The organism is Streptomyces sp. NPDC097129 (assembly GCF_055668065.1).
Genome location: NZ_JBVOQE010000004.1, coordinates 169,661 through 224,588, shown reverse-complemented (window position 1 = coordinate 224,588; position 54,928 = coordinate 169,661). Strand labels below are relative to the sequence as shown.

The following is a 54,928-nucleotide window of genomic DNA, read 5'->3' as shown; positions in this document are numbered from 1 at the left end:
GTACTGCCCGAGCCCGCGCACGAGCCGGTCGCACCACGGCCCGGCGTCACTGCTCAGAAACGGGTAGCCACCTTCCGTGACCAGTCCGATCCGCACGCGTACACCCCCGATCTCCGTGTGGGGAGCCGCCGTTGGCCCGGCGGCTCGCAGCGGGACGAACGTAAGGGGACAAGGCGGTGGTGCGATGGACGGTTGTCCGTCGCGCCACCAAAAGGGGTGAACGGTCGTAACTTTCCCGTGCGGGTGGCGTTCGGTCGCGCTAAGAGATCACGTGGTCGCGCGACGTGATCCAGCACGCCGGTGCCGCGCGCCGCCGCGCCCCTGCTGGAGGGCGGCGGGCGGGCCCGTCGTCAGCCGGCCGTCATCGGCCCGGGTACGGCCAGGGGTTGGGCAGGCAGTGGATGCCGTCGTGGTCCAGGAACTTGGTCTGCTGCTGCATGACCGGGGCGAGTTCGCCGTCCTTGTCGCAGGTGACGTGACCGTGGCCGAGGCGGTGGCCCACCTCGTGGTTGATCAGCATCTGCCGGTAGGCGTGGATCTGCTCGCCGTACGTCGGGGAACCCTGCGCCCACCGATAGGCGTTGATCATCACGCGCTCGGTGGCGGCCGAGTCGCAGGAGACGTTGTCCTCGGTGGTGTCCAGGCCCGACTTGGCGCACCAGGTGGCGGTGGTGCCGGGGCTGGCGAGCGTGATGACGAAGTCGGGCTTGCCGGAGGAGACGCGCTCGAAGGTGCGCGCGCCGCCGTGCGCCCAGCTGCGGGGGTCGTTGAGCGTCTTCTGCACGGCCTCGGCGAACAGCGCGCCGTCGAGACCGAGCCCCTGCTCCACGTCCACGCGGTAGGTGTACTTCTGCCCCGTGCCGGGCGCCCTGTCGGTGCCGGGCACCGCCTCGAAGGTCCCGGGGCCCTTGAAGGTGGCGCCGAGCGGGTACTTCCGCGCCATCTTCTGCTCGTACGTCAGCGGGGCGACCGGCACCGACGCGTTCGGCCGGCCGTCGCCGCGCGAGGCGGAGTCGCGGGCGTCGCGCGCCTGGCCGGTGGCCGACTGCGCGCGTACGCCGTCCCCATGACCGCCTGCGACCTGCCCGGCCACGATGATCGCGAGCACGGTGGTGACGGCGGCTGCGGCGATGCCGGTGAACGTGCGGCCCTTGCCGCCCTTGGCGGCCTTGGCTGCCTCGGCGCGGTCGGGCCCGCCGGACTGATCGGGCCCCTCGGACTGGTCGGGCTGGTCGGGCTGGTCGGGCCGGTCGTCCGTGGCGAGGCCGGCGTCCGGGGTCCGGGCACCGGGTGGGGCGGCGGCCGCACGGGCTCCGGCACCTGCTCCGGCGGAGGGGCGGGAGGGGTCGGCGGAGCGGCCGACGGGCCCGTCGGGGTCTGCCCGGGGGCGGACGAAGACGTCGTCGCGGGGGCCGCGGCCGTCGCCGTCGATGCCCTCGAAGGCGTCCAGGTACTCCTGACGGGGGCCGGCCGAGCGCGCCCGTCGCTGTCGCGGAATGGGAACTCCGTCGACCTGCGTTCCCGGAGGCCGCCCGGGCCCCGCGGCTGCACCGGGTCGCGCCGGCTCGCCCCAGCCCTCGCCGGGTTCCCGCTGCTCGGGATGGCCACCGCGCACCCGGGGCACCCCGTGCGCGGGGGTGCCGCCGGGGACACGGGGGACGCCATGCGCGGGAGTGCCGTCGGGCAGACGAGGCACACCGCGCCCCGGGGTCCCGTCAACCGGCCTCTCTAGGCCCTGTGTCGGACCGCCCTGCCCCATCCGGGCCCCCGGCATGGGCGAGCCCGGCATCGCGGGACCGGGCATGGGCGACCCCGGCAAGGGCGACACCCCCGGCATCACGGCACCCGGCAAGGGCGACGCCCCGGGCATCGGCCGCCCATGGATGGCCCCGGGACCGGACCAAGGGCCGCCGAGCCCGCCAGGCCCGCCGAGCCCGCCAGTGCCGCCAAGCCCGCCAGCGCCGCCAAGCCGGCCAAGGCCACCCGGCCCGCCGGACGCCGCAGGCCCCCCAGCACCCGCACCCCCCCTGGCCCGCCCCCCTACTACGTCCTCCCCCACCCCCGGTGTCGGCGGCTGCGGAGCCGGTGTTTCCGCGCGCCCCGCCCCCGTCGTCCCCGTGGTGTCGCCAGGCGCCTTTTTCGGCGCGGGCCCCCGCCTGCTGTGGCGTCCCACGTCGCCCTTCAGCTCCCCTGGTTCGCGGACTCGGATTCGGACACGGACTCAGCGGCGGAGCCGGAGCCGGGGCCGGAGCCGGAGCCGGAGCCGGAGCCGGAGCCGGCCGAGGCTCTCTCCACCTCGGTCAGCAGGTCGCGGAATCCGGAGGCAACCGCCCGGGGGTACTCCATCATGGCCACGTGCCCGGCCTCCGGCAGCGTCAGCAGGCGGGCGTCGCGGAAGGTGCGCGCCGCCCTCCGGGCCATGCGGAAGCCGACGAGCCGGTCGCGGCCGCCGTAGACGAGCAGGGTGGGGGCGAGGACGCGGGCGGCCTGGCGCCACAGCCCGTGCTGGCCGCCCAGCGTGTAGGCGTCGACGATCCCGCGCGCGGAACGCGCCATGGCGTCCCAGAAGTACGGCAGCTGCATGCGCCGCTCCAGCTCCTCCACGGCGTACCGGAACGCCTCCGGTGACACCCGTGAGGGGTCGCCGTAGCACAGGGCCATGGAGCCGCGGACGCGCTGCTCGGCCGTCCAGTCGCGGGTCAGCCGGGTGAACAGCGTGGACACGCCGGGCACGGCCAGCAGCCCGGTCGGCACGGCGGAGCGCTGGATGCGCAGCTCCGGCAGCGCGGGTGAGACGAGCGTCAGCGTGCGCACCAGGTCGGGGCGCAGGGCGGCCACGCGCGTGGAGACGGCCCCGCCGAGGGAGTTGCCGAACAGGTGGACCGGTCCGCGCCCGGACGCGTCGAGGTAGCGGATCACGGCACGCGCGTGCCCGCTGATGGAGTAGTCGCCGTCGTCCGGCGGCGGCGAGTCGCCGAAGCCCGGCAGGTCAACGGCCTCACTGTCCACGACGCCGTCCAGCTCGGCCATGAGCGACGACCAGTTCTGCGAGGAACCGGCGAGCCCATGGACGTACAGCGCGGGCGGCAGCCCCTCACGCGTGGCGGGCCGCGAGCGCACGCTGAGAGTGATACCGGGCAGTCCTACCGACGTCAGCCGTTCGCCCTCCGCGACCCTGACGGGCACCGTCTTCGGCGCCAGGTTGGTGGGCGGCACGGACGGCAGCTCGGTCGAAGACATGGAGCAATGTTACGAGACGATCACGCAATGGTTCACGTGTTCGGCGTCACAGGGGTCGCCGCCACCTCATCGGGCACACGGCCGGCGCGGCCGTGCGCGCGGGACGACGACCACGCACGGCCGGGACAACAACACACAACCACGCACGCACGCACGCACGCACGCGGCCAGGAGGACACCGGCGGCCACGTACACGCGCGTACGGCATCCGCCACGCAGACGCGTGTACGGCATCCGCCACGCACACGCGCGTACGACCGCGTACAGCATGGCGTCCGCATCGGGTGTCTCCTACGCTCAGGACAGGGCACCCGGGTGTGACCCCTGCTTCTTCAGGGACATTCATAGGAAGGGAGCCCGTCCATGACCGTCGACCCCACCGATCCCGAGACGTTCCAGGAGATCGAGGAGGAGGGTGTTACGGAGTTCGATGTCGAGGCGCCCGACGCTGACGCCGCCGAGCAGCACGCCGCCGTCGCGCCCGAACGGGACGACCCGCTGACCGAGGTGGACCCCGGCCGGGCGAACGAGGCCGACCTGATCGAGCAGGCACGCGTCGTCTCCCTCGACGAGGACGACTACCGCTGACCTCCGTACACCGCGCTGAGCTGGAGAGAGGCCATTTTTTGCCCGCTCGGACCCGGTTTGAAACCTCTTACCCGACTTTCGCCACCGTCCGGTCCGTGAAATTCTGCGCTCGCACCGCGCACACCCGGGTTACCGAAAAGTACGATGGCGGCGCGGCGCACACCGCATGTGGACGACTTTGGGAGGCGGCGTGACAGCCATCGAGCAGACAGAGGCGGCACGCCCGCGAGGTACGCGCCTGCCGCGCCGTGCCCGACGGAACCAGCTGCTGGGCGCCGCACAGGAAGTCTTCGTGGCGCAGGGCTACCACGCCGCCGCGATGGACGACATCGCCGAACGGGCCGGCGTCAGCAAGCCGGTGCTCTACCAGCACTTCCCGGGCAAGCTCGATCTCTATCTCGCGCTGCTGGACCAGCACTGCGAGTCCCTGATCCAGGCCGTGCGCAACGCGCTGGCCTCGACGACCGACAACAAGCAGCGCGTGCGGGCGACGATGGACGCCTACTTCGCGTACGTCGAGGACGACGGCGGCGCGTTCCGCCTGGTCTTCGAGTCGGACCTGACGAACGAGCCCGCGGTGCGCGAGCGCGTCGACAAGGTCACGAACGAGTGCGCGGAGGCGATCTGCGACGTCATCGCCGAGGACACCGGCCTCTCCCGCGCGGAGTCGATGCTGCTGGCGTCCGGTCTCGGCGGCCTCGCGCAGGTGGTGGCCCGCTCCTGGCTGCACAGCGACCGCAGCGTGCCGCGCGACCAGGCGGTGCAGTTGCTGGCGTCGCTGGCCTGGCGCGGCATCGCCGGCTTCCCGCTGCACGGCACGGAACAGCCGCACTGACGGACGCACTGACGGAACAGCCGCACTGACGCCCCGACCGGGGACCACGACAGCCGACGGGACTTTCGTTTGTTCCCGTCGGCTGTTCGCTGTTGGCGTGCCCGGCGCGGAGCGTACGGGTCCCCTCACCGGGCTAATGTGTGCTGGGTACGGCGCGGAAGGTCGCGCACTTCACTGACCGTCGGAGGGACATAGCCGTGGAGGTCAAGATCGGCGTGCAGCACGCGCCCCGCGAGATCGTTCTGGAGAGCGGTCAGAGCGCCGAGGAGGTCGAGCAGGCGGTGGCCGAGGCGCTGGCCGGCAAGTCGCAGCTGCTGAGCCTCAAGGACGAGCACGGCCGCAAGATCCTGGTCCCGGCCGACCGCCTCGCCTACATCGAGATCGGCGAGCCGGCCCCCCGCAAGGTGGGCTTCGGCGCGCTGTAGGGGCGCCGCGGACGCGTGACCGGAGGGGGCCGACGGTGCCGAACCGTCGGCCCCCTCCGGCGTTCCCCAGGCTCTTCACGGACTTCACGGACTTCACGGACGGGGCACAGGGACTCCACAGCCGAGGATTGGATTCCGCAGGTCACGGGTATGACCGGCTACGACCTTGGTACTGGGTGGGTATCGCTCTGTTGCAATGTCCGGCCGTCTGGGAGGGACCCGCGATGATCTTCGAAGCGCTCGGCTCGGCTGTGCTCGGCCTGGTCCTTGCGTGGGCGGCGCTGCACCGCCTGTCGCACCGGCTGCCGACCCGCGCACTGGTCCTCGCGACGGGCGTCGCCGGCGCCCTCTTCGGCGACTTCGTCACCCACAGCGCACTCGGCACGGACAGCGTCCTGCCGAGCCTGGTCGGCGCGGCGATCGTCTCGGCGGCCTCGCTCTCCCTGCTCCTGCGTCCCGCGGGCCGCCTCCGCCGATCAGCGACGGCGTAGCGGAAGGGGCGACGGCGCAGCCGGAGCCGAAGGGGCGCGGGGAACCGCTCGACCAGCCACAACCGACCCGCAGCCGCACAACTCCCCGCAACCGCCCCCCACCAGGCGCCCCCGCTCAGGCCGCGAGGCCCAGCGCGGCCATCCGCTTCGTGTGCGCCTCGGTGATCCGCGAGAACATCTTCCCGACCTCCGCGAGGTCGAACCCGTCCGCGACGCCGCCCACCAGCATCGTGGACAGCGCGTCCCGGTCCGCCACCACCCGCTGCGACTGCGACAGCGCCTCACCCATCAGCCGCCGCGCCCACAGCGCGAGGCGGCCCCCGACCCGCGGGTCGGCGTCGATCGCGGCGCGCACCCGGTCCACGGCGAACCCGGCGTGGCCCGTGTCGTCCAGCACGGCCAGCACCAGCGAACGCGTGTCGGCGTCCAGGCGGGCCGCGACCTCCCGGTAGAAGTCGCTGGCGATGGAGTCGCCGACGTACGCCTTGACCAGGCCCTCCAGCCAGTCGGAGGGCGCGGTCTGCCGGTGGAAGCCGTCGAGCGCGGCGACGAAGGGGTCCATCGCCAGCGTCGAGTCCTCGCCGATCTCGGTGAGCCGGTCGCGCAGCCGCTCGAAGTGGTGGAACTCGGCCGACGCCATCTTGGCCAGCTCCGCCTTGTCCGCCAGCGTGGGCGCGAGCTTGGCGTCCTCCGCCAGCCGCTCGAACGCCGCGAGCTCGCCGTAGGCGAGCGCGCCGAGCAGGTCCACGACGGCGGCCCGGTACTGCGGTTCGGCGGAGGCCGTCGCCCAGTCCTGGGCGGCGACTCCCGTGGGTGCGTCGGAGGCGTGGTCAGGCTTGTCAGAGCTCGTCATGCAGCGCACAATAGCCCGCTCTCCGCACGACGGAAGGGCTGGTCACCACAGGGGCGGCGGCTGCGCCGCTCCCCACCGGACGGATGTGACGACCACAACGTGACCGAATCGGCCATCGCGTGTGCGCCGATCCAGGGTATGGTGGTAATGCGCCTGCCGAATACTCGGTCGTGTTCCGACGTAGTGTCTCGACGGGCCGCACGTATGAGGATGCCCGGTCGGTGGCCCGATCGGCTCCGACCCGACAGCCCTCCCCGACCGTACGGCAGGACGCGTACGGCCCCGGAGGGGGACACCCTCAGCGGTACGAGCGCTCGAGCGTCGGCAGAGGTCCCGTGCACTACGGCTTGCCCGTCCGGCATTCCGTAAGGCGGCCGACGTCCCCGGCACGGTCCGACACGACCCCCGCGCTCGCCTCGCACCGCGCACACAGAAGAGGCAGCACCCTGACTACGACGTTCCGAGAGCTCGGGATTCTCCCCGAGACCGCCGAGGCCCTGGAGGCCGTCGGCATCATCACCCCCTTCCCCATCCAGGAGATGACCCTCCCCGTCGCCCTCTCGGGCACGGATGTCATCGGCCAGGCCAAGACCGGCACGGGCAAGACCCTCGGCTTCGGTCTTCCGCTCCTCGAGCGCGTGACCGTCCCCGCCGACGTCGAGGCCGGGCGCGCCGCCCCCGATGCCCTCACCGACGCCCCGCAGGCCCTCGTCGTCGTCCCCACGCGCGAGCTGTGCACCCAGGTCACCAACGACCTGCTGACCGCGGGCAAGGCCCGTAACGTGCGCGTGCTGGCGATCTACGGCGGCCGGGCCTACGAGCCGCAGGTCGAGGCGCTGAAGAAGGGCGTCGACGTGATCGTCGGCACCCCGGGCCGCCTGCTCGACCTCGCCGGCCAGAAGAAGCTGGACCTCAAGCACGTCAAGTGCCTGGTCCTCGACGAGGCCGACGAGATGCTCGACCTGGGCTTCCTGCCGGACGTCGAGAAGATCATCAACATGCTGCCGGCCAAGCGGCAGACCATGCTGTTCTCGGCCACGATGCCGGGCGCGGTCATCGGTCTCGCCCGCCGCTACATGTCCCGGCCCACGCACATCCGCGCCACCGCGCCGGACGACGAGGGCGTGACGGTCGCGAACATCAAGCAGTTCGTCTACCGCGCGCACAACATGGACAAGCCGGAGATGGTCTCCCGCATCCTGCAGGCCGAGGGCCGCGGACTCGCGATGATCTTCTGCCGGACCAAGCGCACGGCGGCCGACATCGCCGAGCAGCTGGAGCGCCGCGGCTTCGCCTCCGGCGCGGTCCACGGCGACCTCGGCCAGGGCGCCCGCGAGCAGGCGCTGCGCGCGTTCCGCAACGGCAAGGTCGACGTCCTCGTCTGCACCGACGTCGCCGCGCGCGGCATCGACGTCGAGGGTGTCACGCACGTCATCAACTACCAGACCCCTGAGGACGAGAAGACGTACCTGCACCGCGTCGGCCGCACCGGCCGCGCGGGCGCCAAGGGTACGGCGATCACCCTCGTCGACTGGGACGACATCCCGCGCTGGCAGCTGATCAACAAGGCGCTGGAGCTGGACTTCAACGACCCGGTGGAGACGTACTCGAGCTCCCCGAACCTGTTCTCCGACCTCAACATCCCCGCGGGCACGAAGGGCACCCTGCCGCGCTCCGAGCGCACCCGCGCGGGCCTGGACGCGGAGACGCTGGAGGACCTGGGCGAGCCGGGCGGCCGGGGTGGCCGTGGCCGTCCTGGTGGCCGGGGCGGCCGCCGCGACGAGTCCCGTTCCCACGACCGTGAGGCGGACCGCGAGCGCAGCCGCGCGCCGCGCAGCCGCCGCCGTACGCGCGGCGGGTCGCCGATGGAGGCGGGCGCCGAGCAGACGGCTCCGGCCGCCGAGGCGACCGCGACGGCCGAGAGCACCGAGAGCGCTTCCGGCTCGCGCGTCCTGCGCCGCCGTCGGCGCACGCGCGGCGGTTCGTCGGCCGCCACGGCGCCCCAGACGGCCACCGCCGCCACGCCGCAGCAGAGCGCCCCGGCCGCCGAAGCCGCGGTCGCGGCGTCGGAGGGTACGGCTCTGGCCGCGCCCCTCGACGCGTCCGAAGCCCCGGCGAAGCCGCGCCGCCGCCGGACCCGCAGGTCGGCCGAGGCGCCCACGGCTGTGGCCGAGGCCGCGCCGGCGACGGTGACCGAGCCGGCCGCCCCGTCGGCTCCCGAGCAGACGGAGGTCGCCGAGGCGCCGGCTGCCGCGCCGCGCCGCCGTACCCGCAAGGCGACGGCAGCGCCGGAGACGGCCGCCGAGACCGCCGAGGCCAAGCCGAAGACCCGCCGCACCCGCAAGACCGCGGCGAGCACCGAGGACACCACCGCCGTGGCCGGGGCGGCCCAGGTGACGTCGGACGCCGCTGAGGCGACCGAGGAGAAGCCGAAGGCCCGCCGTACGCGCAAGACCGCGGCGAGCAAGGCCACCGCGCCGGAGCCCACCGAGGCAGCCGCCGAGACGGCCGTCGACACGGCGGAGGCCACCGAGGCCAAGCCCAAGACCCGCCGCACCCGCAAGACCGCGGCGAGCAAGGCCACCGAGGCAGCCGCCGAGGCGATCGCCGAGATCCCGGCCCAGGCCACCGCCGAGCCGGACACCGACGCCAAGCCGAAGACGGCCCGCCGCACCCGCAAGGCCACGGCGGCGCCGGAGACGGCCGCCGAGACCGCCGTCGACACGGCCGAAGCCGCCGAGGCCAAGCCGAAGACCCGCCGCACCCGCAAGACGGCAGCCGCCGCCACCACGGAAGCGGAGGCGACGACGGCGAGTGCGACGGCGACGGCGACCGCGGAGGCCCCCGAGGCCAAGCCGCGCCGGGCCCGCAAGGCCACGGCGACCGCCGAGGCAGCCGTCGACACGGCCGAGGGCACGGAGGCGAAGCCGAAGGCCCGCCGTACCCGCAAGACCGCGGCGAGCAAGGCCACCGAGGCAGCCGCCGACGCGATCGCCGAGATCCCGGCCCAGGCCACCGCCGAGCCGGACACCGACGCCAAGCCGAAGACGGCCCGCCGCACCCGCAAGGCCACGGCGGCGCCGGAGACGGCCGCCGAGACCGCCGTCGACACGGCGGAGACCGCCGAGGCCAAGCCGAAGACCCGCCGCGCCCGCAAGACGGCAGCCGCCGCCACCACGGAAGCGGAACCGGAGGCGGCGGCCAAGCCGAAGACGGTCCGCCGCGCCCGCAAGGTCGCCGCGACCGCCCCGGAGCCGGCCGACGGCTGACCGGCGCACCAGCGCCCCGGCAAGCGCAACACCCGACGGCCCGTCCCACTTCGCGTGGGCCGGGCCGTCGGCGTCTGCGCATCCCCAGCCCCCGCCCCGCCATGGCCCGCCCGATACCCCGGGACCGCCCGATACCCCGGGACCACCCGATCCCCCCGGACCCCCCGATCCGTCAGGACCGCCCGATACCCTCGGCCCGTGACCGATCCCACCGCGCCCGAACCCGCAGCAGCCCCCTCCCCCTTGACCCCCTCCCCCTCGGCCCCCACCCCCTTCCCCCCGCCCCTCGGCGCCCGCGCCCACCGTCTGCGCACCGCGCGGGGGGAGTTCGCGGTGGTGGACATGCCGGTGGCGCCCGGTGTCGCTCAGCGGGGCGTCGCGCTGCTGGTGCCCGGCTACACCGGCAGCAAGGAGGACTTCGCGCTGCTGCATGCGCCGCTCGCCGAGCGCGGGTACCGGACGGTCGCCGTGGACGGACGCGGGCAGAACGAGTCCGACGGTCCGGCGGACGACGAGTCGCCGTACGCCCAGGGCGAGTTGGCGCGGGACGTGCTGGCGCAGGCGGCGGCCCTCGGGGAGCCGGTGCATCTGCTCGGGCACTCGCTCGGCGGGCAGCTGTGCCGGGCGGCCGTGCTGCTCGACCACACGCCGTTCCGGTCGTTCACCCTGATGTCCTCGGGCCCGGCGCAGATCTCCGTCTCCCAGGAGCAGCGGGTGAAGCTGCTGAGGGACGCGCTCGCGGTGATGACGATGGCCGAGGTGTGGGACGTCATGCAGACGATGGGCCCGCCGGAGGAGGTCGGCGGCCCGGCGCGCGGCCCGGTGAGCCCGGAACAGCTGCGGCAGCGCTGGCTGAACACCCGGACGGCGCAACTGCTCGCCACGGGACGGCAGTTGTGCGACGAACCGGACCGGGTGGCCGAACTGGCCGCCCTCCCGCTGCCGTTCCACGTACTGTCGGGCGCCCACGACGACACCTGGCCGGTGCCCCTGCTGGACGACATGGCCGTACGCCTGCGGGCGCGCCGCACGGTCATCGACGGCGCCGAGCACTCCCCCAACGCCGACCAGCCGGCCGCGACGGCCCGGGCCCTCGCCGACTTCTGGGACACGGTCCCCGGCGCCAGGGGCTAGTACAGCGTCCGCAGATGATCCCAGAACCCGTCCCGCAGTGCGCGGCGCAGGTCGGCCTGGCCGCGCAGGGAGTACTGGAGCAGGCCCTCGGCCTCGACGAGCAGGTCCTGGTCGACGGAGCCCGGCAGATAGGGATGGCCGGGCAGCAGCTCCACCAGAGCCTCGCGTCCGCGCGCCGCGAGCCACTTCGCGGCGATCTGCGCGCCGACGAAGCGGACGTCCTCGCGGGTCGGCCGGGCGGCCTGCGCGCCCTCGTAGGTGGCGGCGGTACGCCGGGAGACGTACGGCTTGAAGAAGTCGAGGTCGAGGGTGCGCTGGCTGTCGACCTCCCACAGCAGGGGTTCCGCCTGGTTGCGGCCCTCGGGCGCCTCGATGCCCCACAGGTGCACCCGGGCGCCGTAGCCCTGGGCCGCCTCGACCGCCGAGACGAGGTCCTCGTCGCCGCCGAGCAGGGCCGCGTCGCTGATCGCGCGGTGCCGGGCGAGGGACTCCAGGTCGGAGCGGATCAGTGAGTCGACGCCCTTTTGCTGGTTGTTGGCGTTGAGGTTGCCGAGGCGGACCTTGACGTCGGGCAGTTCCGCGATGCACTGCTGCTCGGCGGTGTGGATACGGCGCCGGGCGCCGTCGTACCAGTAGACGCGCAGCAGGCGGCTGTCGGCGAAGACGGAGCGGGCGCGGTCGATGAGCGCCTCGATGAGGCCCTCGGCGTCGAGGTCGAAGGCGCGGCGGTCCTCGGTGCCCGCGACCAGGCGTCCGGCGGCCGCGTACAGGTAGCCCGCGTCGACGAAGATCGCATGGGTGGAGGGGGTCTTGGCCACCTCGGCGAGCATGCGCTGGAGCAGCTCGTTCGTGCGGTCGATGCGGGCGGCCAGGGCCACCAGGTCGTCGTTCATCGTCTCCATTGTCCCGTTGGTCACGCTGTGAACACAACCGGTCCCGTTCGGTCCCGCAGCCGACGCCTTACTCGTTAGTAATTAGTCGTTCGAAAAATTTCTTTAGCGTAGGGAATGTTCGTAACACGGGGCAGGTTGACTAAGACGTACGGATCGCGGGCACCGAGGCCCAGTGGTCCACTGATGAGTAGTTCTCCCAGGAGGATGACCAGACGAAGGGGGAAGCCACCATGCGCTTCGAAATCATGCGACTCGACGACGTCGACGGTACGCCCGTGGACACGACTGTCGTGGACGCCGCCTCCGTCAACAGGATCGTGCAGCAGGCCGCCGCCATCGGGCAGCGCCTGTGGATCCGCCCGGCCGACACCACGGCCTCATAACAGGGCGGCTCCCCCACAAGAAGCCTCAGGGCCCCGCACGGCACATACGCCGCCGCGGGGCCCTGCTGCGTGTACGGGCCGGGATCAGCCGCCCCGGATCACCTGCGTGACACCGTTGATGATCTGCTGCACGGCGATCGCGGAGAGCATCATGCCGGCGAGCCGGGTCACCAGGACCACGCCGCCGTCCTTGATGACCTTGATGATCAGCAGCGAGTAGCGCATCACCAGCCACAGCACGACGTGGATCGCCAGGATCGCCGCCCACACCGACACCTGCGAGGAGACGCTGCCGGCCTTCTGCACGGCCAGGATGACCGACACGATCGCGCCGGGACCGGCCAGCAGCGGCATGCCCAGCGGGACCAGGGCGACGTTGACGTCCTTGGTCTGCTTGGGCTCGTCGGTCTTGCCGGTGAGCAGATCGAGGGCGATGAGCAGCAGGAGCAGCCCGCCCGCGATCATCAGCGCGGGCACGGAGACGTGCAGGTAGTCCAGGATCTGGTGGCCGAGCAGACCGAAGACGGTGATCACACCACCGGCCACGCACACGGCCTGAAGGGCCATGCGCTTCTGCACCCGGGCGGGGCGGCCGCCCGTCAGCGCGATGAAGATCGGGGTGATCCCGGGGGGATCCATGATGACAAAAAGGGTCAGAAAGAGAGAACCGAAGACAGCGACGTCGAACATGAGTGTGGTGCAAGCCTTGCGAGAAGTGAGAGAGAGAAGGTGGGCGTGAGCGGACGGCTCACACTCCGCCGGCGCCCGGCACCGGGAACGCGCCGGTCGCGCGCCGCGTGATCTCGCCGTAGACCTCGGGGTCGGTCGTGTACGTCCCGAGCTCGACCGTCTTGCGGCTGCCGTGGTAGTCGGAGGAGCCGGTGACCAGCAGGCCGAGGTCCTTCGCCAAGCCGCGCAGCCGGGCCCTGGTCTCCTCGTCGTGGTCCATGTGGTCGACCTCGATACCGTCGAGACCGGCGGCCGCCATCTTCGCGATCGCGGACTCCGGTACGGTGCGGCCCCGCTTGCTCGCGGCGGGGTGCGCGAAGACCGTGACCCCGCCCGCGCCCTTGACCAGCCGGATGGCCTCGAAGGGATCGGTCTCGTGCTTCCCGACGTACGCCCGGCCGCCGTCGGCGAGCCAGTCGGCCGTGAACGCGTCGCTGACGGTGGGGACGACACCCAGCTCGACCAGCGCGGTCGCCACGTGCGGCCGCCCGACCGATCCGCCGCCGGCGATCCGGGCCACCTGCTCCCAGGTGACCGGCACGCCCAGCGCGTTCAGCTTGGCGACCATGCCCTGGGCCCGCGGCACCCGGTCGTCCCGCACCAGCTCGCGCTCGGCGAGCAGCGCGGGCTCCTCGGGGTCGAAGAGGTAGGCCAGCAGGTGCATCGAGACGCCGTCGATACGGCAGGACAGCTCGGCGCCGGTGACCAGCGTGAGCCCCTCGGGCAGCGCGGCGATCGCCTCGGCGTGTCCGCGGGTGGTGTCGTGATCGGTCAGCGCGACGACGTCCAGCCCGGCCGCCGCGGCGTTGCGCACCAGCTCGGCCGGGGTGTCCGTACCGTCGGACGCGGTGGAGTGGCAGTGCAGATCGATGCGCACGACGCGAACTCCAGGCGAGGACGACACGGAAGGGGACGCCTCAGCATACCGGGACACGGCAGCCCCCTGTCACACCCCGAAGCAGGGGGCACCCCCTACACGCAGGGCGGCGGCACCGCAGGCAGGGGCGCGGGGAACCGCGCGGCCGGCCACGACGGACCCGCAGCCGATCACGCACCCCGGCCCTTACGGCGCCCTACGGTTTCAGCAAGCGCGGAGACAACGCCCCGCACGGCACCAGCTCGACTTCCGCCCCCGCCTCCCGGACGTCCGCCAGCACCAGCTCGTCGTACATCAGCAGCCCCGACTGCTCGGGCCACACCACCGCCCACAGCCACAGCCCGAGCGCCTCGCCCGCGAAGACCGCCCGGTCGGCCGGTCCGCCGGACACATGCCACAGCGGGGTCGGCCGCCCGGCGGCCAGCACCTTGACCTCGGCGGGCTTCTCGACGTTCAGATGGGGTCCCGGGTCGGGTCCGTCCAGGCCGGCGTACCGCGCGCCGAGCCCCACGCCCAGTTCCTCGGCGACGAGGATCAGCTCCCCCATGCCGCCGAGCGGGCCGGGGCCCGTACAGGCCACCGCGGTCGCGCGGCCGCCGCTGCGGTCGTCGCCGGCGCAGGCCACGCCCGTGAAGAGCCAGCCGACCGGCAGCGGCCACGGCATCCACACCGGCACCTGGGTGCGGCGCACCACCGCGGTCAGGGCCTCCACACTGGGCGGGATCACAGGCTGCAGCGGATACACCGTCCCGTGGACATCGCACTTCCAGGAATCGGCGAAGAGGCCGGGAGCCCTGACCCGGCCACCACACTTCGGGCAACTGGGTTCGCCCCTCATAGAGCCCCACGGTCCTACCCCGGCCGCCCCACGTCAAGGACGATCACCCGTCCGGGTCCTCCCCGCCCGCCGCCCCCCACCAGCCAAAACTAGATGCTACTTGCACTAATTAGCGCGCCTAACTTACTATATGCATATTGCAACCATCTCTCGCCGGGCACTCGCCGGGATTGGAGAAGACATGGACCCCTTCGACGCGGGAGCCGGCGGCCTCCTGCGGCAGCCCAAGGCGGTCTGGGCGACCGCGGGCGCGTCCGTCGTCGCCTTCATGGGCATCGGACTGGTCGACCCGATCCTGCCGTCGATCGCCAAGGGCCTTCAGGCCACCCCGAGCCAGGTCTCCCTGCTGTTCACCTCCTACTTCCTGATCACCGCGATCGCGATGCTGGTCACCGGCTTCGTCTCCAGCCGCATCGGGGGCCGCAAGACGCTGCTGGCCGGTCTCGCGCTGGTCGTGGTCTTCGCCGGTCTGGCCGGCACCTCGAACTCGGTCGGCGAGCTGGTCGGCTTCCGCGCGGGCTGGGGTCTCGGCAACGCGCTCTTCGTCTCCACCGCGCTCGCGGTGATCGTCGGCGCGGCGGCCGGCGGCTCCGCGGCGGCGATCCTGCTGTACGAGTCGGCGCTCGGCCTCGGCATGGCCTGCGGCCCGCTGCTGGGCGCGCTGCTCGGCGACGCCAGCTGGCGCTACCCGTTCTTCGGCACCGCGTTCCTGATGGCCGTGGGCTTCCTGTGCATCACGGTGTTCCTGAAGGAGCAGCCGAAGCCCGCCCGCAAGACCTCGCTCCTCGACCCGCTCAAGGCGCTCGGGCACGGCGGCCTCGCCTCCGCGGCCGTCTCGGCGTTCTTCTACAACTACACGTTCTTCACGATCCTGGCCTTCACGCCGTTCGTGCTGAACATGACGCCGTACAAGTCGGGCGCGGTCTTCTTCGCCTGGGGCGTGCTGCTGGCGGTGTTCTCGGTGATCGTGGCGCCGCGCATGCAGGCGCGCTTCGGCTCGCTGAAGGTGCTGGGCGGCTCGCTGGTGCTGCTCGCGATCGACGTGGCCGTCCTCGGCTACGGCGACCACACCACGGCGATCGTCTGCACGATCCTGTCCGGCGCCTTCATCGGCGTGAACAACACCGTCTACACCGAGCTGGCCCTCGGCGTGTCGGATGCCCCGCGCCCGGTGGCCAGCGCCGGCTACAACTTCGTGCGGTGGTTCGCCGCGGCGGCCGCGCCCTACCTCGCGCCGAAGATCGAGGAGTGGAGCGACCTCCACATCCCGTTCGTGGTGGCGGCGGTCACCGCGGTCGTGGGCGCGCTCGTGGTCGTCGTACGACGGAAGGCGCTGACGCACGACGCCGAGGCGCTGGAGCCGAAGCACGCCACCGAGGACGGTGTCACGGTCTTCGCCAACTGACCTGGCGGATCAAGGGGTTGGTGACATCGGTCACTCCAGCGGCACGGACCTGCGGGACGGATCCCGCAGGTCCGTTCCGTGCGTCAGCCACTTCTCCTGGAGGGCCTGGGCGCCGTGCACGCGCTTCCAGGCGGCCTCGTTCGGGGTCATCGGCAGCAGCGGCAGGAAGCGGACCGGGTCCATCGGGTCGTCCAGCTCCAGGTCCTCCACCAGCCCGCCGGGCTCGGCGACGAGGACGGAGGTGAAGGGGGCGCCCGGCCACAGCGGCTCGCCGACGTCCAGGGACGCCCCCGGGGTCACGATCAGACCCTCGACCTGCGGGGACGCGGCCAGCACGGCGAGCGGCCGGAGCGCCTTGTCGGTGTCGGCGACGCCGGCGCGCACCGACAGCACCAGCTCGGCCCGGGGCCCCTGCACGGGGTCGGCGAGCATCGCGGTGGGGTCGGCCATGGGCTGCGCGGACATGCCGAGGGTCGCGTAGCGCACGATGTCCCCCTCGTGGAAGCGCAGCACCTCGATCCGTTCCGTGCCGAGGAAGGTGACCGCCGCGCGTGCGTCCGGCTCGCCCAGCGCGGTGCGCAGGCGGGCCTCGACCAGAGGAAGAACATCTGCCATGCCGCGAGCATAGAACTCGTCAGTAGCGGGCAAAGCGGCGCCTTGACACACCGGTCGGCTGATACTCTTGGCCGGTCGGGCCGCCCGCAGAAGCGGTGCGCAGTCAACCCGGCGCCGAAGGAACTCCCTTACGAGGGACCGACCGGAGGAGGTGGGGCTGTCATGGATCGAAGTCGACCGTGCAGTACCACTCGCTCTTCCGGCCGCTGATGCGGTTGCCCTGAATCCGGCCCGCTGCCGCCTTTCGCGCTCGCGCCTTCACTCGGAAGAGCACTTCGTTTCGTTTTGCCTGATCTGTCTGATCTGAATCAGCAGCGAAGCTCGCCACCGCGACGGTGCGGTGCTCCCCGCTTTGTGGATGTGCCAAACACGTGCACGCAGGACGTCCTCATTCCGGGTAGTTCCACCCGCTGCGGGTGACCGGGGTCTTCGCTGCCCGATGCGAAGGAGCCCGCCATGTCGATGATCCGCGACCTGCGCGCAGTGGTCCGCCCCTCCCGTGTCTCCCTGCGCAAGGAACTGCCCAGGACCGGCGGCTACGACACCTCCCCCCGCCCGGCCCGGCCCTCGGCCGTCGTCGACTGCGCCGTCTACCGCGACGGCGCCCGCCTGCCCAGCGACCGCCCGATCACCCCGCAGGAGGCCATGCGCCAGGTGCGGCGCGACGGCGGCTTCGCGTGGATCGGGCTGCACGAGCCGACCGAGGACGAATTCGCGGGCATCGCCACGGAGTTCGGGCTGCACCCGCTGGCCGTGGAGGACGCCGTGCAGGCCCACCAGCGGCCCAAGCTGGAGCGGTACGACGACTCGCTGTTCACCGTCTTCAAGACGGTCCACTACGTCGAGCACACCGAACTCACCGCCACCAGCGAGGTCGTCGAGACCGGCGAGGTGATGTGCTTCACCGGGCGGGACTTCGTCATCACCGTCCGGCACGGCGGGCAGGGCAGTCTGCGCGCGCTGCGCCACCGCCTCCAGGACGACCCGGAGCTGCTCGCCAAAGGCCCCTCGGCGGTGCTGCACTCCATCGCCGACCACGTCGTGGACGGCTACATCGCGGTCGCCGACTCGCTCCAGGACGACATCGACGCCGTGGAGACGGACGTCTTCTCGCCCGGGCGCAAGGGCACCCCGCGCGGCACGGACGCCGGCCGGATCTACCAACTCAAGCGGGAGATCCTGGAGTTCAAGCGGGCGGTGTCGCCGCTGCTGCGGCCCATGCAGCTGCTGAGCGAGCGGCCGATGCGGCTGGTGGACCCCGACATCCAGAAGTACTTCCGGGACGTCGCCGACCACCTCGCCCGCGTCCAGGAGCAGGTCGTCGGCTTCGACGAGCTGCTGAACTCCATCCTGCAGGCCAACCTCGCGCAGGCGTCCGTGGCGCAGAACGAGGACATGCGGAAGATCACCTCATGGGCCGCGATCATCGCCGTACCGACGATGGTGTGCGGGGTGTACGGGATGAACTTCCAGTACATGCCGGAGCTGCACTGGCACTACGGCTACCCGGTGATCATGTCGGTCACGGTGGTGATCTGTCTCGGCATCCACCGGACGCTGAAGCGCAACGGCTGGCTGTGACGGGCGTGGCGCAGGCGCTGGTTAGGCTGGGCGCATGACAAGCGAGCTGCTCGACCAGGCCCTCGTCGAGGAGGCCACGAAGAAGTCCGGCCTCATCTGGGTCACGGCCGCCGGCGCCCCGGCCGCGCGTGCGCTGTGGCATGTGTGGCACGAGGGTGCGGTGTGCCTGGTCGGCGACGGGAGCGGGGAGCAGCCGCTGACCGGGCTCACCGACGGCGGCACCGCCGAGGTGACCGTGCGCAGCAAGGACAAGGGCGGCCGGCTGGTGTCCTTCCCCGCGAAGGTCGTCGAGCTGGCGCCGGAGTCCGAGGCGTGGCAGGCGGCCGTCGCCGAGCTGAAGGGCAAGCGGCTCAACGCGCCCGACGGCGAGGCGATGGTGGAGCGGTGGGCGCGCGAGTGCCGGGTGCTCCGCATGGAACCGGTCGGGTCGGTGTTGCCGTTGCCCGAGGGGTCGCTGTCGGCGGCGCCGGTCGCCTCGCCGGCGACCACGCGGGAAGCCGTCCCGGCGGGATTGCCTCGGTTGCTTTTCAAGAAACGTAAGCGGTAGCGCTGCGCGGCGGGGGCCTGGTTCTGTCGTTTTGCGGCTACGGCGCCGTCGTGGCTGGTCGCGCAGTTCCCCGCGCCCCTTTGGGGCGCTCCTCACGACCAGCGCTTGAAGCTACGACGTCGGCAGTTGCCTGCCGTAGTCCACGGTGTCGTCCTTGCCCGGCTCCGCCAGCGGGAAGTCCTGGCCCCAGTCCGAGAAGACCAAGGTGCCCGCGCCGCCCGCGCGGACCAGACGCAGGGGGTACGGCTTGCCTTCCAGGGAGACGTCGAGGGTGCCGCCGGAGCCCTTGTCGCCGGTGAGGCGGACGGTGGGCACGCCGGACTGCTCGTGGTGGCCGTCCGTGGCGAGCGGGCCGTGCAGGGTCAGCACACTGTCGAGGAGGACGTCCTTGTCCGTGAAGCCGCTGAACCGCTGGTACGCGGGGTCGCGCTGCGGCACCTTCACGTACTTGCCGCCGAGCTTGTCGGCGGCCGCGGTGTCCGCCACCTTCGGTCCGCCCTTGGAGTCCTCGTGGTCCCAGAAGTCCGACCCGGCCTTCAGGAACAGCTGCTTGTCCACGCGCAGCAGCTGGAAGGTGCCCGCCTCGGAGGTGACCGACCCGGTGCCGCCGTTCCCCTTCAGGCGCATGTCCAGCTTGTACGTGTGCCCGCCCGCCACCACGTTGCCCGCGAGGTGCACGGCGTCGACGGAGTCCGCGGCCTGCTGGGTACGGCTCTGGATCTGCTCGGCCGGCAGCTTGCCGACGCCGTTGGTGCCCGCGTCCGGATCGTCGGCGCACCCCGCGAGCCCGGTCACGGCCAGCACCGTGAGCGCGCCGGCGAGCGCGTTCCGGCGGGTGAGTCGCAGGGCAGTCGCAGTCACGGAAGCAGGCGCCTTTCCGTCGGGGTCCACAGCGGCGTACGGCAGCGTACCGGGGCCCGGCCCACCGGGCGGAGCCAGTCCGTCCGGACCGTCCACGGGGACGTTTCCGAACGGGACGGGCTAGCCTGAAGCCCGACTGAGCGGGCAATTGGGGAAAGACTCACCGATACCGTCACACACCCATGTAAAGACCCATGTAAAGGAGGCCCCGGTCATGGCAGGGGGCGCCCCCCGGATCTTCGTCTCGCACCTCGCCGCCGTCGCCGTGTTCGATCCGACCGGCGACCAGGTGGGGCGGGTGCGCGACCTGGTCGCCATGCTGCGCGTCGGACGCCGGCCGCCGCGGCTGCTCGGCCTGGTCGTCGAACTGGCGACCCGGCGCCGCATCTTCCTGCCCATGACCCGGGTGACCAGCATCGAGTCCGGCCAGGTCATCACCACCGGCGTACTCAACGTGCGCCGCTTCGAGCAGCGTCCCACCGAGCGGCTCGTCTTCGGCGAGCTGCTGGACAAGCGCGTCACCCTCGTCGAGACCGGCGAGGAGGTCACCGTGCTCGACCTGTCGGTGCAGCAGCTCCCCGCCCGCCGGGACTGGGAGATCGACCGTGTCTTCGTCCGCAAGGGCAAGAAGTCCAGCGCCTTCCGGCGGGCCAAGGGCGAGGCACTGACCGTCGAGTGGTCCCAGGTCACCGGCTTCTCCCTGGAGGAGCACGGGCAGGGCGCCGAGAACCTGCTCGCCACCTTCGAGCAGCTGCGCCCCGCCGACCTCGCCAACGTGCTGCACCACCTCTCCCCCAAGCGCCGCTCCGAGGTCGCCGCCGCGCTCGACGACGACCGGCTCGCCGACGTGCTGGAGGAGCTGCCGGAGGACGACCAGATCGAGATCCTCGGCAAGCTCGCCGAGGAACGCGCCGCCGACGTCCTGGAGGCCATGGACCCCGACGACGCGGCCGACCTGCTGGCCGAGCTGCCGGAGGAGGACACCGAGCGCCTGCTGAGCCTGATGCAGCCCGCCGACGCGGCCGAGATGCGCCGCCTGATGTCGTACGAGGAGCACACCGCCGGCGGTCTGATGACCACCGAGCCGATCGTGCTGCGCCCCGACGCCACCGTCGCCGACGCGCTGGCCCGGGTCCGCAACCCCGACCTGTCCCCGGCGCTCGCCGCGCAGGTGTACGTGTGCCGGCCGCCCGACGAGACGCCCACCGGCAAGTACCTGGGCACGGTCCACTTCCAGCGGCTGCTGCGCGACCCGCCGTACACCCTGGTCAGCGCGCTGCTCGACCAGGACCTGCAACCGCTGGCGCCGGACGCGGCGCTGCCCGTCGTCGCCGGGTTCTTCGCCGCGTACGACATGGTCGCGGCGCCCGTCGTCGACGAGTCGGGGGCGCTGCTGGGCGCCGTGACCGTGGACGACGTACTGGACCACATGCTGCCCGAGGACTGGCGCGAGACCGAGTTCCACCTGGGAGAGGGGGCGAACGCACATGGCACCTGACCGCGACACCACCCGCGACCGCATGCCCGCGGGGGCGACCGCGACCAGCCGCCCGCGCGCCCGGCTCGACCAGCCGCGGCCGCCGCGGCGCCGGCTGCTGCCCGAGTGGGACCCGGAGGCCTTCGGCCGGCTGTCGGAGCGGATCGCCCGGTTCCTGGGGACGGGGCGGTTCATCGTCTGGATGACCGTCGTCATCATCCTGTGGGTGGTGTGGAACGTGGCCGCACCGCCCCACCTGCGCTTCGACCACTACCCGTTCATCTTCCTGACGCTGATGCTGTCCCTGCAGGCCTCCTACGCCGCCCCGCTGATCCTGCTCGCGCAGAACCGGCAGGACGACCGCGACCGGGTCAACCTGGAACAGGACCGCAAGCAGAACGAGCGGTCCATCGCCGACACCGAGTACCTGACCCGGGAGATCGCCGCGCTGCGGATGGGCCTCGGCGAGGTCGCCACCCGTGACTGGATCCGCTCCGAGCTGCAGGACGTGATCAAGGAGCTGGAGCACCGGCAGAACGGCCACCACGCGGAGGCGGTGGTATTCCCGGCAGAACGGCCGCACGGACGTGACGTAGACGACCGGTGACGGGCATCCCGGCCGGTGGCTACCGGGCCGTACCATCGTCCTTATGGTTACGGAAGACGCGGTGCGCGAAGCGCTGGCGACGGTGAACGACCCCGAGATCAACCGGCCCATCACCGAACTCGGGATGGTCAAATCGGTGGAGATCGGCGCCGACGGCGCGGTCGCGGTCACCGTGTACCTGACGGTGTCCGGCTGCCCGATGCGCGACACCATCACCCAGCGCGTCACGGACGCGGTCTCCCGCGTCGAGGGCGTCACGCGCGTCGACGTCACGCTCGACGTGATGAGCGACGAGCAGCGCAAGGAGCTGGCGTCGGCCCTGCGCGGCGGCCAGACCGAGCGCGAGGTGCCCTTCGCCAAGCCCGGCAGCCTGACCCGCGTGTACGCGGTCGCCTCCGGCAAGGGCGGCGTCGGCAAGTCCTCGGTGACGGTGAACCTGGCGGCGGCGATGGCGGCCGACGGGCTGAAGGTCGGTGTCGTCGACGCCGACATCTACGGCCACAGCGTGCCGCGCATGCTCGGCGCGGACGGCCGTCCCACCCAGGTCGAGAACATGATCATGCCGCCGTCGGCGAACGGCGTGAAGGTCATCTCCATCGGCATGTTCACCCCGGGCAACGCCCCGGTCGTGTGGCGCGGCCCGATGCTGCACCGCGCGCTGCAGCAGTTCCTCGCGGACGTGTACTGGGGCGACCTGGACGTGCTGCTGCTGGACCTGCCGCCCGGCACCGGTGACATCGCGATCTCCGTCGCCCAGCTGGTCCCGAACGCCGAGATCCTCGTCGTCACGACCCCGCAGCAGGCCGCCGCCGAGGTCGCCGAGCGCGCCGGGTCCATCGCCGTGCAGACCCACCAGAAGATCGTCGGCGTGGTCGAGAACATGTCCGGCCTGCCCTGCCCGCACTGCGGCGAGATGGTCGACGTCTTCGGCACGGGCGGCGGCCAGACCGTCGCCGACGGCCTCACCCGCACCACGGGTGCGACGGTGCCGGTCCTCGGGTCCATCCCGATCGACGTGCGTCTGCGCGAGGGCGGCGACGAGGGCAAGCCGGTCGTGCTGACCGACCCGGACTCCCCGGCCGGCTCGGCCCTGCGCGCCATCGCGGGCAAGCTCGGCGGCCGTCAGCGGGGCCTGTCGGGGCTGTCGCTGGGCATCACGCCGCGCAACAAGTTCTGACGTTCACTCTGACGTTCACCGGGGCGGCGACGGCCTTGACGGGCTGCCGTCGCCCGCGAGCGTCTCCTGGGCGTTCGGCACGACCCGGGTCAGCCGCACGACGCCCCAGACGATGCAGCCGATGCCCAGTGCCTCGGGCACCAGCCACCAGCCGGCACGGATGTGCTCCTCGAACAGCGTGACGCCGAGCAGCAGACTGACCGTCGCGTCCCCGATCGTCAGCGCCGGCTGGGAAGCGGCCAGTGAACCGGCCTGCAGGGAGTTCTCCAGCAACAGCAGCGCCGCGCTTCCGACCAGCGCGAAGCCGTACGTCTGCCAGGTGCTCAGGAAGCCCGGCAGGCCGCCCTCGGCGAACGAGTCGCTCGCCGTCTTCAGCAGCGCCGCGGTGAGGGCGTTGCCGACGGCGGCGGCCGCCCCGAGCGCCGCGGCGCGGAACAGGGGCGGGCGGCCCGGGCGGGCGGCGACCACCGCCGCCCCCATCGCCCCCAGACACAGCGCGAGCACCGGCAGCCAGCGCACCATCGGCGCCTCGTTGCCGCCGCCGGAGGGCGCGGCGCAGGCGAGGATCAGCGCCAGTCCGGTGACCACCGCGGCCACCGCCCACCAGCCCGGGGCCGGCATCCTGCGGCCCATCAGCCGGGCGGCGATCAGCAGCGCGAAGGGCAGCTCCAGGATGAACAGGGGCTGCACCAGCGCCATCGGCCCGTTCAGCAGCGCGAGCGCCTGGCAGGTCGCGGACGCCAGCACCCCGGCGATACCGATCAGCCAGACCGGACGCCGCGCCAGGGCCAGCAGCAGGCGCAGTCCGCCACCGCTCGGGACGGACGAGGCGGCCTTGCGCTGGAACGCCGTACCCACGGCATTGCACGCCGCTCCCATCACGGCGAAGGTCGCGGCCACGAGGATCACATGTCCACCATGCCCGACCCCGACCGCCACGTCCTGCCGGAACCGTCACGCGGCGCCGCATGGGCGGACCGTACGGCCAGTTTGTGCGGCCTCGCCCCGGCCGGGCGGGGCGGACGGGGCCCCCGCACACGGCCGGGCCGACGGGACCCGTGAACGTCCGCCGTCAGGCGTACGTGGCGATGTCCTTGATCACGGCGAAGCCGAGGCCGTACGCGCTCATGCCACGGCCGTACGCGCCCAGGTGCACGCCCTGCTGGGTGGTGCCGGCGAGGACCCAGCCGAACTCGGACTCCCGGTAGTGGAACGGCGTCGGCACGCCGTCCACCGGCAGGGACAGCGTGGACCAGTCCTCGCCGTCGAGGTCGTCGGCCAGCACCCAGGCCGTCTCCGTCTGCTGCTCCAGCCAGTCGTCGCGCAGGGTGTGGTCCATCTGGCCGGGCCAGGTGAACGACAGCAGCCCGACCCCGGCCAGCCACGCCGCCGAGGAGACGGACGTCGCCTCCAGCAGCCCCGTGCCGTCGGCGCTGCGCCGGGAGGGGTGCGCGGCGACGGTGACCACCACGGCGAACTTCTCCCGCGGCTCACCGGCCGCACCGCTCTCGCCCCGCACCGAGGGCTCGTCACCGTGCCCGATCGAACCGTGCTCGACGGCCCCGTCGGCCGCCGTTCCCACCTGCATCAGCCAGCGCGGCCCGGTGAACGCCTCGTCGAGGCCGTACCACGGGAAGGGCGCGCGCAGGTAGCCGTCGACCGTGCGCCGTGCGGAGGGAACCTGCTGTCCACCCTCCGCAGCCGGCGACTGCGCGACTGCCCGACTCGTCGTCTCCATGCCCGGACGCCTCCTCGCTCTCGTCGGACCGGAACGGCCCGCCCCCCTTCGGGCGTACTCGTCCGATCCGCACAACAACTCGGCAGCATATCCATCTCACCGCGGGCAGCCGGGAATCCGCCCGGCGCGTGGGTCGCGCGGGCGGCGCGTTCAGGTCGCGTCGGCGTCGAACGGCGGGCGGTCGTCCTTGCCGCCGTCCTCGGGCTTCTTGGTCATGTCGACCCGGCCGGAGGCGGTGGCGGCCGGGGAGCCGTTGGCGGCGGCGATCTCGGTGTCGCGGCTGTGCACCGCGTCCGTGACCTCGGCCATCTCCTTCTTCAGGTCGAAGCCGTTGCGGATCTCCTTCAGCCCCAGGTCCTCGTTCTCCATCTGCTTGCGGATGAACGTCTTGGGGTTGAGGTCCTCGAACTCGAAGTCCTTGAACTCCGGTCCCAGTTCCTGCCGGATGTCCTGCTTCGCGCTCTCCGAGAACTCGCGGATCTTCCGGATCGTCCGCATGACGTCCTGGATGACCTTGGGGAGCTTGTCGGGACCGAAGACGAGCACAGCGAGCACGATGATGGTCACCACCTCGAGTGGTCCTATGTCATTGAACACCTGTAGCTCCTTGCGATGTCCTCGGCCGGGTCCACGGTACCTGTCCGACCTGTCCGACCGGTACCGTCCCGGGGTGAGGTTTGCGTCAGTGGCGCGAGGGGAGTTCAGTCTCCGCCGGCCGTGCCCAGGACCAGTGAAACCTTTCGCTCCTGTCCGCCTCGCTCGATCGTCAGCTCCAGGCGGTCGCCGGGGCGGTGCGCGCGGGTCCTGACGATCAGTTCCTCGCCGGAGTGGACTCCCTGGCCGTCGACCGCGGTGATCACGTCGCCGGGCCTGATCCCCGCCTTGGCGCCGGGTCCGCCCGGGGTGACGGAGGGGCCGCCGCCGTCGCCCTGCGCGCCAACGCGGGCGCCGTCGCCGGTGTACTCCATGTCGAGCGTGACGCCGATGACCGGGTGTGTGGCGTGTCCGGTGTTGATCAGTTCCTCGGCGACGCGTCGGCCCTGGTTGATCGGGATGGCGAAGCCGAGGCCGATGGAACCGGCCTGCCCGCTGCCCTCCGCGTCGGCGCCGCTGTCGGCGGAACGGATGGCGGAGTTGATGCCGATGACCCGGCCCCGGGAGTCCAGGAGCGGGCCGCCGGAGTTGCCGGGGTTGATCGGCGCGTCGGTCTGCAGGGCGTCGACGTACGACACATCGCTCCCGTCGCCCTTCTCCCCGCCCGCGGTGATCGGCCGCTCCTTGGCGCTGATGATGCCGGAGGTCACGGTGCCCGCCAGGTCGAAGGGCGCGCCGATGGCGACGACGGGATCACCGACCCGGACGTTGCCGGAGTTGCCGAGCGGCATGGGCTTCAGCCCCTTGACCCCGCTGACCTGCACGACGGCGAGGTCGTAGCCGCTGTCCCGGCCGACCACCTTGGCCTTGGCGGACTGTCCGCCGTTGAACACGACGGTTATCTCGCCGCCGGTGCCGGCCGGCTGCACGACGTGGTTGTTGGTGAGGATGTGCCCGCGCGTGTCCAGGACGAAGCCGGTGCCGGTGCCCTGCTCCTCGCTGCCGGTGACGTGCAGGGTGACCACGCTCGGCAGCGCGCGGGCGGCGATCCCGGCGACGCTGTCCGGGGCGCGGCCGGTCGGCTCGCCCCCGGCCTGCGGCAGCTCAACGGACGCGCCGAACCCGCCGTTGCGCTCCAGGTACGCGCCGACCACACCGCCGACGCCGCCGCAGACGAGCGCCACCGCGAGTACGACGACCAGGGCCGACCGCCGCTGCTTACGACGGCGCTGCTCCTCGGTGTCGACGGCGGCACCGGTCTGCTGAAGGGGTGCCTGCGCGCCGGCGGCGGTGTGCGGGGGCGCACCGGCCGCGGCCCAGGGGTCGTAGCGGTGCCAGGGGTCGGTGGGGGGCGGGGGGTCCTGAGGGGCGGCGTCCTGGGGGGCGGGGACGCCCGGCACCGGGCCGTGCGGGGACCCGGCGGGCAGCGGCGCGGCTACGGGTCCTGGTGGGGGCGCGGGGGTGGGTCCGGGGGCCGGCGGGGGCGGGGGTGCGGGCGCGGTCAGCGTGCTGTGCGCGGGGGCTACCGCCGGGACGGCCGGGACTGCCGGCACCGCCGGTGCTGCCGATGCCGCCGATGCCGCCGGGTGCTGGACCGGTGGAGCCGGTGCCCAGGGGCCCGGTTCTCCGTAGGGAGGGGTGCTGTAAGGGTCGGGCTCGTGCAGCGGCTCGGGCCCTGCCGCAGGGGCCGCCGGGGCCGCAGGGATCGCATCCCCGCCAGCCGGGACCGGCTCGCTCAGGACCGGCTCGCTCAGTTCGTAGTCCCGGTCGGCCGGCGCCTCCAGTGCCCGCTCGCCCGCCCCGGCGTCGCCGGTCGCATGGGTCCGCGGCCGGGCCAGTTCGAAGTCGGCGTCGGACTCCCGGGCCGTGTCGGACTCCGGGGCCGCGTCGGACTCCTGGGCCGCGTCGGGCCCGGTGTTCCGTCCCTCGGACGGACCCTGCGTGGGCTTCCCCTCGTTCATGCTCTCCCCACGGGTGGCCGCGGCACGGCTCGTCGGCGGCGGCCGCGGATGGTCGAACCCCGCGCCCCGGGCGTGCCGAGGGCGCGGCTGATCTGGATTCAACCAGGTTCGCGGGCCCGCCGCGCAGGGGTCGTCAGGGGGAGGACGTGGCGGAAGGCGACGCGGAGGGGGACGCCGGGCCACCGGAGGCCGACAGGGACAGCACTCCCGGCGCCGTCACCGAGGGCACCGCGGACAGCGGGGACAGCGGAGACGGCGTGGTCAGCGCGATGGGCGCCGTGACGCTGAGCGGGCGTATCAGCGGTGACATGGCGGCCGCACCGGCCATGACGGGCGTGGTCAGCGTGCGCACCACGTCCTGGACGGTGCCCGGAGCCGGCAGGCGGCCCGGCAGCAGCGGCGCGGACAGCGTCGTGGGCGCCGCCGTGGTGCCCGCGAACGTGCCCAGGCCGCTCTGCGCCGACAGCGGTGTCGCACCGCGACGGCGCTGGCTCTCCGGGGTCGGCGCCGCGCCCGCGCTCTGGGAGCCGGCCGGGGTGACATTGCTGCCGGCGCCGGCCCGGGTGTCCGCGCCGGCCGGGCCGCCGGTGGTGACACCGCCCAGGGCGATCGCGGCCAGCGACACGGCCCCGGCCGCGACGAACGCGAACCGCAGGCCCCGCGAGGGGCCGGCCTCGCCCCGGCCGACGGGGTGGATGCGGAAACCGTGCTCGGCCGGCATCGGCACCGCGGCGGCGTGTCCGTGTCCCGGCCCGCGGCCCGGCGTGTAGTCGAAGTCGAACGGCGCGCCGCCGCCCCGCTTCGCACCGAAGACCCCGAACGCCCCGGAGCGTCCCGGGAGGCCCGCGGAGAATCCGCCGAGCCCTGCACCGCCGAACGGCGAGCCGCCGCCGTCGGGGTCACCTCCCCCGGGGAGCCCCTGGAGACGGGCCAGGAAACTCTCGGACGGGGGCGGCGGGGCCACCTCTGCGAAGACGTTCTTCAGACGGCGCTGCGCGTCGACCTCCGCCTTGCACTTCGGGCAGGTCGCCACGTGCGCCAGGACGCGCTCACGCGTGTCATGACCGAGCTCGCCGTCCACCAGGGCGGAGAGTCGGTCTCCCAGGTGCTGCTCTGCCGGGTTGGGACGTGATCCACTCACGCGGTGGCGCCCCCTCCCCCCAGCACGGGCACGCGGGCCATCAGGGAGCGGCGCTCCCGGGCCTCGGGCGAGCGGTGGGCGAGCGCCTTGCGCAGCTGGGAGCGGCCCCGGTGGATGCGCGAGCGGACCGTGCCGAGCTTGACGCCGAGGGTCGCGGCGATCTCCTCGTAGCTCAGCCCCTCGATGTCGCACAGGACGACGGCGGCGCGGAACTCCGGCGCGAGCGTGTCCAGCGCCTGCTGGATGTCGGCGTCGAAGTGGGCGTCGTTGAAGACCTGCTGCGGGGAGGGCTCCTTGCTGGCCAGCCGCTCGGCCGCGTCCTCGCCGAGGGAGTCGAAACGGATGCGCTGCTTGCGGCGCACCATGTCCAGGAAGAGGTTGGTGGTGATGCGGTGCAGCCAGCCCTCGAAGGTGCCCGGCGAGTACGTCGACAAGGAGCGGAAGACGCGGACGAAGACCTCCTGCGTGAGGTCCTCGGCGTCGTGCTGGTTGCCGGTGAGGCGGTAGGCGAGGCGGTACACCCGGCCGCTGTGCGTGCTGACGATCTCCTCCCAGGTGGGCGGAGTCCACGCCTGGCCGTCCGCGTCGGTGGAGAAGGTCGCGGTCTGGCCGGCGGTGAAGCCTGCGGCGTGGCTGGTGTCAGCAGTGTCGGTCACGGATTTCGGCCTGCCCGCCGATCCGAGGAAGCGCCGCAGCACTCCTCCCCGATCCTCGGGCGCGGCCGCACCTCCCCTGTCAGCTCTGGTGGTGTCCAGTGGAGCCCCTACCATAGCCACCTCGCCCGTTAGGACCGGATAAGCGGTTTTACGAGAATTTGATCTGTGCTGATACGGCTCATACGGCTGCGTCAGCACTTGCTCGGCGCCCCGCGCCGCATCGTGATCCAACTGTGTCCCCCCGGTGCGTCTCCCACCCTTCTAAACGCCCGGTCCCATCTGCGGGTTCCCGGGCCCAACGGATACAGTCACGCCGAGGCAACCATGGGGACAGGAGAGGGTCATTACCGGCAACCGGCAGACGGACTGGGCGTTCGCCGACGCCTTTGTCGCCGAGGACGACGCGCTGCTGTGGGCCCGCGACCGGGCCCGTGAGGCGGGGCTGCGTTCGGTGTCGCCCGGCACGGGCTCGGCCCTGCGGTTGCTCGCCGCCACCGTGGACGCCAAGGCGGTCGCGGAGATCGGCACCGGCTGCGGCGTCTCCGGCATCCATCTGCTGTACGGCATGCGTCCCGACGGCGTGCTGACCACCGTCGACCCCGAGCCGGAGCACCAGCAGTTCGCGCGGCAGGCCTTCCGCGCCGCCGGGTTCGCCAGCAACCGGGCCCGTTTCATCCCCGGCCCGGCCCTCGACGTCCTGCCGCGCCTCGCGGACTCCGGCTACGACCTCGTCTTCTGCGACGGCGACCGGCTGGAGTTCCTGGACTACCTCGCTGAATCGTTGCGCCTGCTGCGCCCCGGCGGCCTGGTGGTGTTCGAGGGCGTCTTCGCGGCCGGCCGCACGGTCGACTCCGGTCCGCAGCCCACCGAGGTCATACGCATCCGGGAGCTGCTGCGCGCGGTGCGCGAGAGCCAGGATCTGGTGCCCTCGCTGCTGCCGGTCGGGGACGGCCTGCTGTGCGCGGTCAAGCGCTGAACCGCTGACCCGCTGACCCGCCCGCCGCTGGGAACGCCGGACTTCCCTGCGATGGCATGTGGCTCTCACCTGCGCAAACGGCCGCCCCGGCACCCGCTTGGGGCGCCGGGGCGGCCGAAAGGATATGGTCGCTTGCGCGTCAGCCGACGACCTTCTTGAGGGCGTCGCCGAGGGCGTCGGCCTCGTCCGGGGTCAGCTCGACGACGAGCCGACCGCCGCCTTCGAGCGGAACGCGCATGACGATGCCCCGCCCCTCCTTGGTCACCTCGAGCGGGCCGTCGCCCGTCCGCGGCTTCATGGCCGCCATGCTCGTTCCCCTTCCTGAAACCAGCTCATCGTCAAAGCCGACGGCCCGTGAAGGGCAGGCGCGGATCCCCTGCCCGAATGGACCGAGGACACGCGACACCGGCATCGAACACATTGCTTCCCAGCCATTATCCCGCATCTCAGGACCCGATGACCAACATCAGCCCGCATCGCTTGGACAACGCGCGCGAGCAAAACCACTCAATTCGGCGATGTGCCTGCGATACTGCTCGACCGCGCGGACAGCCCCCGAGTGCGCCGTGCGTGGAATTGTTTGACGCACCTCACATGTCCGGCCCGGTCCACCGCCGGTGATCTCCGCCATGCTGTCCTTCGTACATCGGCGTACCGAGCAGTACGCCGTGCCGCGACACCGGAGGGATGCGCCATGGCCGACACCGTGCTCTACGAGGTGAGCGACGGGCTCGCGACGATCACGCTGAACCGCCCGGAGGCGATGAACGCGCTGGACATCGCGACCAAGGTCGCCCTCCGGGAGGCGGCCGAGTCCGCGGCCGGTGACAGCGCCGTACGGGCGATCCTGCTCACCGCGGCCGGGGACCGGGCGTTCTGCGTGGGCCAGGACCTCAAGGAGCACATCGGGCTGCTGGCCGCGGACCGGGAGTCCGGCTCGGGGCAGACGATGAGCACGGTCAAGGAGCACTACAACCCGATCGTGCGGGCCCTGGCCGGCGCGCCGAAGCCGGTGGTGGCCGCGGTCAACGGCGTCGCGGCCGGTGCGGGCCTCGGCTTCGCGCTCACCGCGGACTACCGGATCGTCGCGGAGACGGCCGCGTTCAACACGTCCTTCGCGGGCGTCGCGCTCACCGCGGACTCCGGCGTCTCATGGTCCCTGCCCCGCGTGGTCGGCCCCGGCCGCGCCGCCGACCTGCTGCTCTTCCCGCGCACCATCTCCGCCCAGGAGGCGTACGAGCTGGGTATCGCCAACCGGCTGGTGCCGACGGCCGACCTGCGCGCGGAGGCGGAGAAGCTGGCGCGGCAGCTGGCGCAGGGGCCGACGGTGGCGTACGCGGCGCTGAAGGAGTCGGTGGCGTACGGCCTGACGCACTCCCTGGCCGAGACGCTGGAGAAGGAGGACGAGCTGCAGGCGCGTGCGGGGCAGTCCGAGGACCACGCGATCGCGGTGCAGGCCTTCGTCAACAAGGAGAAGCCGAAGTACCTGGGCCGGTAGGGCTCACCGGCGGCGCGCGACGCAGTCGGTCAGGTGGTCGTCGACCAGGCCGCACGCCTGCATCAGGGCGTACGCCGTCGTCGGGCCGACGAAGCGCAGGCCGCGCTTCTTCAGCGCCTTGGACAGGGCCGTCGACTCGGGGGTGACCGCGGGCACGTCGGCGAGGGTTCTGGGGGCCGGGCGGCCGCCCGCGTCCGGGGCGTGCGACCAGATGAGGTCGTCGAGCTCGCCGGGCTGCCACTCGGCGAGCACGCGCGCGTTGGCGAGCGTGGCGTCGATCTTGGCTCGGTTGCGGATGATGCCGGCGTCGCCCAGCAGCCGTTCGCGGTCGCCGTCGTCGAAGGCGGCGACCTTGGCGATCTCGAAGCCGGCGAAGGCGGCGCGGAAGCCGGGGCGGCGGCGCAGGATGGTGATCCAGGACAGGCCGGACTGGAAGGCTTCCAGGGCGAGCCGTTCGAAGAGGGCGTCGTCGCCGTGGACCGGGCGGCCCCACTCCTCGTCGTGGTACGGCACGTACTCCGGCGCGGACAGCGCCCACGGGCAGCGCCGGGCGCCGTCCGGACCGGCGAGTGCGATGCCCGTGGTCACTGCTCCTCCTGCTGCTGCTCGGGCTTGTCCATCGGCACGCGGGTGGCCGCCGCCCGCGCACCGGCCAGCGCGGACTCCAGGTCGGCGATCCGGGCGTCGCGCTCGGCGAGTTCGGCGGCGACCCGGTTGAGCGCGTCGTCGACGTCGGCCATGCGGTAGCCGCGGGCGGCGAGCGGGAAGCGGAGGCCGTCGATGTCGGCGCGGGTGACGGGGCGGTCCGGGGGCAGCGGGTCGTGGAGCCGCTCGGGGGCCGCCTCCGGCAGCGGGCCGGTGCCCTCGCCGCCGCCCACCACGGCGAGCGTCACCGCGCCGACCACGACGGCGAGCGCGACGACCAGGAACAGGAACATAACCATCGCCGGCAACCCCACGTTCGGTGTCTTTCAGTGTCAGGGTCCGATCGTGCCATGCGACGCTGACAGTTAGGGTCACAGGCGGCGTAAGACCAGGCAGAAGCCACGACGTACGACGAGAGGTCACAGCGGATGCTCAGGCTGGGCAGGCGGGAATTCGGCGCGCACGAGCCGGTGATCATGGCGATCGTGAACCGGACCCCGGACTCCTTCTACGACCAGGGCGCGACGTTCCGCGACGAGCCGGCCCTCGCGCGCGTGGAGCAGGCGGTGACCGAGGGCGCGGCGATCATCGACATCGGCGGGGTGAAGGCCGGGCCGGGCGAGGAGGTCGGCGCCGAGGAGGAGGCCCGGCGCACGGTCGGCTTCGTGGCCGAGGTGCGGCGGCGGTTCCCGGACGTGGTCATCAGTGTGGACACCTGGCGCGCGGAGGTCGGCGAGGCGGTCTGCGCGGCGGGGGCGGATCTGCTGAACGACGCGTGGGGCGGCGTCGATCCTGGCCTCGCGGAGGTCGCGGCGCGGTACGGGGTGGGGCTGGTGTGCACGCACGCGGGCGGCGTGCAGCCGCGGACGCGGCCGCACCGGGTGGCGTACGACGACGTCATGGCCGACATCCTTCAGGTGACCGTGGGGCTCGCCGAGCGCGCGGCGGCGCTGGGGGTGCCGCGGGAATCGATCCTGATCGACCCGGGGCACGACTTCGGCAAGAACACCCGGCACAGCCTGGAGGCCACGCGGCGGCTGGACGAGATGGTCGCGACGGGGTGGCCGGTGCTGGTGTCGCTGTCCAACAAGGACTTCGTGGGCGAGACGCTGGACAAGCCGGTGAAGGAACGGCTGCTGGGGACGCTGGCGACGACGGCGGTGTCGGCGTGGCTGGGGGCGCAGGTGTACCGGGTGCACGAGGTCGCGGAGACCCGGCAGGTCCTGGACATGGTGGCGTCCCTCGCGGGGTGGCGTCCGCCGGCGGTGGCGCGGCGGGGGTTGGCGTAGGGGTCGGCCGAGGGCTCCGCCGGTTGCCGGGTTCGGTCGGCTGCGGGTGCCGTCCTCTGGGGCTCCGCCCCAGACCCCGGGGGTGCTGTCCCACCCATCCACCCGTCTCGCTTGCACAGGAGCCACCGCCACGGGACTCCGCCACGGACTCCGGCGCCAGGAGCTCCATGCCTTGCACGCCAGGACCCCGGCATCCGCCGTCAGGCCGGGCTCCTCCCGGCCGCATCGAGGAGCACTCGCCGTGCATGGGCGTGAGGCACGCGCGCCTCCGGGATGGGATACGTCGCTCTCACCTACCGTCCCGCCTCCTTCGACACCAGGGCCACCGCCTCGTCCACGTCGTCCGTGACGTGGAACAGCAGCAGGTCCGCCTCCGACGCCTTGCCCTGGGCGACCAGGGTGTTCTTCAGCCAGTCGACCAGGCCGCCCCAGTACTCGGTGCCGAACAGGACGATCGGGAACTGTGTGACCTTCTGGGTCTGGACCAGGGTCAGCGCCTCGAAGAGCTCGTCCAGCGTGCCGAGCCCGCCGGGCAGGACGACGAAGCCCTGCGCGTACTTGACGAACATCATCTTGCGGACGAAGAAGTAGCGGAAGTTGAGCCCGATGTCGACGTACGGGTTCAGCCCCTGCTCGAAGGGCAGCTCGATACCCAGCCCCACCGACGTGCCGCCCGCCTCGCACGCGCCCTTGTTGGCGGCCTCCATGGCGCCGGGGCCGCCGCCCGTGATCACCGCCCAGCCGGCCTCCACGAGCGCGCGTCCGAGCCGTACGCCCGCCTCGTACTCGGGTGAGCCCACCGGTGTGCGGGCGGAGCCGAAGACGCTGATCGCGGGTGGGAGTTCGGCCAGCGTGCCGAAGCCCTCGATGAACTCCGACTGGATGCGCAGCACCCGCCAGGGGTCGGTGTGCACCCAGTCGGAGGGGGCACGCTCGTCCAGCAGCCGCTGGTCCGTCGTGCTGGCCTGCACCTTGTCCCGTCGCCGGAGGACCGGTCCGAGCCGCTTCTCGTCCGGCGGGATCTTCTTCCCCTCGGGGTTCCCGGTCGGCATGTGCGCTCCCTCCGTCGTGCGGTCCGTGCACCTCAGCGTAGATCCCCGCAGGTTACGGCTGAGGGACCTGAATATGTCCGCCGCGCTGCGTCGTAAACACGGCCAAACGGGTCATGCGGACAGCCAGGCCCGCAGGCGCTCCTCCCCGGCGAGGATCTTCGCCGTCTCCACGCGCTCGTCCCGCTTGTGCGCCAGGATCGGATTGCCCGGACCGTAGTTCACCGCCGGGACGCCGAGCGCGCTGAAACGGGCGACGTCCGTCCAGCCGAACTTGGGCTTCGGAGTGCCGCCCACCGCGTCGATGAAGGCCCGCGCGGCCGGGTGCGACAGGCCGGGCAGCGCGCCGCCGCTGTGGTCGTCGATCACGAACTCGTCCACACCGCAGTCCGCGAACACCTCCCGCACATGGGCGACGGCCTCCTCCTCACTGCGGTCCGGGGCGTAACGGAAGTTGACCGTCACCACACAGGCATCGGGGATCACATTGCCCGCGACCCCGCCGGAGACCGCCACCGCGTTCAGGCCCTCGTGGTACTCCAGGCCGTCGATGACCGGCCGGCGCGGCTCGTAGGCGGCCAGCTTCGCGAGGATCGGCGCCGCCGCGTGGATGGCGTTGGAGCCCATCCAGCTGCGCGCGGAGTGCGCGCGCTCGCCGCTCGTCCTCAGCAGCATCCGCAGCGTGCCCTGGCAGCCGCCCTCGACCTCGCCGTCGGACGGCTCCAGCAGTACAGCGAAGTCGCCCTCCAGCCACTCCGGGTGCGCCTCGGAGATGTGCTTGAGGCCGTTCAGCTCGGCGGCGACCTCCTCGTTGTCGTAGAAGACGAAGGTCAGGTCGCGGTTCGGGGCCGGCACGGTGGCCGCGATGCGCAGCTGCACCGCGACGCCCGCCTTCATGTCGCACGTGCCGCAGCCCCACAGCACGCCGTCCTCGTCCAGCCGGGAGGGCACGTTGTCGGCGATCGGCACGGTGTCGATGTGGCCGGCGAGGATGACCCGCTCGGCACGGCCGAGGTCCGTGCGCGCCACCACGTTGTTGCCGAAGCGGTCCACCGTCAGGTGCGGCAGTGCACGCAGCGCGCTCTCGATCGCGTCCGCGAGCGGCTTCTCCGTACCGCTCTCGGAGGGGAAGTCGACCAGCTGCGCGGTGAGCGCGGCGGCGTCCAGCGTGAGGTCAAGCGGGGTGTCGGCCATGGGTCCGACCCTATCCCGCGCCCCCGGCCGCCCGCGGGTTCCGCGGTGTGCGAACCCCTGGCCGGGCCCACGGCCCCCTCCAGTAACTTGTACGACGTGCCAGAGCCGTCCCCCACTTCCCCCAGGCGTCGCAGCCGTCTCCTGCGTCTCGGCGCGGCCGTCGTGGTGCTGTGCGCGGTCGCCGCCTACCTCGTGGTGCAGTACGTCACCGGAGGCGCCGGCGCCCCGGCCTGCAAGGTGGTCTCGGGCAAGGGCGACGGGGCGACGTACGCGTTCAGCCCCGAGCAGGCGGTGAACGCGGCGACGATCGCGGCCGCCGGTACCAACCGGGACCTGCCCGAACGCGCCGTGACGATCGCCCTCGCCACCGCGCTGCAGGAGTCCGGGCTGCGCAACATCGCCCACGGTGACCGCGACTCCCTCGGTCTGTTCCAGCAGCGGCCCTCGCAGGGCTGGGGCAGCGAGCGGCAGATCATGGACCCGACGTACGCGGCGGGCGTCTTCTACGAGCACCTGGTCAAGGTCCCGGACTACGCCGAGCTGCCGCTCACGGTGGCCGCGCAGCGCGTGCAGCGCAGCGGCTACCCGGAGGCGTACGCCAAGCACGAGCCGGATGCGGCGCTGCTCGCCGCGGCCCTGACCGGGCAGTCCGCGGCCACGCTGACCTGCACCGGCCGCCCCGGCGCGAACGCCACGGCCGGCCCGGACGCGGTGCGGGCCGCGCTGGTGCGGGACTTCGGGCGGGGCGCCTTCCAGGAGACCGGCGCGGAGGTCGGCGCCAAGGGCCGGCCGGCGCCGTCGCCGTCGGTGAGCGCCGAGGCCGACGGGCGGACGGTGAGCGTGCCGGTGCCCGCCGGGGACGCCCGGCGCGGCGTGCGCGAACGCGGCTGGCAGCTGGCCCACTGGGCGGTGGCCAACGCCTCCGCGCTGCACATCCGGCGCGTGACGTACGCGGGGCGTGAGTGGAGCGCCGGGAACACCGACAGCGCGTGGCGCGCGGCCGCCCCAGGAGCGGACACGGCGGCGGACGCGTCCCCGGACACCGACGCGGCGGTCCGGATCGTCACTGCTCAGTAGTACGGGCATTCACTCGCAGGAGTTACTCGGCGGGGTTTCGGCGGGTGCGGTGCGCAGGTTTTCGCGCCGTCACCCCCGTACCTGCGAAATCCCTTGGGAACACAGGGGCGGAAGGTTTCGGCGGACTTTCGCACCGGGCTCTCTTTGCCCGTTTTTATCCGCAGCCGATAATGCGACGCATTGCCAACTCTTTGCGTTGCCGATCCGCAACCTTCGCGGGCTTCGAGCGGTAGTCATGGCGTCCGACCCCGAACGATCACAGCCAGTCGATCGGCCAACTCACGGGTCCGGACGGCCAGTTCAGCGTTTCACCGATCTCTCCCGTCGAAGGAGCATCATGTCCCTCCCCCTGACCCGCCGGATCGCCCGCGCCGCGCTGCTCGTCGCTGCAGGAGCGGCCGCCGGGGTCGGTGCGGCCGGCTCCGCCAGCGCGGCCCCCTCCCTGCCCGCCGCCCCCAACCTGGGCGGGCTGACGGCTCTGGACGGTGCGAGCGTCGCCAACCAGGCCGACAGCGCGCTGCAGCACTCCTCCGCCGCCGCGGGCGAAACCAGCGGCAAGGCGGTCCAGCAGGCGGTGCCGGCCGCGGGCAAGACCGGCGGCAGCGCGGTGAAGAAGCTGACCCCGGTGGCCCAGAAGGCGGCCGGTGAGGCGGCCGGTTCGGCGGGTGGCCTGCTCGGCGACACCGCCAAGACCGCGACGCAGGGCGGCCTGCCGACGGACGCGCTCACCAAGGGCGCGCCGTCCCTGCCGGTGGGCGGCCTGCCGCTGGGCGGCTGACGGTCCGCTGTACGGCTTGACCGGCTGGTACGGCGACGGGGCCTGGGGATGTTCCCTGGGCCCCGTCGCCGCGTGCTGTGCCACCGCGTACTGCGTCAGGCGCTGAGCCGTGCCAGAGCCGTGTCGGAGCCCTCTCAGAGGCGGGCCACCGCGGCGGCCACCCGCTCGTCCGTCGCCGTGAGGGCCACGCGGACGTACGTCTCGCCCGCCGTGCCGTAGAAGTCGCCCGGGGCGACCAGGATGCCCAGGTCGGCGAGGTGGGCGACCGTGTCCCAGCAGGACTCGTCACGGGTGGCCCACAGGTAGAGGCTGGCCTCGCTGTGCTCGATGCGGAAGCCGTGCTTCAGCAGCGCGGTGCGCAGGGCCTCGCGGCGGGCGGCGTAGCGCTCGCGCTGCACGCGCACGTGCTCGTCGTCGCCGAGGGCCGCGACGACGGCCGCCTGGGTCGGGGCCGACGTCATCATGCCGCCGTGCTTGCGGATCTCCAGCAGCGGGCCGAGGACGGCCGGGTCGCCGGCGAGGAACGCGGCGCGGTAGCCGGCCAGGTTGGAGCGCTTGGACAGCGAGTGGACGGCGACGATGCCGTCGTACGAGCCGCCGTTGACGTCCGGGTGCAGGACGGAGACCGGGTCGGCCTCCCAGCCCAGCTCCAGGTAGCACTCGTCGGAGAAGACGAGGACGCCGTGCTCGCGGGCCCAGGCCACGATCCGCGTCAGCTCGTCCTTGGCGAGGACCTTGCCGGTCGGGTTGGACGGCGAGTTCAGCCAGAGCAGCTTCAGCCCGGTCGGGTCGAGCTCGGTCGGGTCGTCGTAGACCTCGTGGTCCGCGCGGGCCAGGCGGGCGCCCACCTCGTACGTCGGGTAGGCGAGGCGCGGGAAGGCGACCCGGTCGCCGGGGCCGAGGCCCAGCTGGGTCGGCAGCCAGGCGACCAGTTCCTTGGAGCCGACGATGGGCAGCACGTGCCGGTGCGTCACCCCGCGGGCGCCCAGGCGCCGCTCGACCCAGCCGGTGATCGCGTCGCGCAGCGCCGGCGTGCCCCAGACCGTCGGGTAGCCCGGCGAGTCGGCGGCGTCGATCAGGGCCTTCTGGATCAGCTCGGGCACCGGGTCGACGGGCGTGCCGACGGAGAGGTCGACGATGCCGTCCGGGTGGGCCGCGGCCGTCTTCTTGTAGGGCTCCAGCTTGTCCCAGGGGAAGACCGGGAGCCGGTCGGAGACTGCGGACACGGATCTTGCTCGCTTTCGTCGGTTCGGCAAACGCCTCGGTCCCGCACGGCGATCAGAAGGTGATCGGGGCCGTGCGGGACCGAGGCGGCGCTTCAGAGGCGGCCGGGTGTCAGCCGTTCTGCGGCGGGAGCGCGGCGATGACGGGGTGGTCCCGCTCGATCAGCCCCAGCTTGCTCGCACCGCCCGGGGAGCCGAGCTCGTCGAAGAACTCGACGTTCGCCTTGTAGTAGTCCTTCCACTCCTCCGGAGTGTCGTCCTCGTAGAAGATCGCCTCGACCGGGCAGACCGGCTCACAGGCACCACAGTCGACGCATTCGTCCGGGTGGATGTACAAGGACCGCTGGCCCTCGTAGATGCAGTCGACCGGGCACTCCTCGATGCACGCCTTGTCCTTGACGTCGACACAAGGCTGCGCGATGACGTAGGTCACGCTGTCGTTCCTCCTCGATAGGGCGCTGGCGGGCCTCCTCAGGCTCCGCCGCCTGGCGCGCGGGAGCGCGGCGTCGTCGATGCCCGCCCCTAGTATCTCCGTTCCTGGGCATGATCCGAACAGGAGGGGTGAACTGACCAGTGGAAATCTCCGCCACCGGGCGCCTCGAGGTCCGTATCACCACTGCTGACGTGGGCAAACGGGTCTCGGTGCGACGCCTGAACGACACCGGCGTGGCTGGCGAGAAATTCACCGACACGGTCGGTGTTCTCACATCATGGAACGACGGTGTGCTGCTGATCACACAGAAGAACGGGGAGACCGTCCGGATCGCGGAATCCTCGCTGGTCGCGGGGAAGGTGATCCCGGCCGCCCCGGCGCGTCGCCGCGGCCCCGCAGCCTCCTACGAGGAGCTGGCGCACGTCTCCACGCGCGCGTGGCGTCCGCTGGAGAGCGAGCGGCTGGGTGAGTGGGAGCTGCGGGCCGCCGCCGGATTCACCCGGCGGGCCAACTCGGCCCTGCCGCTCGGCGACCCCGGTCTGCCCCTCGACGAGGCGCTGACGGCCGTACGACGCTGGTACGGCGCACGCGGCCTGCCCGCCTACGTCCAGACCGCGACCGGCGCCGAGGGCACCCAGGAGGTGCTGTGCGCGGAGCTGGACCGGCGCGGCTGGGTACGCGAGGTGAGCGCCGAGCTGTGGATCGGGGGGCTGGCGCCGGTCGCCGATCTCGCCGAGCCCACCGGGGTCGTACTGTCTCGGCGGGCCGACGAGGCGTGGCTGGCCCGCTACCAGCGCAAGGGGGTGAGCGAGGTGGCGCTGACGGTGCTGCACAGCGGCCCGTCGGTGTGGTTCGCGACCGTCCCCGGGGAGGCGGGTGAGCCGCCGGCGGCGATCGGCCGCTGCGTGGTGGACGGCCGCTGGGCGGGTTTCGCGGCCGTCGAGGTGGACCCGGCGCGGCGGCGGCAGGGGCTGGCGACCGTCGTCATGGCCGCGCTGGCCCAGCGGGCGCTCGACGAGGGCGCGTCGGCCGCGTGGCTCCAGGTCGAGACGGACAACGCGGCGGCGCGGGGCCTGTACGCCGGGATGGGCTTCGCGGCGCACCATGCGTACCACCACTACCGCGAGCCGGTTTCCGGGAAGGCGTGATCCGCTGATGCGCCGCCCTCTGTTCCCTCCCCCGTTCCCTCCGCCGCCCGACCGTGCCGCCGAGCTGCACCGCCGGTTCGCGGCCGAGGCGCGGGCCGAGCGGCCCGACCTGTCCGCGCTGTGCCTGCTGATCGGCGCGGTGGCGGACGGCTCGCTGGACGAGGACGGCCTGGACGCGGCCCAGATCGAACTGGACGACCTGGCCGGGCAGCTCCCGTTCCGCCCCGGCTCCCCGGCGGCCTGGGCGGACGCGCTCCACCGCGTGCTCGGCCGGCGCCTCGGCTTCCACGGCACGCCGGGCGATTACAACCGCCTGGAGTCGTCGCTGCTGCACGAGGTGCTGCGCCGCCGTCGGGGCCTGCCGATCCTGCTGTCGGTGGTGTGGATGGAGGTCGCGCGCCGCGCCGGGGCGCCGGTGTACGGCGTGGCCCTGCCGGGTCACTTCGTGGTCGGCTTCGGCCCCGAGCAGGACCAGGTCCTCGCCGACCCCTTCGACCACGGGCGCGTCCTCACGGGCCCGGACGCGGAACTCCTGGTCGTCGGCGCGACGGGTGCCACTTTGCATCCGTCCCACCTGGCCCCCGCCGACCCGCTGGACGTCATCCTGCGCATCCTGAACAACATCCGCGCCTGGGCGGCGGCCCGCCCGGAACGCTCGGACGTCTCCCTGTGGGCGGTAGACCTCTCCCTCCTCCTCCCCTCCCACCCGGCCCGCCTCCGCCAGGAACGCGCGGAGGTCCTCATCCGCCGAGGCGATTTCACAGCGGGCGCGGCGGAATTGGAGGCGTACGCGGAGGTGGTGGCAGCGGTGGACGAAACGGCGGCGGAACGGCTGCGAGGGGAGGCCCGGGCGGCTCGGGCGTTGCTGAACTGATCTGCCTTCCGGCGTAGCAGACCAGGGCCACTTCCCGCACTGGTCAGGAGTTACAGCCAGAGCCTTCAAGGAGGGTGCGTGGCCGACGTCCCCCAGCCGGACACTCACCCTCATCAGCTACGTCATGTGCTGCTCCTGGTGACCGACTGCAGCACTGTGCACTCGCAGTTCCAGGATGGCAGGTCCTGCCGGACCTGATCGAGTTCGCGCCCCGGATAACTCGGTGGCGCTTCTGGAATCCCGTGGGCTTCCAAGAGGTAGAAGTCCGCACGATACCCGCCGACAAAATGCTCGCCGTCGGGGAAGAATTGCAGCTCCAATCTCAATCCGCCATCGGCGTCCACGGAAGGCAGACTGGACATCACGGAGAACGCCATCAGCTTCTGTTGCTGTGGCGATCCGCTCCAGTGGAACGACCGTAGGCCCCGAATGACGAGGAGCGCTGCGTTGCCCGTGGGATAGTACGACGCAGTGCGCATGTCGAAGAGCAGCGCCGCACGATTCGCAGTCGGGCACACCCTGCAATCCAACAGTTGCGCGTCCTGCAGGGCGTCTTCTTCCGTCAGCGGGTCCCAGCCGATGGGTTCCGAGGCTTGATGGAAATGCTGGGACGTGAAGAGGTGCTCGATAAGAGTCATGGGATCGGAATGTGCCAGTAGGGGTCGGATTTGGTTACAGTTTGTCCCGTCCACGGATTGATGAACTGACCGCCTTCGTTGATATAGGTGATGTATCCGTTGGGATATGGGTGCGGCCCGCTGGTCACCGGGAACGGCCCCCACGGACCGCTGGGCTACCTGAAGGCCAACTGGGCCCTCTCCACGAAGCAGCAGGACATATCCCGGATCATGGCCGACGCGACCGCAACGGGAGACATCCACGCCCCGTCCTTCAACGGCGCTCTGTGGAGCCTCCGTTACGAGGTGATGTGCTACGTCGGCGTCGCGGTCCTCGCCGTCACCGGCATCCTCACCCGCGCCCGCCGCGCCATCCTGGTCATCACGGCCATCCTCGGCTGGCTGGTCATACGTCACGCCACCAGGAGCCCGTTCTGGGCCGGCCAGTACGACTCCCACTACCTGCACGACGTGCATCTGCCCTTCATGGGCCAGATCGGCGTCTCCTTCATGATCTACCTGGGCTTCGCCTTCGGTCTCGGCGCGCTCATCGAGGTCGCCCGCCATCGAATACCCGTCAGCGACCCCCTGGGTGTCGCGTCGTTGGCCATACTCGTCGGCAGCCTCCACTACGGCTACCTCTTCACCGTCGGCATACCGGCCTTCGCCTACCTGCTGGTCTGGCTCGCCGTCCGCCTCCCGGCTCCCTTCCGCCGCATCGGAGCCCGCAACGACTACTCGTACGGCATCTACATCTACGGCTTCCCCGTCCAGCAGACCCTCGCCCTGCTCGGCTGGACCCGGTGGGGCATCGGCGCCTACCTCGCCCTCACCCTGGTCTTCACCGTCCTGCTCGCCGCCGCCTCCTGGCACCTCGTCGAACGTCCCGCCCTGCGCTGGAAGGACATCGGCAAGGGACGCCGCGGCAGGCCCACTGCCGCCTCCCGGCCCGTCCAGAGGCACGTGCCGGAGCAGCGCACCGCCGATGCCACGGCGGGCCAGCGGTAACGCCCGCTCAGCCGACCAGGGACACGAACCCCGTCCACGCCTCCGGCGTGAAGGTGAGGCGGGGGCCGGGCGTGTGCTTGGAGTCTCGGATGTGGACCGTGTCGGGGGTGGTGGCCATCTCCACGCAGGAGTCGCCCTCGCTGCTGCTGCTGTAGCTGCTCTTGAACCAGTCCAGCTCGGTGGCGTCCCCGGCCGACGTGTCGCGGATCATGTGTCCCCCAGCAGTTGCTCGATGAAGGCCCCCGACTCACGCGGGGTCAGCGCCTGGGCCCGGATGATGCCGTAGCGCAGCTCAAGGATACGGAGCTGCCTCGGCTCGGACACCGGGCGGCCGTTGGCCACCACCGGGGACCGGCCCACGGCCGTACCGTCCTCGAATTTCAGGACCTCGATCCCGCCGGCCAAACCCGCGTGTTCCTCTCGGTCCATCGGCATCACCTGGAGCTCGACGTTGCGCAACTGTGCCGTCGTTGCCAGGTGTTCCAGCTGGCGGCGCAGCACCTGCTTCCCGCCCAGCGGGCGGCGTAGCGTCCACTCCTCCAGGACGAAGCTGAGTTCCGGCGCCGGGTCCCGCTCGAAGACCGACTTGCGCGCAACCCGTGCCGCGATGAACCGGTCGATCTCGTCCTCGGTGTACGCGGGGCGCCGCATCCGCAGCAGGGCGCGTGCGTACTCCGGTGTCTGGAGCAGGCCGTGGACGTTCAGCGGGTCGTACAGCTGGAGTTCGACCGCGCGGGCCTCCATCTGGGCCAGGTCACGCACCTTCTTCGGGTACCGGACCTTCCTCACGTCCTCCTTCATCGCCGAGAGCAGGCCGCCCGCCCCCAGCACCTCGTCCGCCTTGTCCAGGTACTCGGGCCGGGGAATCCGCTCTCCGCGCTCGATCTTGTACACCATGTCCTCGCCGTAGCCGACGGCCGTCGCGAACTCGCCCGCCTTCATCCCGACGGCCTCGCGCCGCAGCCGTAACTGCCGTCCCACCGTGGCGACGACCGCCAGGGCCCAGTCGTCGTCCGGGTCCACTTCCCAGCCCGGCTCGTCCACCTCGACGTCCACCGACATGCGCCACCCTCCCCTTCGGTCACCACACGTGATCGGTTCGTCACTCATCACGGTAGCGGTGTCCGGCCACGCTGAGTGACCGGAATCGGAAAGGCCGCGCGTCCACCGGCACGCGGGAATCCGTGCTCCGGTGCCGTGGGCGGTCTCCTACAAGGACCACCGTGGGGAAAGGACCTCGCCAAGCCCCACCCCTCCCGCCCAGGGAGCGCAGCTCACTCTCGCGGGTGAACATCGTCAAGTGGGCTGGATTCGGGGCCACTTCACTGCTCTACGCTCGGCGCCAACACAACCGCACACATACGTCGGCCCCCGGCCGGGAGTAGCGATCCCGATCGAGGGCCTGACCACCGAGGAAGAACGGACCTTCCCGATGGATACCCAGCACCCTAGCGTGCCCTCGCGCGCTCAGTCCCGTGTTGCCGCCAACAAGCACCCGCATCGGCGAAACGAATGCGCCGGCGGTCTGCGGCACGACAACGCCCGCCACACCGCCCGCTTCACCGTGGTCGGCAACCACCTGGCCCAGCACCCGGAGTTGTCGTTGCTGGCCATCGGTCTGTCGGTGCATCTGCAGTCGCTGCCGATGGGCGCCCAGGTCGACATCAAGACGCTCGCCGCCCGCTTTCCCGAGGGGGCGACCCGGATCTCCGCCGCCCTGCGCGAACTGGAGCGGCACGGCTATCTGCGGCGGGAGCGCGAGCGGGTCGCGGGGGGCCGTGTCGTCACCCGCACCATCTCCTGCAACCAGCCGGGCCACCGGCGCGTGGAACCACCGCGCCGCCCGCCCGCCGCACCGCCCCGCACGCGCCCCACCCGCAAGGCCCTCCCTGCCGTCCCCGGGCCCGCGTACCCCTCGCCCGGCCTGCTCCAGAAGGCCACCGAGCTGCTCACGAGCCTCCGCCGCCACGACCCACGTCTGCTGCTGTCCGCCTGCGACACGGCCCACCTGGCGCCCGGAGTCGCCGCCTGGCTGGAGCGGGACGTCAGCCCCTCGGCCGTACGCCGTGCCCTGACCGCCGGCCTGCCCGCCGAGCCCCTGCGCCGCCCTGCGGCGCTGCTGGCCCATCGGCTGACCGCCGAGCTGCCGCCCCCGCCGCCGTTCCGGGCCCCCGTGCCGCCACCGGCGGTACGGCACCCGATGCAGAACTGCGACGGCTGCGAGCGGGGCTTCCGCGCCCCGCAACCGGGCCGCTGCCGCGACTGCCGGACCGAAGGTCAGGACGGCGCCACCTAGCATGAGAGCGACGATCCTTACCCCTGGGCACAGACCACGAGGAGCGAGCGCCATGACCAGCGCCCCGGACAACGCGCAGCAGGGCGCTTCCCACCTGTACCGGGTCATGCGGGATTTCGTTCAGTCGGCGGACGACAACCTTCCCGGCAAGTTCGAGATCACCAAGGAAGGAATCGTCCTCGACATGATGTCGCCCATGAAGCCGCACGAGCTCACCGTGCTGCGCGTGCGGAAGCGTCTGGAAAAAGTGATGCCGGACGAGATCGTGGCGCACACGGGCGAGCCCGACGTCGAGGACGAACCCGAGGGAATCATGCGCCGCCCCGACGTGATGGTGATCGCCGAGGCGGAGATGGAAGGGGACGGTGCTTTCGATCCCCGATCGCTCGTCGCCGCCATCGAGGTCGTCTCCCGCTCCAACCCGGACAACGACTGGGTCACCAAGATGCGCGACTACCCCCTGATGGGCGTCCCCGTCTACGCGGTCTTCGACCCCCGCACCGGCAACGGCACCGTGCTCACCGACATCCACACCACCCCGGACGGCCCGCGGTACGCCACCCGCAAGGACTTCGTCTATGGCGAGGACGTCACCATCGCGGACTGGACGATTCCGACGACCGGGTTGCCGCTCTACGAGAACGGCTAGTGCGGGCGCCTCCTGATGCGGACCCAGATGTCCCTCGCCCTGCGGCCCGCCTCCGTGCGGCTTTCGGCGACCAGGCGCGCGGCCTGTTCCGGGGTTTCGACCATGGGGCCCGAGCCGCGCAGGGGGCGGCCGGCCGTTTCGTACAGGACCAGGGACGACAGCAGGCCGATCACTCCCGCGCCCATCAGGTAGTACGCCGGGATCATCTTGTCGCCGAGGCCGTCCACCAGGGCCGAGGTGAACAGGGGGGTCGTGCCGCCGAAGAGGGAGACCGAGACGTTGAAGGCGATCGACAGGGCGCCGTAGCGGATGCGGGTCGGGAAGAGGGCGGGCAGGGTCGCCGCCGAGGTGCCGGCGAAGCAGACCAGGAGCAGGCCGAGGATCAGGCAGCCGATCGCCGGGCCGAGGATGCCGCCCTGCCGGATCAGCAGGAACGCCGGGATCGACAGGGCGATCAGGGCCACGCTGCCCGCCATGAAGACGGGGCGTCGGCCCCAGCGGTCCGTGGAGCGGCCGACCGTGGTGATGGTGAGGGCCACGACGACCATCGTGCCGAGGACGAGGAGCTGCGCGGTGTTCTCGTCCTGGCCGAGAGTCGCCGTCATGTAGGTGGGGAGGTAGGACGTCACCATGTAGTTGGTGACGTTGTAGAGCAGGACCAGGCCCATGCAGATCAGGACCGCCTGCCAGTGGTGGACGAAGATGTCCCGCAGGCGGCCGTGGCCGGACTGGCGGGCGTCCTCCACCGGGTCCTCCCCGTCGGCGGCGCGTTGGGCCGCCCGCTCCTGGTTCGCGAGTTCGGCCTCGCGCTGGAACGCGGGGGTCTCCTCCAGCTTCAGCCGGACGTACAGGCCGATCACGCCGATGGGGCCGGCGACCAGGAACGGGATGCGCCAGCCGTAGTCCTGCATGCCGCCGCTGCCCAGGGCCGCGGTGAGGCCGGTGACCAGGGCGGAGCCGAGGGCGTAGCCGACGAAGGTGCCGAAGTCGAGCCAGCTGCCGAGGAAGCCGCGCCGGGTGTCGGGGGCGTACTCGGCGATGTAGGTGGTCGCGCCCGCGTACTCGCCGCCCGTGGAGAAGCCCTGGACCAGGCGGCAGACGAGCAGGAGCAGCGGGGCCACGAAGCCGACGGCCGCGTACGAGGGCAGGAAGCCGACCGCGAACGTGCTGATCGCCATCATCACCATCGTGGCGGCGAGCACGCGCTGGCGGCCGATCCGGTCGCCGAGCGGGCCGAAGACGATGCCGCCGAGGGGGCGGATCACGAACGCGGCGGCGAAGGTCGCGAACGTCGACACCACCTGGGTGCCGGGTGAGCTGGAGGGGAAGAAGACCTTGCCGAGGACGGGGGCGACATAGGCGTACACGCCGAAGTCGAACCACTCCATCATGTTGCCCATCGCGGCCGCCGAGACCGCGCGGCGCACGGCCGGGCGGTCGGTGACGGTGACGTCGGAGGGGGACAGCACCCGCTTGCGCCGGCGCAGCAGGGTCCGCAGCATCCGGTCCGTGGCCGGGTGGCCGCCGCGGCCGGGGACGGGACGGTTCCGGTCGGGCGGCGGGGCAGAGCCGTTACGCATCAGATCACCGCAAACACCACTCGGGGGACGATTTCGGGCCATTATCCACCCGTGATCGTCTGCCCGCCGGGTGCCCCGTCACACGTCCCCGAAGCCGTGCCCCGTCACACGTCCCCGAAGCCGTTTCGGACGGCCGTCGCCTACGGCGGGGCTACAGCCAGCCCTTCTCCCGCGCTATCCGTACCGCCTCGGCCCTGTTGCGGACCGCGAGCTTCTGGATCGCGGTGGAGAGGTAGTTGCGGACCGTGCCCTGGGACAGATGCAGGGCGGCGGCGAGTTCGGCGTTGGTGGAGCCGTCGGCCGCGGCGCGCAGCACCTCGCGTTCACGATCGGTCAGCGGGTTCGCGCCCTCGGCGAGCGCGGCCGCCGCGAGCGTCGGGTCGATGACCCGCTCGCCGGCCAGTACCTTGCGTACCGCCGCGGCGAGTTGGGCGGCCGGCGCGTCCTTGACCAGGAAGGCGTCGGCGCCGGCCTCCATCGCGCTGCGCAGATAGCCGGGCCGGCCGAAGGTGGTGAGGACCACCAGCTTGAGCGCCGGGAACTCCCGGTGCAGCAGGCCCGCCGCCTCGATGCCGGTCATGCCGGGCATCTCGATGTCGAGGAGGGCGACGTCCAGGTCGTGCTCGCGGGCGGCGGGGAGCACCTCGTCGCCCCGGGCGACCTGCGCGACGACCTCGATGTCGTCCTCGAGGCCGAGCAGCGCGGCCAGCGCCTCGCGGACCATCGACTGGTCCTCCGCCAGCAGGACCTTGATCGTGGGGCTCATGCCCCGGATCCTACGTCCCGCGCAGTACCGGCCGGTACGCGGGCGACGAGCCGGAAACCGTGCTTGAACCGGCCCGCTTCCAGCGTGCCGCCCGCCTTTTCCAGACGTTCCGTCAGGCCGGTGAGCCCGTTGCCGGGAACCGTGCCGGACACGCCGCTGCCGTTGTCCTCGACGGTGAGCTGGAGGACGGGACCGTCGAGGGTCTGGCGCCGGGCCAGCTCGACGGTGCAGCGGCGGGCGGCACTGTGCCGGACGACGTTGGTGATCGCCTCGCGCAACGCCCAGGCGAGCGCCGCCTCGCTCTCCTCGGGCACCCCGTCGAGGTCGGGCTCGGCGGGGAGTTCGGCGCTCACCCCGGCCGCCGTCAGCGCGACCTGCGCGCCGGCGATCTCGGCGGCCAGCCGCGGGCGGCGGTATCCGGTGACGGCCTCACGGACGTCCACCAGCGCCTGGCGGCTGACCTGTTCGATGTCGGCGACCTGCTGGGCCGCTTTGCCGGGGTGGTCGGGGAGCATCCGGCCGGCCAGCTCGCTCTTGAGCGTGATCAGCGACAGCGAGTGGCCCAGCAGGTCGTGCAGGTCGCGGGCCAGGCGCAGCCGCTCCTCGTTGGCGGCGAGCTGGGCGACGGTGGCCCGCGCCTTGCGCAACTCGATGGTGGTGCGGACCAGTTGGCCGACGCCGCTCATCGCGAACCCGATGAGCAGCACCAGCAGGAACAGGCCGCGCGCCTCCTTCTCGTTGGAGTGCAGCCCCACCAGGTACATGACCACGCTCACCGCGGGGATGGACCAGTACGCCGCGCGCAGCGGCAGGGTGGCCCCGCAGGCGACCGACACGTAGACGAACAGGCCCAGCCAGGCGCTGCCGAGCGTGTAGGACAACAGGGGGGCGAGGACGGCGAGGACCGCGGTCAGCGAGACGACGAGCGGCGCCGAGAACGGCCGCCCCATGTTCCGGAAGACCAGCGTCAGGTAGGCGGCGACGAAGGCGGCCAGCCCCACCGCGCCGGCGGCGGTGGCCCCGCCGGTGTGATGGCCGGCGACGAGGTCGCCGACCGGCGAGGCCAGGAACACCAGCCAGACGCCGATCCAGAGAATCTTGACGTACATCTCGCGCCGGTTGCGCGGTGGCCAGCCCAGCCGCACCTTGGGTTCGGTCTCTTCCCCGCCCTGGTGGTCCGCCGTCATGGTGCTCACGCCTTCAGCGTGTCCTTCCGGTACAGCCACGCCGCTCCACCCGCGAAGAGGAGGAAGAAGACGGCGAGGATGGCGATGTCCTGGCTCTGCGGGGCCTGGCTCTGTTCGATGGACCGCCCCAGGGCAGCGTACGCGTGCGTGGGCAGCCACTTGGCGATGTCCTGGAGCCACTGCGGGAAGGTGGTCGTCGGCATCCACAGGCCGCCCAGGATGGACAGCCCGAAGTAGGTGATCATCGTGATCGGCCGCACCGCGTCCCCGCTGGCCAGGTAGCCGAGGGCGACACCGAGCGCGGCGAAGACCAGGCTGCCGGCCCAGATCGCGCCGGTCAGGGCGAGCCACTGCCAGGCGTCGAGGCGGACGTCCTTCACGGCCGCGGCGACGACGAACACGATGACGATGGACGGCAGGCTCACCACGGCCGCGCTGGCGGTCTTGGCGAGGACGTAGCCGCGTCCGGGCAGGGTGGTCAGCCGCAGCTGCCGCACCCAGCCGCTCTCGCGTTCCTTGGCGATGCGCTCGCTGTTGCCCATCAGCACGGCCGTCAGGGCGCCGAAGGAGGCCATGGACACCATCATGTACGTCGGCAGGGTCAGCCCGCTGCCGTCGACCTTGGTGGAGCTGTCGGCGTTGCCCGCGATGATCAGGAAGAGCAGCGAGGGGTAGAGCACCGAGAAGAACAGGAACTTGCGGTTGCGCAGGGCGCGGGTCAGTTCCAGCTTGATCAGGCTGTTCACTTGGTCTTCGCCTCCTCGGCGGTGGTGATGGCGACGAAGGCCTGCTCCAGGCCGAGCCCGGCGACTTCGAGGTTGCGGGGGTAGAGGCCGAGGCCGTACAGGGCGTGCACGGTGGCGTCGGCGTCGGTGGACTGGATGCGCACGGTCTGGCCCGACACGTCCACAGAGGTCAGGAACGGCAGACCGCGCAGGGCGCTCTCGTCGATGGCGCCCTCCAGGTCGAACGCGACCCGGCGCGCGCCGGCCTTCGCCTTGATCTCGGCGGCGGTGCCGTCGGCCAGCAGCCGGCCCCGGTGCAGCACCAGCACCCGGTCGGCGATGGCGTCGGCCTCCTCCAGGTAGTGCGTGGCGAACAGCACCGTGCGGCCCTGGTCGGCCTGCTCGCGCATGGTCGCCCAGAACGCCTGCCGGGTGGTGACGTCCATGCCGGTGGTCGGCTCGTCCAGGACGATCAGGTCGCTGTCGCCGGCGGTGGCGAGGGCGAAGCGTACCCGCTGCTCCTGACCGCCGGAGAGCTTGTTGACCTTGCGGTCGGCGATGTTCGCGACGCCCGCGCGGGCCAGCACGTCGGAGGCGGGGTAGGGCCGCGGGTGCAGCGCGCAGGCGAGGCGGACCAGTTCGGCGACGGTGACCTCGTCCATCAGGCCGCCGCTCTGCAGCATCGCGCCGACCTTCCCGGCGACGATGGCCTCACGCGGGCTGGTACCGAAGACGCGGACCGTGCCGGCGTCGGGCTGCTTGAGGCCGAGCAGCAGGTCGAGGGTGGTCGACTTGCCGGCTCCGTTGGGGCCGAGCAGGGCCACGGTCTCGCCCGGGTGCAGCGCGAGCGACAGCCCGTCCACCGCCCGTACGTCCCCGTATGCCTTGCTCACCTGGTCGAAACCCACCACCGGTGTGCCGGTGGCCGTCACTGTCGTCGTCATGTCCCCATCGTCGCCGCGCGGGCGCTGCCCCCGGCAGTGTCGGCCGTCCGCAGTGCCGGATGACAGATGTCATGCGGAGCGGGTGACAGGGGGTGGCGTACGACGAAGGGGGCGCCCGGCGGTGTGCCGTGCGCCCCCTTCGGGGTGGCCGGTCAGCTGGGGTCGGTCGACCCGTCAGCTGGGGTCGGTCGAGATGACGGCGACCCGGTTCGTGGTGCTCTTCAGCGCCAGCCGCAGGGCGCCGTAGACGTCCTGGACGGTGACCGGGGTCTTCTGGCCGTTGGCCCGGGCGATCAGCACCCCGTCGAAGGTCTTGCCGTACAGCTCCTTCAGCGCGGCCTCGTCGTAGGAGTCGACGAGCTTGCCGTTCACGGCCTTGACCTTCAGGAACTTCCACAGCGACTTCTGCGGGCTGAAGGCGACCTTGTGCGCCGCGTCCGTCATGACTGTGACCTTGGCGGACATCGCCGGCTCGGCGAACTCCTTCATCATCCGGTCGACCTCGGCGTCGGACACCGTGGGCTGCCGGTTCGTGGTCGGCACCCGCACGGGCGTGGCCGCGCCGGTCTCCACCTGGGTGCGGTACGCCTGTTCGACGGCCTGCTTGGAGGCGGCGACGTCGATGCCCTTGCCGGGCTTGCCGTGGACCGCGACGGCCTTGCCGGGCTCGAAGCGGACGGTGCCGTCGGTCATCGCGCCGGAGCCGCCCGCGGCGTTCTCCAGGGCGGCCTGGAGCTTCTCCTCGTCGACCGGCATGACCGGGTCGACCCGGCGCTGCTGCCCGAACAGGGAGCCGATGACGGAGACCGGGTTGTAGTCGCTGCGCGCGGCCGCGCCGACCGTGGCGTCCTCGTCGAAGTGGAGCCCCGCCTGGTCGGGCTTGAGGGTGACCGTGGAGCCGTCGACCGACAGCTTCAGCGGCGCGTTCACCCACTTGCCGAGCGCCGCGTCGAGCTTCTTGACGGCCTCGTCGCGGGTGCCGCCGCCGATGTCGACGCCGAGCACGGTGGTGCCCTTGGGCACGTCGGAGTGGTTCATCAGCAGCCCGGCGCCGTAGACGCCGGCGGCCAGGACGATCACGCCGCCGACAAGCAGCGGGAGCTTCCTGCGGCCCTTCTTCTTCGGCGGGCGCGACGCGGGCACGTTCTGCGCGACGGGCTCGGGCAGCTTCGGCGGGGTCTGCGACAGCGGGGCGCCGGGGCCCGCGCCGAACGGGCCCGCGCCGCGGTCGCCGGACGGCACCACCGGGATGCCGCTGGTGACGGTGTGTCCGGAGACGTTGTCGTGAGGCTGCGCGCCGTAGCCGCCGTCGGGCGGCTGGGGGGCGAGCTGCTGCGGGGTGAGGATCGCCGTGTCGTCACTCAGCCCGGCACCGGGGGTGGTTCCGGGCGCCCAGACTCCGGGGACGCCCGGCGGGGTGTTCCCGGCGCCGGGGCCGGCCGCGCCGGGGACCGGCGGCAGGACCGGGCCGTCGCCGGTGACCGGGCCGCTGGTCGGGCCCGAGGGGCCCTGCGGGCCGCGGCCGCCGGGCGCGCCGGGGCTGCCCGGGCCGTTGAAGCCGGTGCTGCCGCCGGGACCGCCACCCGGACCACCGGGGCCGCCGCCGGGACCGCCGGGGATGTCGAAGTCGCCGCGGTCGTCGCCGCCGTCGGCGAAGTACGGCAGGTCGTCACGGGTCGGCGCGTCGGTGCCGGGGCGCGCCGAACCGCCCAGCGGGCCCGCGGCGAGCGCCTCGGTGACGTCGAAGGAGCCGGTGCCGCCGCCGTGTCCCGGGGCGACCGGGCCGCCGGTGGCGCCGGACAGACCGGAGCCCGGACCCGGACGGCCCGCGCCCGCGCCCGGCAGACCGGAGCCGTTGGTCCCGCCGGGGCGCGCGGAGCCGTTGGCACCGGGGCGGCCGGAGCCGCCGGGCACGCTCATCGACCCGACCACACCGCCCGGGCGGCCGGCTCCTGCGCCCGTGGACGCGCCGGAACCGCCGGGCACGGAGCCCGCGTTGCCGGAAGGCGCGGCCTGGCCGCCCTTCGGCGCCGCCCCCGCCCTGCGGGGCGCGAACCAGTCGCTGGTCTTCTCCTCCGCCTGCGCCCCGGGCTCGGCGGACGGCTCGACGGTGCCGGCGGCGGTGGCGGCGGCCGCGGACTGCGGCTCGGCGCTCTCCCCCTCGGCGGCGTCCTGGTCACCGACGGGCTTGCGCACGACGACGGGCGGAATCGGCCGGGAACCGGGGATGTTGATCCGGATCCGGGTCGTCAGCGTCGTCTCGGTCTTCTTCTCCTCCGGCTGCGTGCCCGCACGGCCGGCATCCGTACCGCCGCCGGAAGCCGTCGGGGTGCCGTACGGCGGAGTCCCCGAGGGGTAGGCGGCTCCGCCGCGCCCCTTGGGACCGGAGGACGGAGTGTCAGTTTCACGACTCAAGGCAGGTTCTCCCGGTTGGCTCCGCCGCCCGCGTCATCGTCCTTCGCTGGGGGTCCCCCGGGCTCGAAGAGCTTGGGGGCGTCTCGGCGGCGCGCACCACCATACTGGCCACTTCTGACCCGTATCCCACGACCGCTGGGGAAACCCACACGGGACTCGCACCAGCGCGCAGTGGCGAAGGGGACGTCACTTGCCAAGTCGGGCGGGGTGCGCGCGTGGTTGCCGCCCACCACCGAGGGTGGCGCAGATCACAGCCACGGCCATGCCTCCGAGCAGGAAGAGGTACGAGCCGCCCCCGGCGCCGAACATGAAGTCGCCCTCCGGGCGGCTGGCGGTGAGGAAGATGACGGTGATCATCCAGCCTGCGACGGGCGCGACGGCCCCGGCCCGGCTGCCCGCGGCACGCGCCCCGCCGAGGAAGAGACCGGCCGCTCCGGCGAGCGCGAGCAGCAGCCCGCCGGGGAACCAGCCGGCCTGCACCAGCGCCCCGGCCACGGCGACGACCCCGCCGAGCACGAACAGGCCGAGGTAGGCGGCGGCCCGGCCCGGGGACGGCGGCCGCAGCGGCTGGGTGAGCGGGGAACCGGATCCGCGCTGCTCCATCACGCCTCCCCGGTCCCGGCGAACAGGTCGCCCTCCCGGGCGTCTCCCGCCTCCCCGCGCTCCCCGTGCACCAACTCGTAGCACTCGGTGGTGAACAGCGGCTGCGCGAGCTCGTTGGAGAGCGCGAAGTACGGCCGCCCGGGGGCGACGTCGATCTGGGTGGCGTGCGCGGCCATCGCGGCGGCCTTGGCGGCGGAGTGCGCGCTGCCGTCGACGGCGGTGGTCACGCGGTCGTCGGCGACGACACCGGGTACGTCGTCGACCGTGGCGGTCTTGGTGAACGGCAGCCCCGGCAGCTCCCGCTGGAGACGGGCGAAGGAGTCGTCGGCGACCGTGCGCGGCACCCGGTTCCAGTACACCTTGGGGATGCGCCAGCCGGCGTCGGCGGCGAGTTCGGCGGCGCGCATGGCGACGCGGTGCGCCTGGATGTGGTCGGGGTGGCCGTAGCCGCCGTCGTCGTCGTAGGTGACGAGCACCTGGGGCCGGACCTCGAGGATCACCTGGACGAGATGTCCGGCGGCCTCGTCGACGTCGGCCTGCCAGAAGCAGGCGGGGTCGTCGTTGTCGGGCAGGCCCATCATCCCGGAGTCGGTGTAGCGCCCGGCCCCGCCGAGCATCCGGTGGTCCTGGACGCCGAGTTCGCGCATGGCGGCGGTCAGCTCGCCCAGCCGGTGCCGGCCCAGCGCGGCGCCGGTCAGCTGCCGCAGCTCGGGCGGGATGACCTCGCCGCGCTCCCCGAGGGTGCAGGTCACCAGCGTGACCCGGGCGCCCTCGGCGGCGTACTTGGCCATGGTGGCGCCGTTGTTGATCGACTCGTCGTCCGGGTGCGCGTGCACCAGGAGCAGACGTCGGGAGGGCAGTGCGGTCATGGGGCCACCCTACGGTGGGCGGCCCATGACAGCTGCTCCGGGCGGAGCGCCCGGAGGGTGGGGCGGCGGCTCAGAACTTGATGCTGCCGATCATGCCCGCGATGTTCGAGGTCAGGTCGCTGATGGTGGGCGCGACCGTCGAGGAGGCGAGATAGAAGCCGAGGAGCATG

58 protein-coding genes (2 of these 58 cut by a window edge) are annotated in these 54,928 nt (G+C 72.4%); 23 read left to right on the top strand and 35 right to left on the bottom strand.

Features of this window, described 5'->3' with window-relative positions; all coding sequences use genetic code 11:
- The 3 genes from AC0B9F_RS14855 to AC0B9F_RS14845 all read right to left on the bottom strand — a co-directional run.
- On the bottom strand, positions 1-96 hold the start of the coding sequence (locus AC0B9F_RS14855; RefSeq protein WP_472002513.1) for a DUF3492 domain-containing protein. It extends 1,638 nt beyond the left edge of the window; the window shows 96 of its 1,734 coding nt (coding positions 1-96); the start codon lies at positions 94-96; its stop codon lies beyond the left edge, outside the window.
- Between the two features lie 265 nt (positions 97-361).
- Positions 362-2,173 (bottom strand): DUF3152 domain-containing protein, encoded by a 1,812-nt coding sequence (locus tag AC0B9F_RS14850; RefSeq protein ID WP_472002511.1) that lies wholly within the window; start codon positions 2,171-2,173, stop codon positions 362-364.
- 8 nt (positions 2,174-2,181) lie between these two features.
- Positions 2,182-3,240, bottom strand: a complete 1,059-nt coding sequence (locus AC0B9F_RS14845) for an alpha/beta fold hydrolase (RefSeq protein ID WP_472002509.1) — start codon at positions 3,238-3,240, stop codon at positions 2,182-2,184.
- A 363-nt stretch (positions 3,241-3,603) separates the two neighbouring features.
- Here AC0B9F_RS14845 and AC0B9F_RS14840 point away from each other — a divergent pair, with 363 nt between their 5' ends.
- The 4 genes from AC0B9F_RS14840 to AC0B9F_RS14825 all read left to right on the top strand — a co-directional run bounded on the left by AC0B9F_RS14840 (position 3,604) and on the right by AC0B9F_RS14825 (position 5,579).
- Positions 3,604-3,828 carry a hypothetical protein gene (locus AC0B9F_RS14840; protein ID WP_472002507.1) on the top strand — a complete coding sequence of 75 codons (225 nt, stop codon included), beginning with the start codon at positions 3,604-3,606 and terminating at the stop codon, positions 3,826-3,828.
- Between the two features lie 190 nt (positions 3,829-4,018).
- A complete protein-coding gene (locus AC0B9F_RS14835) occupies positions 4,019-4,663 on the top strand; it encodes a TetR/AcrR family transcriptional regulator (protein ID WP_472002505.1) in 645 nt (214 codons plus the stop codon).
- Between the two features lie 197 nt (positions 4,664-4,860).
- Positions 4,861-5,088, top strand: coding sequence for a DUF3107 domain-containing protein (locus tag AC0B9F_RS14830; protein ID WP_472002503.1), 228 nt, complete (start codon positions 4,861-4,863; stop codon positions 5,086-5,088).
- 224 nt (positions 5,089-5,312) lie between these two features.
- Positions 5,313-5,579 (top strand): hypothetical protein, encoded by a 267-nt coding sequence (locus AC0B9F_RS14825; RefSeq protein WP_472002501.1) that lies wholly within the window; start codon positions 5,313-5,315, stop codon positions 5,577-5,579.
- A 115-nt stretch (positions 5,580-5,694) separates the two neighbouring features.
- Here the strand turns inward: AC0B9F_RS14825 and AC0B9F_RS14820 are convergent, their stop codons facing one another.
- Positions 5,695-6,432: a ferritin-like fold-containing protein gene (locus AC0B9F_RS14820; protein ID WP_472002499.1), complete on the bottom strand. Its 738-nt coding sequence runs from the start codon at positions 6,430-6,432 to the stop codon at positions 5,695-5,697.
- A 539-nt stretch (positions 6,433-6,971) separates the two neighbouring features.
- Between AC0B9F_RS14820 and AC0B9F_RS14815 the strand changes: the two genes are divergently transcribed.
- Both AC0B9F_RS14815 and AC0B9F_RS14810 read left to right on the top strand, forming a co-directional pair.
- Positions 6,972-9,701 (top strand): DEAD/DEAH box helicase, encoded by a 2,730-nt coding sequence (locus AC0B9F_RS14815; protein WP_472002497.1) that lies wholly within the window; start codon positions 6,972-6,974, stop codon positions 9,699-9,701.
- A gap of 243 nt (positions 9,702-9,944) precedes the next feature.
- On the top strand, positions 9,945-10,835 hold the full coding sequence (locus AC0B9F_RS14810; protein ID WP_472002968.1) for an alpha/beta fold hydrolase: 891 nt from the start codon (positions 9,945-9,947) through the stop codon (positions 10,833-10,835).
- On the opposite strand, the gene AC0B9F_RS14805 is transcribed toward AC0B9F_RS14810, so the two are convergent.
- A complete protein-coding gene (locus AC0B9F_RS14805; protein WP_472002966.1) occupies positions 10,832-11,737 on the bottom strand; it encodes an NYN domain-containing protein in 906 nt (301 codons plus the stop codon). The two genes, AC0B9F_RS14810 and AC0B9F_RS14805, sit on opposite strands and share 4 nt — an antisense overlap.
- Before the next feature lie 221 nt (positions 11,738-11,958).
- Between AC0B9F_RS14805 and AC0B9F_RS14800 the strand changes: the two genes are divergently transcribed.
- Positions 11,959-12,111 carry a hypothetical protein gene (locus tag AC0B9F_RS14800; protein WP_155060754.1) on the top strand — a complete coding sequence of 51 codons (153 nt, stop codon included), beginning with the start codon at positions 11,959-11,961 and terminating at the stop codon, positions 12,109-12,111.
- An 84-nt stretch (positions 12,112-12,195) separates the two neighbouring features.
- On the opposite strand, the gene AC0B9F_RS14795 is transcribed toward AC0B9F_RS14800, so the two are convergent.
- The 3 genes from AC0B9F_RS14795 to AC0B9F_RS14785 all read right to left on the bottom strand — a co-directional run bounded on the left by AC0B9F_RS14795 (position 12,196) and on the right by AC0B9F_RS14785 (position 14,555).
- Entirely contained in the window at positions 12,196-12,801 is a 606-nt protein-coding gene (locus tag AC0B9F_RS14795; RefSeq protein ID WP_361631301.1) for a MarC family protein, read from the bottom strand.
- A 58-nt stretch (positions 12,802-12,859) separates the two neighbouring features.
- Positions 12,860-13,717 (bottom strand): PHP domain-containing protein, encoded by an 858-nt coding sequence (locus tag AC0B9F_RS14790; RefSeq protein WP_472002494.1) that lies wholly within the window; start codon positions 13,715-13,717, stop codon positions 12,860-12,862.
- Between the two features lie 196 nt (positions 13,718-13,913).
- Positions 13,914-14,555: a DUF6758 family protein gene (locus tag AC0B9F_RS14785; protein WP_472002492.1), complete on the bottom strand. Its 642-nt coding sequence runs from the start codon at positions 14,553-14,555 to the stop codon at positions 13,914-13,916.
- A 181-nt stretch (positions 14,556-14,736) separates the two neighbouring features.
- Here AC0B9F_RS14785 and AC0B9F_RS14780 point away from each other — a divergent pair, with 181 nt between their 5' ends.
- Positions 14,737-15,960, top strand: coding sequence for an MFS transporter (locus AC0B9F_RS14780; RefSeq protein ID WP_472002490.1), 1,224 nt, complete (start codon positions 14,737-14,739; stop codon positions 15,958-15,960).
- Between the two features lie 30 nt (positions 15,961-15,990).
- Here the strand turns inward: AC0B9F_RS14780 and AC0B9F_RS14775 are convergent, their stop codons facing one another.
- Positions 15,991-16,575 (bottom strand): suppressor of fused domain protein, encoded by a 585-nt coding sequence (locus AC0B9F_RS14775; protein WP_472002488.1) that lies wholly within the window; start codon positions 16,573-16,575, stop codon positions 15,991-15,993.
- A 456-nt stretch (positions 16,576-17,031) separates the two neighbouring features.
- On the opposite strand from AC0B9F_RS14775, the gene AC0B9F_RS14770 reads away from it, so the two are divergent.
- Together AC0B9F_RS14770 and AC0B9F_RS14765 are read left to right on the top strand one after the other, a co-directional pair.
- Complete coding sequence (locus AC0B9F_RS14770) at positions 17,032-18,156, top strand: magnesium and cobalt transport protein CorA (protein ID WP_472002486.1); 1,125 nt, start codon at positions 17,032-17,034, stop codon at positions 18,154-18,156.
- 34 nt (positions 18,157-18,190) lie between these two features.
- Positions 18,191-18,703 (top strand): hypothetical protein, encoded by a 513-nt coding sequence (locus tag AC0B9F_RS14765; protein WP_472002485.1) that lies wholly within the window; start codon positions 18,191-18,193, stop codon positions 18,701-18,703.
- A gap of 111 nt (positions 18,704-18,814) precedes the next feature.
- Here the strand turns inward: AC0B9F_RS14765 and AC0B9F_RS14760 are convergent, their stop codons facing one another.
- On the bottom strand, positions 18,815-19,564 hold the full coding sequence (locus AC0B9F_RS14760) for a hypothetical protein (protein WP_472002483.1): 750 nt from the start codon (positions 19,562-19,564) through the stop codon (positions 18,815-18,817).
- A 214-nt stretch (positions 19,565-19,778) separates the two neighbouring features.
- Between AC0B9F_RS14760 and AC0B9F_RS14755 the strand changes: the two genes are divergently transcribed.
- From AC0B9F_RS14755 to AC0B9F_RS14745, 3 genes are read left to right on the top strand one after another with little or no spacing between them, the layout of a single operon-like run.
- Positions 19,779-21,062 (top strand): magnesium transporter MgtE N-terminal domain-containing protein, encoded by a 1,284-nt coding sequence (locus tag AC0B9F_RS14755; RefSeq protein WP_472002481.1) that lies wholly within the window; start codon positions 19,779-19,781, stop codon positions 21,060-21,062.
- Positions 21,052-21,648, top strand: a complete 597-nt coding sequence (locus AC0B9F_RS14750) for a DUF1003 domain-containing protein (protein WP_472002479.1) — start codon at positions 21,052-21,054, stop codon at positions 21,646-21,648. Before AC0B9F_RS14755 ends, AC0B9F_RS14750 begins: the two co-directional genes overlap by 11 nt.
- Before the next feature lie 43 nt (positions 21,649-21,691).
- Positions 21,692-22,825, top strand: a complete 1,134-nt coding sequence (locus tag AC0B9F_RS14745; RefSeq protein ID WP_472002477.1) for an Mrp/NBP35 family ATP-binding protein — start codon at positions 21,692-21,694, stop codon at positions 22,823-22,825.
- A gap of 15 nt (positions 22,826-22,840) precedes the next feature.
- On the opposite strand, the gene AC0B9F_RS14740 is transcribed toward AC0B9F_RS14745, so the two are convergent.
- The 6 genes from AC0B9F_RS14740 to sigE form a co-directional block, all read right to left on the bottom strand.
- Entirely contained in the window at positions 22,841-23,734 is an 894-nt protein-coding gene (locus AC0B9F_RS14740; protein WP_472002475.1) for a DMT family transporter, read from the bottom strand.
- Between the two features lie 163 nt (positions 23,735-23,897).
- A complete protein-coding gene (locus tag AC0B9F_RS14735; protein WP_472002473.1) occupies positions 23,898-24,563 on the bottom strand; it encodes a hypothetical protein in 666 nt (221 codons plus the stop codon).
- A 150-nt stretch (positions 24,564-24,713) separates the two neighbouring features.
- On the bottom strand, positions 24,714-25,160 hold the full coding sequence (locus AC0B9F_RS14730; protein WP_472002471.1) for a sec-independent translocase: 447 nt from the start codon (positions 25,158-25,160) through the stop codon (positions 24,714-24,716).
- 104 nt (positions 25,161-25,264) lie between these two features.
- The gene (locus AC0B9F_RS14725) at positions 25,265-27,118 is read right to left on the bottom strand and encodes a S1C family serine protease (protein WP_472002469.1); all 1,854 of its coding nucleotides are present in this window, start codon (positions 27,116-27,118) and stop codon (positions 25,265-25,267) included.
- Positions 27,119-27,251: 133 nt separating this feature from the next.
- Positions 27,252-28,259 carry an anti-sigma factor family protein gene (locus AC0B9F_RS14720; RefSeq protein ID WP_472002467.1) on the bottom strand — a complete coding sequence of 336 codons (1,008 nt, stop codon included), beginning with the start codon at positions 28,257-28,259 and terminating at the stop codon, positions 27,252-27,254.
- A complete protein-coding gene (sigE, locus tag AC0B9F_RS14715) occupies positions 28,256-28,957 on the bottom strand; it encodes an RNA polymerase sigma factor SigE (RefSeq protein WP_472002466.1) in 702 nt (233 codons plus the stop codon). Before sigE ends, AC0B9F_RS14720 begins: the two co-directional genes overlap by 4 nt.
- Positions 28,958-29,192: 235 nt before the next feature.
- On the opposite strand from sigE, the gene AC0B9F_RS14710 reads away from it, so the two are divergent.
- On the top strand, positions 29,193-29,891 hold the full coding sequence (locus AC0B9F_RS14710; RefSeq protein ID WP_472002964.1) for an O-methyltransferase: 699 nt from the start codon (positions 29,193-29,195) through the stop codon (positions 29,889-29,891).
- A gap of 139 nt (positions 29,892-30,030) precedes the next feature.
- Here the strand turns inward: AC0B9F_RS14710 and AC0B9F_RS14705 are convergent, their stop codons facing one another.
- Positions 30,031-30,198 (bottom strand): DUF3117 domain-containing protein, encoded by a 168-nt coding sequence (locus AC0B9F_RS14705; protein WP_003966491.1) that lies wholly within the window; start codon positions 30,196-30,198, stop codon positions 30,031-30,033.
- 387 nt (positions 30,199-30,585) lie between these two features.
- Here AC0B9F_RS14705 and chcB point away from each other — a divergent pair, with 387 nt between their 5' ends.
- Positions 30,586-31,389 carry a 2-cyclohexenylcarbonyl CoA isomerase gene (gene chcB, locus AC0B9F_RS14700; protein ID WP_472002464.1) on the top strand — a complete coding sequence of 268 codons (804 nt, stop codon included), beginning with the start codon at positions 30,586-30,588 and terminating at the stop codon, positions 31,387-31,389.
- 3 nt (positions 31,390-31,392) lie between these two features.
- Here chcB and AC0B9F_RS14695 read toward each other — a convergent pair whose 3' ends face one another.
- Entirely contained in the window at positions 31,393-31,977 is a 585-nt protein-coding gene (locus AC0B9F_RS14695; protein WP_472002462.1) for a DNA-3-methyladenine glycosylase I, read from the bottom strand.
- On the bottom strand, positions 31,974-32,327 hold the full coding sequence (locus AC0B9F_RS14690) for a DivIVA domain-containing protein (protein ID WP_472002962.1): 354 nt from the start codon (positions 32,325-32,327) through the stop codon (positions 31,974-31,976). The genes AC0B9F_RS14695 and AC0B9F_RS14690 overlap by 4 nt, the downstream gene beginning before the upstream one ends.
- 135 nt (positions 32,328-32,462) lie before the next feature.
- Between AC0B9F_RS14690 and folP the strand changes: the two genes are divergently transcribed.
- Positions 32,463-33,323, top strand: coding sequence for a dihydropteroate synthase (gene folP, locus AC0B9F_RS14685; protein WP_472002460.1), 861 nt, complete (start codon positions 32,463-32,465; stop codon positions 33,321-33,323).
- A 293-nt stretch (positions 33,324-33,616) separates the two neighbouring features.
- Here the strand turns inward: folP and AC0B9F_RS14680 are convergent, their stop codons facing one another.
- Entirely contained in the window at positions 33,617-34,375 is a 759-nt protein-coding gene (locus tag AC0B9F_RS14680; RefSeq protein ID WP_472002458.1) for an LOG family protein, read from the bottom strand.
- 111 nt (positions 34,376-34,486) lie between these two features.
- Positions 34,487-35,566: a succinyl-diaminopimelate desuccinylase gene (gene dapE, locus AC0B9F_RS14675; protein WP_472002456.1), complete on the bottom strand. Its 1,080-nt coding sequence runs from the start codon at positions 35,564-35,566 to the stop codon at positions 34,487-34,489.
- A 96-nt stretch (positions 35,567-35,662) separates the two neighbouring features.
- Here dapE and AC0B9F_RS14670 point away from each other — a divergent pair, with 96 nt between their 5' ends.
- Positions 35,663-36,643 (top strand): VldE C-terminal domain-containing protein, encoded by a 981-nt coding sequence (locus AC0B9F_RS14670; protein WP_472002454.1) that lies wholly within the window; start codon positions 35,663-35,665, stop codon positions 36,641-36,643.
- Positions 36,644-36,980: 337 nt separating this feature from the next.
- Positions 36,981-37,421, top strand: a complete 441-nt coding sequence (locus AC0B9F_RS14665) for an ATP-binding protein (protein ID WP_472002453.1) — start codon at positions 36,981-36,983, stop codon at positions 37,419-37,421.
- 134 nt (positions 37,422-37,555) lie between these two features.
- Here AC0B9F_RS14665 and AC0B9F_RS14660 read toward each other — a convergent pair whose 3' ends face one another.
- Together AC0B9F_RS14660 and fdxA are read right to left on the bottom strand one after the other, a co-directional pair.
- Entirely contained in the window at positions 37,556-38,647 is a 1,092-nt protein-coding gene (locus AC0B9F_RS14660; RefSeq protein WP_472002451.1) for a bifunctional succinyldiaminopimelate transaminase/glutamate-prephenate aminotransferase, read from the bottom strand.
- A gap of 109 nt (positions 38,648-38,756) precedes the next feature.
- Positions 38,757-39,077 (bottom strand): ferredoxin, encoded by a 321-nt coding sequence (fdxA, locus tag AC0B9F_RS14655; RefSeq protein WP_361628689.1) that lies wholly within the window; start codon positions 39,075-39,077, stop codon positions 38,757-38,759.
- A gap of 140 nt (positions 39,078-39,217) precedes the next feature.
- On the opposite strand from fdxA, the gene AC0B9F_RS14650 reads away from it, so the two are divergent.
- Together AC0B9F_RS14650 and AC0B9F_RS14645 are read left to right on the top strand one after the other, a co-directional pair.
- Positions 39,218-40,225, top strand: a complete 1,008-nt coding sequence (locus AC0B9F_RS14650; protein ID WP_472002449.1) for a GNAT family N-acetyltransferase — start codon at positions 39,218-39,220, stop codon at positions 40,223-40,225.
- 7 nt (positions 40,226-40,232) lie between these two features.
- A complete protein-coding gene (locus AC0B9F_RS14645; RefSeq protein WP_472002447.1) occupies positions 40,233-41,099 on the top strand; it encodes a transglutaminase family protein in 867 nt (288 codons plus the stop codon).
- 122 nt (positions 41,100-41,221) lie between these two features.
- On the opposite strand, the gene AC0B9F_RS14640 is transcribed toward AC0B9F_RS14645, so the two are convergent.
- Entirely contained in the window at positions 41,222-41,737 is a 516-nt protein-coding gene (locus AC0B9F_RS14640; protein ID WP_472002445.1) for a hypothetical protein, read from the bottom strand.
- A 99-nt stretch (positions 41,738-41,836) separates the two neighbouring features.
- Here AC0B9F_RS14640 and AC0B9F_RS14635 point away from each other — a divergent pair, with 99 nt between their 5' ends.
- Positions 41,837-42,724 (top strand): acyltransferase family protein, encoded by an 888-nt coding sequence (locus AC0B9F_RS14635; RefSeq protein WP_472002443.1) that lies wholly within the window; start codon positions 41,837-41,839, stop codon positions 42,722-42,724.
- A gap of 7 nt (positions 42,725-42,731) precedes the next feature.
- Here AC0B9F_RS14635 and AC0B9F_RS14630 read toward each other — a convergent pair whose 3' ends face one another.
- Positions 42,732-42,935, bottom strand: a complete 204-nt coding sequence (locus AC0B9F_RS14630; RefSeq protein ID WP_472002441.1) for a DUF397 domain-containing protein — start codon at positions 42,933-42,935, stop codon at positions 42,732-42,734.
- Positions 42,932-43,786, bottom strand: a complete 855-nt coding sequence (locus AC0B9F_RS14625; RefSeq protein WP_472002439.1) for a helix-turn-helix domain-containing protein — start codon at positions 43,784-43,786, stop codon at positions 42,932-42,934. Before AC0B9F_RS14625 ends, AC0B9F_RS14630 begins: the two co-directional genes overlap by 4 nt.
- Positions 43,787-44,156: 370 nt before the next feature.
- Between AC0B9F_RS14625 and AC0B9F_RS14620 the strand changes: the two genes are divergently transcribed.
- Together AC0B9F_RS14620 and AC0B9F_RS14615 are read left to right on the top strand one after the other, a co-directional pair.
- A complete protein-coding gene (locus AC0B9F_RS14620; protein ID WP_472002437.1) occupies positions 44,157-45,020 on the top strand; it encodes a helix-turn-helix domain-containing protein in 864 nt (287 codons plus the stop codon).
- 52 nt (positions 45,021-45,072) lie between these two features.
- The gene (locus AC0B9F_RS14615; protein ID WP_472002435.1) at positions 45,073-45,669 is read left to right on the top strand and encodes a Uma2 family endonuclease; all 597 of its coding nucleotides are present in this window, start codon (positions 45,073-45,075) and stop codon (positions 45,667-45,669) included.
- On the opposite strand, the gene AC0B9F_RS14610 is transcribed toward AC0B9F_RS14615, so the two are convergent.
- The 9 genes from AC0B9F_RS14610 to AC0B9F_RS14570 form a co-directional block, all read right to left on the bottom strand.
- Complete coding sequence (locus AC0B9F_RS14610) at positions 45,666-47,171, bottom strand: MFS transporter (RefSeq protein ID WP_472002960.1); 1,506 nt, start codon at positions 47,169-47,171, stop codon at positions 45,666-45,668. The two genes, AC0B9F_RS14615 and AC0B9F_RS14610, sit on opposite strands and share 4 nt — an antisense overlap.
- Positions 47,172-47,400: 229 nt before the next feature.
- Positions 47,401-48,015: a response regulator transcription factor gene (locus tag AC0B9F_RS14605; RefSeq protein ID WP_472002433.1), complete on the bottom strand. Its 615-nt coding sequence runs from the start codon at positions 48,013-48,015 to the stop codon at positions 47,401-47,403.
- Positions 48,012-49,202 carry a sensor histidine kinase gene (locus tag AC0B9F_RS14600; protein WP_472002957.1) on the bottom strand — a complete coding sequence of 397 codons (1,191 nt, stop codon included), beginning with the start codon at positions 49,200-49,202 and terminating at the stop codon, positions 48,012-48,014. The genes AC0B9F_RS14605 and AC0B9F_RS14600 overlap by 4 nt, the downstream gene beginning before the upstream one ends.
- A gap of 5 nt (positions 49,203-49,207) precedes the next feature.
- The gene (locus tag AC0B9F_RS14595) at positions 49,208-49,948 is read right to left on the bottom strand and encodes an ABC transporter permease (protein ID WP_472002431.1); all 741 of its coding nucleotides are present in this window, start codon (positions 49,946-49,948) and stop codon (positions 49,208-49,210) included.
- On the bottom strand, positions 49,945-50,871 hold the full coding sequence (locus AC0B9F_RS14590) for an ABC transporter ATP-binding protein (protein WP_472002429.1): 927 nt from the start codon (positions 50,869-50,871) through the stop codon (positions 49,945-49,947). Before AC0B9F_RS14590 ends, AC0B9F_RS14595 begins: the two co-directional genes overlap by 4 nt.
- Before the next feature lie 174 nt (positions 50,872-51,045).
- Positions 51,046-53,286, bottom strand: coding sequence for a peptidoglycan binding domain-containing protein (locus AC0B9F_RS14585; protein WP_472002427.1), 2,241 nt, complete (start codon positions 53,284-53,286; stop codon positions 51,046-51,048).
- Between the two features lie 186 nt (positions 53,287-53,472).
- Entirely contained in the window at positions 53,473-53,889 is a 417-nt protein-coding gene (locus AC0B9F_RS14580) for a DUF6113 family protein (RefSeq protein ID WP_472002425.1), read from the bottom strand.
- Positions 53,889-54,758 (bottom strand): N-acetyl-1-D-myo-inositol-2-amino-2-deoxy-alpha-D-glucopyranoside deacetylase, encoded by an 870-nt coding sequence (mshB, locus tag AC0B9F_RS14575; protein ID WP_472002423.1) that lies wholly within the window; start codon positions 54,756-54,758, stop codon positions 53,889-53,891. Before mshB ends, AC0B9F_RS14580 begins: the two co-directional genes overlap by 1 nt.
- A gap of 70 nt (positions 54,759-54,828) precedes the next feature.
- On the bottom strand, positions 54,829-54,928 hold the 3' portion of the coding sequence (locus AC0B9F_RS14570; RefSeq protein ID WP_472002421.1) for a hypothetical protein. 95 nt of this gene lie beyond the right edge of the window; only the last 100 of its 195 coding nucleotides appear in the window; the start codon falls outside the window, past its right edge; it ends in the stop codon at positions 54,829-54,831.

Bases quoted from the DNA above. Each gene is read 5' to 3' on its own strand.
- AC0B9F_RS14845 (WP_472002509.1), bottom strand. From the start codon at position 3,240: ATGTCTTCGACCGAGCTGCCGTCCGTGCCGCCCACCAACCTGGCGCCG.
- AC0B9F_RS14840 (WP_472002507.1), top strand. From the start codon at position 3,604: ATGACCGTCGACCCCACCGATCCCGAGACGTTCCAGGAGATCGAGGAG.
- AC0B9F_RS14825 (WP_472002501.1), top strand. From the start codon at position 5,313: ATGATCTTCGAAGCGCTCGGCTCGGCTGTGCTCGGCCTGGTCCTTGCG.
- AC0B9F_RS14820 (WP_472002499.1), bottom strand. From the start codon at position 6,432: ATGACGAGCTCTGACAAGCCTGACCACGCCTCCGACGCACCCACGGGA.
- AC0B9F_RS14815 (WP_472002497.1), top strand. From the start codon at position 6,972: ATGACCCTCCCCGTCGCCCTCTCGGGCACGGATGTCATCGGCCAGGCC.
- AC0B9F_RS14805 (WP_472002966.1), bottom strand. From the start codon at position 11,737: ATGGAGACGATGAACGACGACCTGGTGGCCCTGGCCGCCCGCATCGAC.
- AC0B9F_RS14800 (WP_155060754.1), top strand. From the start codon at position 11,959: ATGCGCTTCGAAATCATGCGACTCGACGACGTCGACGGTACGCCCGTG.
- AC0B9F_RS14795 (WP_361631301.1), bottom strand. From the start codon at position 12,801: ATGTTCGACGTCGCTGTCTTCGGTTCTCTCTTTCTGACCCTTTTTGTC.
- AC0B9F_RS14785 (WP_472002492.1), bottom strand. From the start codon at position 14,555: ATGAGGGGCGAACCCAGTTGCCCGAAGTGTGGTGGCCGGGTCAGGGCT.
- AC0B9F_RS14780 (WP_472002490.1), top strand. From the start codon at position 14,737: ATGGACCCCTTCGACGCGGGAGCCGGCGGCCTCCTGCGGCAGCCCAAG.
- AC0B9F_RS14775 (WP_472002488.1), bottom strand. From the start codon at position 16,575: ATGGCAGATGTTCTTCCTCTGGTCGAGGCCCGCCTGCGCACCGCGCTG.
- AC0B9F_RS14770 (WP_472002486.1), top strand. From the start codon at position 17,032: ATGTCGATGATCCGCGACCTGCGCGCAGTGGTCCGCCCCTCCCGTGTC.
- AC0B9F_RS14765 (WP_472002485.1), top strand. From the start codon at position 18,191: ATGACAAGCGAGCTGCTCGACCAGGCCCTCGTCGAGGAGGCCACGAAG.
- AC0B9F_RS14755 (WP_472002481.1), top strand. From the start codon at position 19,779: ATGGCAGGGGGCGCCCCCCGGATCTTCGTCTCGCACCTCGCCGCCGTC.
- AC0B9F_RS14750 (WP_472002479.1), top strand. From the start codon at position 21,052: ATGGCACCTGACCGCGACACCACCCGCGACCGCATGCCCGCGGGGGCG.
- AC0B9F_RS14745 (WP_472002477.1), top strand. From the start codon at position 21,692: ATGGTTACGGAAGACGCGGTGCGCGAAGCGCTGGCGACGGTGAACGAC.
- AC0B9F_RS14735 (WP_472002473.1), bottom strand. From the start codon at position 24,563: ATGGAGACGACGAGTCGGGCAGTCGCGCAGTCGCCGGCTGCGGAGGGT.
- AC0B9F_RS14725 (WP_472002469.1), bottom strand. From the start codon at position 27,118: ATGAACGAGGGGAAGCCCACGCAGGGTCCGTCCGAGGGACGGAACACC.
- AC0B9F_RS14705 (WP_003966491.1), bottom strand. From the start codon at position 30,198: ATGGCGGCCATGAAGCCGCGGACGGGCGACGGCCCGCTCGAGGTGACC.
- chcB (WP_472002464.1), top strand. From the start codon at position 30,586: ATGGCCGACACCGTGCTCTACGAGGTGAGCGACGGGCTCGCGACGATC.
- AC0B9F_RS14690 (WP_472002962.1), bottom strand. From the start codon at position 32,327: ATGTTCCTGTTCCTGGTCGTCGCGCTCGCCGTCGTGGTCGGCGCGGTG.
- folP (WP_472002460.1), top strand. From the start codon at position 32,463: ATGCTCAGGCTGGGCAGGCGGGAATTCGGCGCGCACGAGCCGGTGATC.
- AC0B9F_RS14680 (WP_472002458.1), bottom strand. From the start codon at position 34,375: ATGCCGACCGGGAACCCCGAGGGGAAGAAGATCCCGCCGGACGAGAAG.
- dapE (WP_472002456.1), bottom strand. From the start codon at position 35,566: ATGGCCGACACCCCGCTTGACCTCACGCTGGACGCCGCCGCGCTCACC.
- AC0B9F_RS14665 (WP_472002453.1), top strand. From the start codon at position 36,981: ATGTCCCTCCCCCTGACCCGCCGGATCGCCCGCGCCGCGCTGCTCGTC.
- AC0B9F_RS14645 (WP_472002447.1), top strand. From the start codon at position 40,233: ATGCGCCGCCCTCTGTTCCCTCCCCCGTTCCCTCCGCCGCCCGACCGT.
- AC0B9F_RS14640 (WP_472002445.1), bottom strand. From the start codon at position 41,737: ATGACTCTTATCGAGCACCTCTTCACGTCCCAGCATTTCCATCAAGCC.
- AC0B9F_RS14630 (WP_472002441.1), bottom strand. From the start codon at position 42,935: ATGATCCGCGACACGTCGGCCGGGGACGCCACCGAGCTGGACTGGTTC.
- AC0B9F_RS14625 (WP_472002439.1), bottom strand. From the start codon at position 43,786: ATGTCGGTGGACGTCGAGGTGGACGAGCCGGGCTGGGAAGTGGACCCG.
- AC0B9F_RS14620 (WP_472002437.1), top strand. From the start codon at position 44,157: ATGGATACCCAGCACCCTAGCGTGCCCTCGCGCGCTCAGTCCCGTGTT.
- AC0B9F_RS14615 (WP_472002435.1), top strand. From the start codon at position 45,073: ATGACCAGCGCCCCGGACAACGCGCAGCAGGGCGCTTCCCACCTGTAC.
- AC0B9F_RS14610 (WP_472002960.1), bottom strand. From the start codon at position 47,171: ATGCTGCGGACCCTGCTGCGCCGGCGCAAGCGGGTGCTGTCCCCCTCC.
- AC0B9F_RS14605 (WP_472002433.1), bottom strand. From the start codon at position 48,015: ATGAGCCCCACGATCAAGGTCCTGCTGGCGGAGGACCAGTCGATGGTC.
- AC0B9F_RS14600 (WP_472002957.1), bottom strand. From the start codon at position 49,202: ATGACGGCGGACCACCAGGGCGGGGAAGAGACCGAACCCAAGGTGCGG.
- AC0B9F_RS14590 (WP_472002429.1), bottom strand. From the start codon at position 50,871: ATGACGACGACAGTGACGGCCACCGGCACACCGGTGGTGGGTTTCGAC.
- AC0B9F_RS14580 (WP_472002425.1), bottom strand. From the start codon at position 53,889: ATGGAGCAGCGCGGATCCGGTTCCCCGCTCACCCAGCCGCTGCGGCCG.
- mshB (WP_472002423.1), bottom strand. From the start codon at position 54,758: ATGACCGCACTGCCCTCCCGACGTCTGCTCCTGGTGCACGCGCACCCG.